The organism is Nocardioides nanhaiensis (genome assembly GCF_039542785.1).
Classification (GTDB): Bacteria; Actinomycetota; Actinomycetes; order Propionibacteriales; family Nocardioidaceae; genus Nocardioides; species Nocardioides nanhaiensis.
Map to the genome: position 1 here is coordinate 898,015 of NZ_BAABIM010000001.1, position 56,109 is coordinate 954,123.

General features: G+C 73.9%; 56 protein-coding genes (2 of these 56 cut by a window edge). 34 read left to right on the forward strand and 22 right to left on the reverse strand.

The features are described 5' to 3' along the window. The 8 genes from ABD948_RS04310 to ABD948_RS04345 form a co-directional block, all read left to right on the forward strand. On the forward strand, positions 1-883 hold the 3' portion of the coding sequence (locus tag ABD948_RS04310; protein WP_345262997.1) for an XdhC family protein. The gene continues 248 nt to the left of window position 1, outside the view; the window shows 883 of its 1,131 coding nt (coding positions 249-1,131); its start codon lies beyond the left edge, outside the window; the stop codon is at positions 881-883. Positions 884-903: 20 nt separating this feature from the next. Then, on the forward strand, positions 904-2,007 hold the full coding sequence (locus ABD948_RS04315; protein ID WP_345262999.1) for an alpha/beta hydrolase family protein: 1,104 nt from the start codon (positions 904-906) through the stop codon (positions 2,005-2,007). Positions 2,008-2,121: 114 nt separating this feature from the next. Then, a complete protein-coding gene (locus tag ABD948_RS04320; RefSeq protein ID WP_345263001.1) occupies positions 2,122-3,351 on the forward strand; it encodes a transcriptional regulator in 1,230 nt (409 codons plus the stop codon). A gap of 81 nt (positions 3,352-3,432) precedes the next feature. Beyond that, on the forward strand, positions 3,433-3,861 hold the full coding sequence (locus ABD948_RS04325; RefSeq protein ID WP_345263003.1) for a hypothetical protein: 429 nt from the start codon (positions 3,433-3,435) through the stop codon (positions 3,859-3,861). A gap of 179 nt (positions 3,862-4,040) precedes the next feature. Continuing rightward, a complete protein-coding gene (locus tag ABD948_RS04330; protein WP_345263004.1) occupies positions 4,041-4,520 on the forward strand; it encodes a (2Fe-2S)-binding protein in 480 nt (159 codons plus the stop codon). A 1-nt stretch (position 4,521) separates the two neighbouring features. After that, positions 4,522-7,005: a xanthine dehydrogenase family protein molybdopterin-binding subunit gene (locus ABD948_RS04335; protein ID WP_345263006.1), complete on the forward strand. Its 2,484-nt coding sequence runs from the start codon at positions 4,522-4,524 to the stop codon at positions 7,003-7,005. Next, positions 7,002-7,856, forward strand: a complete 855-nt coding sequence (locus ABD948_RS04340; RefSeq protein ID WP_345263008.1) for an FAD binding domain-containing protein — start codon at positions 7,002-7,004, stop codon at positions 7,854-7,856. The genes ABD948_RS04335 and ABD948_RS04340 overlap by 4 nt, the downstream gene beginning before the upstream one ends. Beyond that, a complete protein-coding gene (locus ABD948_RS04345) occupies positions 7,849-8,640 on the forward strand; it encodes an SRPBCC family protein (RefSeq protein WP_345263010.1) in 792 nt (263 codons plus the stop codon). Before ABD948_RS04340 ends, ABD948_RS04345 begins: the two co-directional genes overlap by 8 nt. 85 nt (positions 8,641-8,725) lie before the next feature. On the opposite strand, the gene gndA is transcribed toward ABD948_RS04345, so the two are convergent. Next, positions 8,726-10,192 carry an NADP-dependent phosphogluconate dehydrogenase gene (gene gndA, locus ABD948_RS04350; RefSeq protein WP_345263013.1) on the reverse strand — a complete coding sequence of 489 codons (1,467 nt, stop codon included), beginning with the start codon at positions 10,190-10,192 and terminating at the stop codon, positions 8,726-8,728. Between the two features lie 70 nt (positions 10,193-10,262). On the opposite strand from gndA, the gene ABD948_RS04355 reads away from it, so the two are divergent. Next, positions 10,263-10,877, forward strand: coding sequence for an alpha-ketoglutarate-dependent dioxygenase AlkB (locus ABD948_RS04355; RefSeq protein WP_345263015.1), 615 nt, complete (start codon positions 10,263-10,265; stop codon positions 10,875-10,877). Between the two features lie 21 nt (positions 10,878-10,898). Here the strand turns inward: ABD948_RS04355 and ABD948_RS04360 are convergent, their stop codons facing one another. Beyond that, positions 10,899-11,396 (reverse strand): SRPBCC family protein, encoded by a 498-nt coding sequence (locus ABD948_RS04360; RefSeq protein WP_345263017.1) that lies wholly within the window; start codon positions 11,394-11,396, stop codon positions 10,899-10,901. A gap of 60 nt (positions 11,397-11,456) precedes the next feature. On the opposite strand from ABD948_RS04360, the gene ABD948_RS04365 reads away from it, so the two are divergent. Beyond that, entirely contained in the window at positions 11,457-12,170 is a 714-nt protein-coding gene (locus ABD948_RS04365; RefSeq protein ID WP_345263019.1) for a GntR family transcriptional regulator, read from the forward strand. A gap of 21 nt (positions 12,171-12,191) precedes the next feature. Here the strand turns inward: ABD948_RS04365 and ABD948_RS04370 are convergent, their stop codons facing one another. Further along, entirely contained in the window at positions 12,192-12,551 is a 360-nt protein-coding gene (locus tag ABD948_RS04370; protein ID WP_345263021.1) for a hypothetical protein, read from the reverse strand. Positions 12,552-12,622: 71 nt separating this feature from the next. Here ABD948_RS04370 and ABD948_RS04375 point away from each other — a divergent pair, with 71 nt between their 5' ends. Together ABD948_RS04375 and ABD948_RS04380 are read left to right on the forward strand one after the other, a co-directional pair. Then, positions 12,623-13,375 carry a copper homeostasis protein CutC gene (locus ABD948_RS04375; RefSeq protein ID WP_345263023.1) on the forward strand — a complete coding sequence of 251 codons (753 nt, stop codon included), beginning with the start codon at positions 12,623-12,625 and terminating at the stop codon, positions 13,373-13,375. Further along, positions 13,372-13,641 (forward strand): DUF4031 domain-containing protein, encoded by a 270-nt coding sequence (locus tag ABD948_RS04380; protein ID WP_345263025.1) that lies wholly within the window; start codon positions 13,372-13,374, stop codon positions 13,639-13,641. The genes ABD948_RS04375 and ABD948_RS04380 overlap by 4 nt, the downstream gene beginning before the upstream one ends. Here the strand turns inward: ABD948_RS04380 and ABD948_RS04385 are convergent, their stop codons facing one another. The 6 genes from ABD948_RS04385 to ABD948_RS04410 all read right to left on the reverse strand — a co-directional run bounded on the left by ABD948_RS04385 (position 13,642) and on the right by ABD948_RS04410 (position 21,274). After that, on the reverse strand, positions 13,642-14,325 hold the full coding sequence (locus ABD948_RS04385) for an HD domain-containing protein (RefSeq protein WP_345263027.1): 684 nt from the start codon (positions 14,323-14,325) through the stop codon (positions 13,642-13,644). Between the two features lie 8 nt (positions 14,326-14,333). After that, on the reverse strand, positions 14,334-15,212 hold the full coding sequence (locus ABD948_RS04390; RefSeq protein WP_345263029.1) for an oxygenase MpaB family protein: 879 nt from the start codon (positions 15,210-15,212) through the stop codon (positions 14,334-14,336). Between the two features lie 290 nt (positions 15,213-15,502). After that, complete coding sequence (locus ABD948_RS04395) at positions 15,503-16,015, reverse strand: hypothetical protein (protein ID WP_345263031.1); 513 nt, start codon at positions 16,013-16,015, stop codon at positions 15,503-15,505. Positions 16,016-16,044: 29 nt separating this feature from the next. After that, the gene (serA, locus tag ABD948_RS04400) at positions 16,045-17,247 is read right to left on the reverse strand and encodes a phosphoglycerate dehydrogenase (RefSeq protein WP_345263033.1); all 1,203 of its coding nucleotides are present in this window, start codon (positions 17,245-17,247) and stop codon (positions 16,045-16,047) included. Between the two features lie 68 nt (positions 17,248-17,315). Continuing rightward, complete coding sequence (locus ABD948_RS04405; RefSeq protein WP_345263035.1) at positions 17,316-18,965, reverse strand: DNA repair helicase XPB; 1,650 nt, start codon at positions 18,963-18,965, stop codon at positions 17,316-17,318. A 29-nt stretch (positions 18,966-18,994) separates the two neighbouring features. Beyond that, the gene (locus ABD948_RS04410; protein ID WP_345263037.1) at positions 18,995-21,274 is read right to left on the reverse strand and encodes a helicase-associated domain-containing protein; all 2,280 of its coding nucleotides are present in this window, start codon (positions 21,272-21,274) and stop codon (positions 18,995-18,997) included. Positions 21,275-21,325: 51 nt separating this feature from the next. On the opposite strand from ABD948_RS04410, the gene ABD948_RS04415 reads away from it, so the two are divergent. From ABD948_RS04415 to ABD948_RS04425, 3 genes are read left to right on the forward strand one after another with little or no spacing between them, the layout of a single operon-like run. After that, positions 21,326-22,147: a PP2C family protein-serine/threonine phosphatase gene (locus ABD948_RS04415; RefSeq protein WP_345263039.1), complete on the forward strand. Its 822-nt coding sequence runs from the start codon at positions 21,326-21,328 to the stop codon at positions 22,145-22,147. Further along, positions 22,144-23,556, forward strand: a complete 1,413-nt coding sequence (locus ABD948_RS04420) for an FHA domain-containing protein (protein WP_345263041.1) — start codon at positions 22,144-22,146, stop codon at positions 23,554-23,556. Before ABD948_RS04415 ends, ABD948_RS04420 begins: the two co-directional genes overlap by 4 nt. A 16-nt stretch (positions 23,557-23,572) precedes the next feature. Continuing rightward, positions 23,573-24,838, forward strand: coding sequence for an RDD family protein (locus ABD948_RS04425; protein ID WP_345263043.1), 1,266 nt, complete (start codon positions 23,573-23,575; stop codon positions 24,836-24,838). Positions 24,839-25,417: 579 nt separating this feature from the next. Here ABD948_RS04425 and lepB read toward each other — a convergent pair. Together lepB and ABD948_RS04435 are read right to left on the reverse strand one after the other, a co-directional pair. Continuing rightward, complete coding sequence (gene lepB, locus ABD948_RS04430; protein ID WP_345263045.1) at positions 25,418-26,137, reverse strand: signal peptidase I; 720 nt, start codon at positions 26,135-26,137, stop codon at positions 25,418-25,420. A gap of 32 nt (positions 26,138-26,169) precedes the next feature. Next, positions 26,170-26,880 carry an aspartate/glutamate racemase family protein gene (locus ABD948_RS04435; RefSeq protein WP_345263047.1) on the reverse strand — a complete coding sequence of 237 codons (711 nt, stop codon included), beginning with the start codon at positions 26,878-26,880 and terminating at the stop codon, positions 26,170-26,172. 71 nt (positions 26,881-26,951) lie between these two features. Between ABD948_RS04435 and ABD948_RS04440 the strand changes: the two genes are divergently transcribed. Together ABD948_RS04440 and ABD948_RS04445 are read left to right on the forward strand one after the other, a co-directional pair. Next, entirely contained in the window at positions 26,952-27,875 is a 924-nt protein-coding gene (locus tag ABD948_RS04440; RefSeq protein ID WP_345263049.1) for a LysR family transcriptional regulator, read from the forward strand. Between the two features lie 25 nt (positions 27,876-27,900). Further along, positions 27,901-29,544 (forward strand): AMP-binding protein, encoded by a 1,644-nt coding sequence (locus ABD948_RS04445; protein WP_345263051.1) that lies wholly within the window; start codon positions 27,901-27,903, stop codon positions 29,542-29,544. Here the strand turns inward: ABD948_RS04445 and ABD948_RS04450 are convergent. Beyond that, the gene (locus ABD948_RS04450) at positions 29,537-30,118 is read right to left on the reverse strand and encodes a GNAT family N-acetyltransferase (RefSeq protein ID WP_345263052.1); all 582 of its coding nucleotides are present in this window, start codon (positions 30,116-30,118) and stop codon (positions 29,537-29,539) included. The two genes, ABD948_RS04445 and ABD948_RS04450, sit on opposite strands and share 8 nt — an antisense overlap. Continuing rightward, a complete protein-coding gene (locus tag ABD948_RS04455; RefSeq protein ID WP_345263054.1) occupies positions 30,115-32,286 on the reverse strand; it encodes a S8 family serine peptidase in 2,172 nt (723 codons plus the stop codon). Before ABD948_RS04455 ends, ABD948_RS04450 begins: the two co-directional genes overlap by 4 nt. A gap of 180 nt (positions 32,287-32,466) precedes the next feature. On the opposite strand from ABD948_RS04455, the gene ABD948_RS04460 reads away from it, so the two are divergent. Both ABD948_RS04460 and ABD948_RS04465 read left to right on the forward strand, forming a co-directional pair. Next, complete coding sequence (locus ABD948_RS04460; protein WP_345263056.1) at positions 32,467-33,078, forward strand: HAD family hydrolase; 612 nt, start codon at positions 32,467-32,469, stop codon at positions 33,076-33,078. 67 nt (positions 33,079-33,145) lie between these two features. Beyond that, complete coding sequence (locus ABD948_RS04465) at positions 33,146-33,541, forward strand: cold-shock protein (RefSeq protein ID WP_345263058.1); 396 nt, start codon at positions 33,146-33,148, stop codon at positions 33,539-33,541. 103 nt (positions 33,542-33,644) lie between these two features. Here ABD948_RS04465 and ABD948_RS04470 read toward each other — a convergent pair whose 3' ends face one another. Then, positions 33,645-35,099, reverse strand: a complete 1,455-nt coding sequence (locus tag ABD948_RS04470; RefSeq protein WP_345263060.1) for an MFS transporter — start codon at positions 35,097-35,099, stop codon at positions 33,645-33,647. 70 nt (positions 35,100-35,169) lie between these two features. Between ABD948_RS04470 and ABD948_RS04475 the strand changes: the two genes are divergently transcribed. Then, entirely contained in the window at positions 35,170-35,961 is a 792-nt protein-coding gene (locus tag ABD948_RS04475) for a DUF3027 domain-containing protein (protein ID WP_345263062.1), read from the forward strand. On the opposite strand, the gene ABD948_RS04480 is transcribed toward ABD948_RS04475, so the two are convergent. After that, positions 35,958-36,272: a DUF2530 domain-containing protein gene (locus ABD948_RS04480; protein ID WP_345263064.1), complete on the reverse strand. Its 315-nt coding sequence runs from the start codon at positions 36,270-36,272 to the stop codon at positions 35,958-35,960. The two genes, ABD948_RS04475 and ABD948_RS04480, sit on opposite strands and share 4 nt — an antisense overlap. A gap of 44 nt (positions 36,273-36,316) precedes the next feature. On the opposite strand from ABD948_RS04480, the gene ABD948_RS04485 reads away from it, so the two are divergent. From ABD948_RS04485 to ppgK, 11 genes are all read left to right on the forward strand, one after another. Then, positions 36,317-37,780, forward strand: a complete 1,464-nt coding sequence (locus ABD948_RS04485) for an NCS2 family permease (RefSeq protein ID WP_345263066.1) — start codon at positions 36,317-36,319, stop codon at positions 37,778-37,780. A 202-nt stretch (positions 37,781-37,982) separates the two neighbouring features. Then, a complete protein-coding gene (locus ABD948_RS04490; RefSeq protein WP_345263068.1) occupies positions 37,983-38,432 on the forward strand; it encodes a MarR family winged helix-turn-helix transcriptional regulator in 450 nt (149 codons plus the stop codon). Between the two features lie 92 nt (positions 38,433-38,524). Continuing rightward, entirely contained in the window at positions 38,525-39,811 is a 1,287-nt protein-coding gene (locus ABD948_RS04495; protein ID WP_345263070.1) for an MFS transporter, read from the forward strand. Between the two features lie 234 nt (positions 39,812-40,045). Further along, complete coding sequence (rpsL, locus tag ABD948_RS04500; protein ID WP_011757353.1) at positions 40,046-40,420, forward strand: 30S ribosomal protein S12; 375 nt, start codon at positions 40,046-40,048, stop codon at positions 40,418-40,420. Position 40,421: 1 nt separating this feature from the next. Beyond that, positions 40,422-40,892 carry a 30S ribosomal protein S7 gene (gene rpsG / locus ABD948_RS04505; protein ID WP_345263072.1) on the forward strand — a complete coding sequence of 157 codons (471 nt, stop codon included), beginning with the start codon at positions 40,422-40,424 and terminating at the stop codon, positions 40,890-40,892. Positions 40,893-40,969: 77 nt separating this feature from the next. Next, complete coding sequence (gene fusA / locus ABD948_RS04510) at positions 40,970-43,081, forward strand: elongation factor G (protein WP_345263074.1); 2,112 nt, start codon at positions 40,970-40,972, stop codon at positions 43,079-43,081. A 67-nt stretch (positions 43,082-43,148) separates the two neighbouring features. After that, a complete protein-coding gene (gene tuf / locus ABD948_RS04515) occupies positions 43,149-44,342 on the forward strand; it encodes an elongation factor Tu (RefSeq protein ID WP_345263076.1) in 1,194 nt (397 codons plus the stop codon). A 105-nt stretch (positions 44,343-44,447) separates the two neighbouring features. Then, positions 44,448-45,041: a sugar O-acetyltransferase gene (locus ABD948_RS04520; protein WP_345263078.1), complete on the forward strand. Its 594-nt coding sequence runs from the start codon at positions 44,448-44,450 to the stop codon at positions 45,039-45,041. Then, positions 45,038-45,493: a DUF4190 domain-containing protein gene (locus tag ABD948_RS04525; RefSeq protein WP_345263080.1), complete on the forward strand. Its 456-nt coding sequence runs from the start codon at positions 45,038-45,040 to the stop codon at positions 45,491-45,493. Before ABD948_RS04520 ends, ABD948_RS04525 begins: the two co-directional genes overlap by 4 nt. Next, entirely contained in the window at positions 45,490-46,212 is a 723-nt protein-coding gene (trmB, locus tag ABD948_RS04530; RefSeq protein ID WP_345263082.1) for a tRNA (guanosine(46)-N7)-methyltransferase TrmB, read from the forward strand. Before ABD948_RS04525 ends, trmB begins: the two co-directional genes overlap by 4 nt. A gap of 51 nt (positions 46,213-46,263) precedes the next feature. Further along, complete coding sequence (ppgK, locus tag ABD948_RS04535; RefSeq protein WP_345263084.1) at positions 46,264-47,052, forward strand: polyphosphate--glucose phosphotransferase; 789 nt, start codon at positions 46,264-46,266, stop codon at positions 47,050-47,052. Positions 47,053-47,092: 40 nt separating this feature from the next. Here ppgK and ABD948_RS04540 read toward each other — a convergent pair whose 3' ends face one another. Next, on the reverse strand, positions 47,093-47,920 hold the full coding sequence (locus ABD948_RS04540) for an RDD family protein (protein ID WP_345263086.1): 828 nt from the start codon (positions 47,918-47,920) through the stop codon (positions 47,093-47,095). Between the two features lie 35 nt (positions 47,921-47,955). Here ABD948_RS04540 and ABD948_RS04545 point away from each other — a divergent pair, with 35 nt between their 5' ends. Continuing rightward, positions 47,956-48,951 carry a stage II sporulation protein M gene (locus ABD948_RS04545; RefSeq protein ID WP_345263088.1) on the forward strand — a complete coding sequence of 332 codons (996 nt, stop codon included), beginning with the start codon at positions 47,956-47,958 and terminating at the stop codon, positions 48,949-48,951. A 4-nt stretch (positions 48,952-48,955) separates the two neighbouring features. Here the strand turns inward: ABD948_RS04545 and ABD948_RS04550 are convergent, their stop codons facing one another. The 3 genes from ABD948_RS04550 to ABD948_RS04560 are packed head-to-tail and all read right to left on the reverse strand — an operon-like array spanning position 48,956 to position 51,572. After that, positions 48,956-49,378: a hypothetical protein gene (locus ABD948_RS04550; protein ID WP_345263089.1), complete on the reverse strand. Its 423-nt coding sequence runs from the start codon at positions 49,376-49,378 to the stop codon at positions 48,956-48,958. Between the two features lie 2 nt (positions 49,379-49,380). Continuing rightward, entirely contained in the window at positions 49,381-50,700 is a 1,320-nt protein-coding gene (locus ABD948_RS04555; RefSeq protein WP_345263091.1) for an NAD(P)/FAD-dependent oxidoreductase, read from the reverse strand. Then, complete coding sequence (locus ABD948_RS04560; RefSeq protein ID WP_345263093.1) at positions 50,697-51,572, reverse strand: MerR family transcriptional regulator; 876 nt, start codon at positions 51,570-51,572, stop codon at positions 50,697-50,699. Before ABD948_RS04560 ends, ABD948_RS04555 begins: the two co-directional genes overlap by 4 nt. 117 nt (positions 51,573-51,689) lie before the next feature. Between ABD948_RS04560 and ABD948_RS04565 the strand changes: the two genes are divergently transcribed. Together ABD948_RS04565 and ABD948_RS04570 are read left to right on the forward strand one after the other, a co-directional pair. Then, a complete protein-coding gene (locus ABD948_RS04565) occupies positions 51,690-51,962 on the forward strand; it encodes a hypothetical protein (protein WP_345263095.1) in 273 nt (90 codons plus the stop codon). 5 nt (positions 51,963-51,967) lie between these two features. Further along, positions 51,968-52,819, forward strand: a complete 852-nt coding sequence (locus tag ABD948_RS04570; protein WP_345263097.1) for an FHA domain-containing protein — start codon at positions 51,968-51,970, stop codon at positions 52,817-52,819. Between the two features lie 35 nt (positions 52,820-52,854). Here the strand turns inward: ABD948_RS04570 and ABD948_RS04575 are convergent, their stop codons facing one another. The 3 genes from ABD948_RS04575 to ABD948_RS04585 all read right to left on the reverse strand — a co-directional run. Continuing rightward, positions 52,855-54,153 (reverse strand): DUF58 domain-containing protein, encoded by a 1,299-nt coding sequence (locus ABD948_RS04575; RefSeq protein ID WP_345263099.1) that lies wholly within the window; start codon positions 54,151-54,153, stop codon positions 52,855-52,857. A gap of 10 nt (positions 54,154-54,163) precedes the next feature. Continuing rightward, the gene (locus tag ABD948_RS04580) at positions 54,164-55,105 is read right to left on the reverse strand and encodes an AAA family ATPase (protein WP_345263101.1); all 942 of its coding nucleotides are present in this window, start codon (positions 55,103-55,105) and stop codon (positions 54,164-54,166) included. Between the two features lie 86 nt (positions 55,106-55,191). Further along, positions 55,192-56,109 carry the 3' portion of a DUF4350 domain-containing protein gene (locus ABD948_RS04585; protein ID WP_345263103.1) on the reverse strand. 315 nt of this gene lie beyond the right edge of the window, so 918 of the gene's 1,233 nt are visible here — the last part of the coding sequence; the start codon falls outside the window, past its right edge — the gene reads right to left on this strand; it ends in the stop codon at positions 55,192-55,194.

Below are 56,109 nucleotides of genomic sequence, written 5' to 3' on the forward strand. Positions count from 1 at the left end.
CGCGTTCGCCGTCGGGCTCACCTGCGGCGGCATCCTCGACGTCTTCGTCGAGCAGGTGAGCCAGCAGACGTTCCCGCAGCTCGGCGAGCTCGCCGCCGACGTGCGCGCGGGCCGGCCGGTCGCGCTCGCCACCGTGATCGAGCACCCCGACCCGAGTCGCGTCGGGCGCCGGTTGCTGGTGCGTCCCGACGACGCCGACGGCCCCCCGCAGGAGGGCTCGCTGGGCTCGGAGCGCGCCGACGCGGCCGTGCACGACGACGTCCTGGGGCTGCTGGCCTCGGGCACCGACGCCACGCTCACCTACGGCCCCGACGGCGAGCGCCGCGGCGAGGGCATGCGGGTCTTCGTCTGGGCCTTCGCGCCCCAGCCGCGCCTGCTCGTCTTCGGCGCGATCGACTTCGCCGCGGCCGTGGCCAAGGTCGGCGGCTTCCTGGGCTACGACGTGACCGTGTGCGACGCGCGCCCGGTCTTCGCCACCGCCAGCCGCTTCCCGGCGGCCGACCGGGTGGTCGTCGACTGGCCGCACCGCTACCTCGCTGCCGAGCAGGAGGCCGGCCGGATCGACCAGCGCACCGTGATCACCGTGCTCACCCACGACCCCAAGTTCGACGTGCCGCTGCTCGAGGTGGCGCTGCGGCTGCCCGAGGTGGCCTACGTGGGTGCCATGGGCTCGCGTCGCACCCACGAGGACCGGCTGGAGCGGCTGCAGGAGATCGGCCTGACCGCCGAGGAGCTGGGCCGGCTCTCCAGCCCGATCGGGCTCGACCTCGGCGCCCGCACCCCCGAGGAGACCGCCATCAGCATCGCCGCCGAGGTGATCGCCGGTCGCTGGGGCGGGTCGGGCGAGCGGCTGGGCCGGCTCGACGGGCGCATCCACGGCTGAGCGGTCCGTAGGCTCGGGGCATGCGACTGCCACGACGTGTCCACGGCCTCGCAGTCGCAGCGCTGGCCGTGACGCTGGTGCTGGGCGCCTGTTCGGGCAGCGACGACGAGGACTCCTCCCCGGCCGCCGATCCGACGTCGACGCCCACGGCGACCGTGACGCCGGAGCCGAGCGCGGCACCCGACGCCGAGCCGCAGCCCGATGCCGAACCCGACCCGGTCGAGCAGCTGCCACCGGTCCGCGACCGGCTGAGCCTGCCGGCGCTGATGCGCGAGCCGGTGCGCGCCGGGCGCCTGCGCGAGACCGCCGTGGAGCTCTCGAACGAGGCCTACACCCGCAGCCGCGTGGTCTATCGCTCCGGCAGCGGCCCGGACGCCGTGGACGTGAGCGGGGTGCTGCTGCGCCCCCGCGGACGCGGACCGTTCCCCGGCATCGTGCTCAACCACGGCTACATCGAGCCGTCGGTCTACGAGCCCGGGCAGGGTCTGGCGCGCGAGCAGGACTACCTGGCCCGGGCGGGGTTCGCGGTCCTGCACACCGACTACCGGGGCCACGCCTCCTCCGACCCGCCCGTCGGGCCCTTCGACCGCGAGACCCGCCTGGGCTACACCCGCGACGCCGCGGGCGCCGTCCGGGCGCTGGAGCGCGAGCCGTACGTGGACGCCGACCGGATGGCCATGCTGGGGCGCTCGATGGGTGGCGGGGTCACCCTCAACGCGCTGGTGGCGCACCCCGGGCTGGTGGAGGCGGCGGTCGTCTACGCCTCGGTGAGCTCGGACTACCTGGAGAACCTGCGCTGGTTCACCGAGCCCAACCGCCCCGAGGCGTTGACCGGCATCTACGAGCGGCTCGGCACCCCCGAGCGCGACCCGCGTGCCTACCGCGACCTCTCCGCACGCAGCTACTTCGACCGGATCACCGAGCCGGTGCTGCTGCACCACGGCACGGTCGACGAGACCTGCCCGCCACGGTGGGCGCGCGCCACCCAGCGGCTGCTCGACCGGGCCGGTGTGCCGGCCCGCACGCAGTGGTGGGAGGGGGAGGGGCACACCTTCTACGCCGCCTGGGAGCAGTCGATGGAGCAGACGGTGCGGTTCCTGCGCCGCCAGCTGCGCCGTGCCTGACGCCGTCGCGGCCCGGGCCGGGATCCGCCTCGGTCGCTGTGACCGCGGTCACCCACCGGGTGCTAGGTTGGGCGCCATCGAACCAGCGCGGATCGACGCCGACGGGAGCCGGTGATGGGGAACCCCGACCTGCACGAACGCAAGCTCGAGACGCTGCGCGCCTGGAGCGCCTTCGTGGAGCACGGCGACCGGGCCGAGTCGCTGGTGCGGCCCGAGATCATGCGCAGCTGGACGCGCTCGGAGGGCGTCGTCGACACCGGCCTGGAGCAGGCGCCGCTGGTCGACGAGTCCGAGACGCTCGCGATCTGGAAGGACTCCCCGCTGCAGGCCGCCGTCGCGTCCGTGGAGGCCGAGCTGCGGCGCACCGCCGAGGACGGCGACCTCGTGCTGGCCGTCACCGACGCGCAGACACGGGTGCTGTGGACCTACGGAGGTCGGGTGATGCGGCGCAAGGCCGAGTCGGTCAACTTCGTGGCCGGCAGCCGCTGGGACGACGAGTCGGTGGGCACCAACGCCCTCGACCTCGCCAACCGGCTCGCCCAGCCCGCGATGGTCTTCAGCGCCGAGCACTACGCGCCGATCGTGCACAACTGGGTGTGCTGGGCCGCGCCGGTCTTCGACCCCACCAGCGGCGCGCAGCTCGGCGTCATCGACCTCTCCACCACCTGGGACCGCAGCCACCCCATCGGCCTGGCCACGGCACGGGTGATGGCGCGGCTCATCGAGTCCGCGCTGCCGCACTCCACCTACCACCCCTCCGCGCTGGTCGACGACGGCGAGCCCGGGCTGGTCCTGCGGCTGCTCGGCACCGTCGACGTGCGCCTGGACGGCCAGCGGCTGCTGCTCAACCGCCGGCAGACCGAGATCCTGGCGCTCCTGGCGCTGCACCCCGAGGGCCTCTCGCTCGAGCAGCTGCACGCGCTGGTCTACGGCGACCAGGCGGTCACGCTCTCCACGCTCAAGGCCGAGGTCTCCCACCTGCGCTCCGCGCTCGGTGGCCAGCTCTCCTCGCGCCCCTACAAGCTGCTGATGCCCACCGAGACCGACGTCGACGACGTGCTGCGGCTGCTGCGCGCCGGGCAGATCTCGCGCGCCGTCCGCGCCTACGGCGGCGACCTGCTGCCCGGCACCAACTCGCCCGCGCTCGGCGAGCTGGCCGAGTACGTGGCCGTCGCGGTCCGCGAGGCGCTGCTGGCCGACCCCGACCCCGACGCGGTGCTGCACTACGTCGGTCTCGCGCCCTACGACACCGCCGTCATCGAGAAGTGCCTGGCCACGCTCGGCACCCGGCACCACCCCGCCAAGCCGCTGCTGAAGGGCAAGCTGGCCGCCGCGATGCGCTGACACGGTTTGGCTCCGTGCCCCCAGGGGCATACCCGGAGAGTCCGCGACCGTCGCGGACTCCTCGCTCCCGGGAGTCATCCGATGAAGCTCAAGAACGCCCTCGTCGCCCTGTCCGTCGCCGCGGCCACCTCGGCCACCGCCGTCGTCGCCCTGCCCGGCGGGGCGGCCGTTGCCGCCAGCTCCCACCTCAAGGTCTGCGCCAGCGACAACTACACGCCCACCTGCTACACCCGCACGTCCTACGACGGCAACTGGCACAACGACCCGTGCGACCTGAGCTGCGGGGTGTACGACAGCACGTTCGGCGACGACATCTCCAGCTACAAGAACAACTCGCCGTACTGGTGGAAGATGTACCACGACAAGAGCTACAAGGGGTACACGCTCTGCGTGCGTCCGTGGGGCTACGACGCCAACATGGGTGACAGCACCCCGTCGGAGGACGACATCTCCAGCGTCAAGCGCCAGGGCACCAGCCAGCCCACCGGCTGCGACAAGGTCGTCGGCTGAGACGAGCCTTCTCCGCACCCACGCAGCACCCGTCCACCGGCGGGCGACGACTCGGTCCGTCGCCCGCCGGTGGTGCGTCGGGAGCCGGTGGATGGACCCTCCGCGCGACCTACCTAGGTCCAACCGTGGGCGCCTAGCGTGAGGCAGGTCACGCCGCACGCACGCTCAAGGGAGAGTTCATGACGAAGATCAACCTCACCGTCGACGGGTCGAAGGTCTCCGACGACGTCGAGCCGCGGATGCTGCTGGTGCAGTACCTGCGCGAGAAGCTCGGCAAGACCGGGACCGTCGTCGGTTGCGACACCAGCAACTGCGGGGCCTGCACGGTGCACCTCGACGGCACCAGCGTGAAGTCCTGCAACGTCCTGGCCGTCCAGGCCGAGGGCAGCGAGGTGACGACCATCGAGGGCCTGGCCACCAACGGCCAGCTGCACCCCGTGCAGGAGGCGTTCCGCGAGTGCCACGGCCTGCAGTGCGGCTACTGCACCCCCGGGATGATCATGCAGAGCATCGCCCTGCTGGAGGAGAACCCCAGCCCCACCGAGGAGGAGATCCGTCTCGGCCTGGAGGGCAACCTGTGCCGCTGCACCGGCTACCACAACATCGTCAAGGCCGTGCAGCACGCTGCCGGCGCCACCTCGACCACGACGGGAGCCTGAGATGACCGCCGTCCAGGACGCACCCGAGACCACCGGCCCGGCCAAGGAGATCGGCCGCGACCGGCGCCGCAAGGAGGACCAGCGCCTCATCACCGGCCGCACGCGCTGGACCGACAACATCGTGCTGCCCGGCATGCTGCACCTGGCCATGGTGCGCAGCCCCTTCGCCCACGCGAAGATCACCAGCATCGACGTCTCGGCCGCGAAGGAGTCGGCGAACGTCGTCGACGTGCTCACCGGCGCCGACTTCGGCGAGGAGCTGGGTGTCTGCATCAACGCCTGGCCGATCACCCCCGAGCAGGTCACCCCCGTCCACTCGCCGATGCCCAGCGACCGCGTGGCGTTCGCCGGCGAGATCGTCGCCGTCGTCATCGCGCGCAGCCAGGCCGAGGCGCGTGACGCCGCCGAGCTGGTCGACGTCGAGTACGAGGAGCTGCCCGCCGCGCTGGACCTCAAGGCCGCCGCGGCCGACGAGGTGCTCGCCCACCCCGAGCACGGCACCAACAAGTCCGCCCTGTGGGTCTTCGACTCCGCGGAGGCCGGCACCGGCAGCGACGTCGAGGAGGCCATCACCAAGGCCCGTGAGAACGGCGGCGTGGTGGTGGAGCGCGAGTTCCGCCAGCAGCGCCTGATCCCCGCCTTCATGGAGCCGCGCTCGGTCGTCGTCGACCCCACCGGCGAGCAGTACACGATGTGGTCGGCCACCCAGATCCCGCACATCCTGCGCTTCGCGCTCGCCGCCACCACGGGCGTGCCCGAGAGCAAGATCCGCGTCATCGCCCCCGACGTCGGCGGCGGCTTCGGCGGCAAGCTGCAGGCCACCCCGGAGGAGTGGATCGCCTGGGCGGTCGGCATCCGCACGGGCAAGCCCGTGAAGTACACCGAGACCCGCAGCGAGAGCCTCGTCTCGGGCCACCACGGCCGCGACCAGTGGCAGAAGCTGACGCTGGCCGCGGAGGCCGACGGCACCGTGACCGGTCTCAAGGTCGAGCTGCTCGCCGACCTGGGTGCCTACGTGGCGATCGTCGGCGGCGGCGTCCCGGTGCTCGGGGCGTTCATGTTCAACGCCATCTACAAGTTCCCCGCCTACCACTTCGCCTGCCAGACCGTCCTGACCAACAAGACCTGGACCGACGCCTACCGCGGCGCCGGCCGGCCCGAGGCCACCTTCGGCATCGAGCGGATGATGGACGAGCTGGCCGCCGAGCTGGGGGTCGACCCGCTCGAGCTGCGCCGCAAGAACTGGATCACCCACGAGGAGTTCCCGTTCACCACGGTGGCCGGCCTGGAGTACGACTCCGGCAACTACGAGGCCGCCACCGACCGGGCCATGGAGATGCTCGGCTACGACGAGCTGCGCGCGGAGCAGAAGCGCCGCCGCGAGTCCGGTGACCGGGTGCAGCTCGGCATCGGCGTCTCGACCTTCACCGAGATGTGCGGCCTCGCGCCCAGCCGGGTGCTGGGCCAGCTCGACTACGGCGCCGGCGGCTGGGAGCACGCGAGCGTGCGCATGCTGGCCACCGGCAAGGTCGAGATCGTCACCGGAGCCAGCGCCCACGGCCAGGGCCACGAGACGGCGTTCAGCCAGATCGTCGCCGACCAGCTGGGCGTGCCGTTCGAGGACGTCGAGGTGCTGCACGGCGATACCCAGGTGAGCGCCAAGGGCCTGGACACCTACGGCTCGCGCTCGCTCGTCGTCGGCGGCGAGGCGCTGGTCAAGGCCACCGAGAAGGTCATCGAGAAGGCCAAGCCGGTCGCGGCCCACCTGCTCGAGGCCTCGGTGGACGACATCGAGTTCTCCGCCGGTCGCTTCGGCGTCCGCGGCACCGACCAGGGCCTGGCGATCCAGGAGATCGCCGCCGCCGTGTTCGCCGCGCACAACCTGCCCGACGGCATGGAGCCCTCGCTGGACTCCGACGCCACCTACGACCCCATCAACTTCAACTACCCGCACGGCACTCACCTGTGCGCGATGGAGGTCGACACCGAGACCGGCGCCCTGAAGATGCGCAAGTACGCCTGCTGCGACGACATCGGCAACGTGATCAATCCGCTGATCGTCTCGGGCCAGGTGCACGGCGGCCTGGTGCAGGGCATCGCGCAGGCGCTGTGGGAGGAGGCCGTCTACGACGACGCCGGGACGCTCGTCTCGGGCTCGTTCGTCGACTACCTGCTGCCCACCGCGGCCGACACGATCAGCTTCGACGTCGACCACACCACCACGCCCTCGCTCACCAACACGCTGGGCACCAAGGGCGTCGGCGAGGCGGGCACCATCGCCTCGACACCGGCCGTGGTCAACGCGGTGCTCGACGCGGTGCGCCACCTCGGCGTCAAGGACATCACGATGCCCTGCACGCCCGAGAAGGTCTGGAAGGCCATCAACGGCGCCGGCCGCGGCGACGACATGACCACGGGTGCGGCGATGCCGCACTTCGACACCGACCAACCCGGCAAGGACTCCACGGAAGGAGCGGGCGCATGATCCCCGCAGCGTTCGACTACGTCGCCCCCACCTCGGTCGAGGACGCCCTGGCGGCCCTGGCCCAGCACGGCGACGACGCCAAGATCATCGCGGGCGGCCAGAGCCTCCTGCCGGTGCTGCGCATGCGGCTCAACGCGCCGGAGGTGATCGTCGACCTCGGTCGCATCCCCACGCTGCGCGGCGTGCGCGACGACGGTGACGCCATCGTCATCGGCGCCATGACCCCGCACGCGGTGGTGGGCTCGGACCCGCTGGTGGCCGAGCACGCGGCGCTCATCGGCAAGGCCGTCGAGCACCTGGCCGACGCCCAGATCCGGCACCGCGGCACCTTCGGCGGCGCGCTCGCGCACGCCGACCCGGCCGGCGACCTCGGTGCCCCGGCGCTCGCGCTGGGCGCGGAGTTCGTGATCGCCGGCGCTGGCGGCACCCGCACGGTGCCGGCCGCGGAGTTCTTCGTCGACCTCTTCGAGACCGCCCTCGGCGAGGACGAGATCCTCACCGAGGTGAGGGTGCCCAAGCACACCGGCTGGGGCGCGCACTACGAGAAGTTCGTGCGCGTCGCCCACCAGTGGCCGATCGTCGCGGTCGCGGCGGCGGTGCGCGTCGAGGGCGGCACCATCGCCGAGGCGCGCGTGGGCCTGACCAACATGGGCAACACCCCGCTGCGGGCGCACGCCGTCGAGGAGGCGCTCGTGGGCGTCGCCGCCACCGAGGAGGCGGTCGCCGCGGCGGCGGCCAAGGCCACCGAGGGCACCAACCCGCCCTCGGACCTCAACGGCGACGCCGACTACCGGCGCCACCTGGCGCAGGTGCTCACGCGGCGTGCGGTGCTCACGGCGGCGGGTGCCTGACTTGGACCTCACCCACCGGTTCACCGTCCCCACCCCGGTGGAGACCACGTGGGCCCACTTCAACGACATCGCCTCGGTCGCCGAGTGCTTCCCGGGGGCCACGGTCTCCGGGGTCGAGGGCGACACCTTCTCGGGGTCGGTCAAGGTGAAGCTGGGTCCGATCGCGCTGGTCTACAACGGGTCCGGCACCTTCGTGGAGAAGGACGAGTCGGCTCACCGGTTCCTCGTCGACGCCAAGGGCAAGGACAAGCGCGGCAACGGCACGGCGGGTGCCAAGGTCACGCTCACGATGGACAGCACCAGCGACGGCGGCACCGACGTCGAGGTGGTGACCGACCTGGCCATCACCGGCAAGCCGGCGCAGTTCGGTCGCGGTGTCATGCAGGACGTCTCCGACAAGCTGCTGGGCCAGTTCGTGGCGTGCCTCGAGAAGCGGCTGACCGCCGACCCGGAGCCCGTGACCGACCCCGAGGCCGAGGTGGCCGCCGCCGGTCCCGTGCCGGCGGGCGACGAGGAGGACACGCCCATCGCCCGGGCGGCCAGCCAGGCCGCCACGAGCGAGGCGACGACGGGAGGCGAGGAGCCCCCGGTGCCGGCGGCCCCGGCCCCGGCGGCCACACCGATCCGACCGGTGGCTCCCGCGCCCGCCTCCGCCGGCGGCGACGACGCGCTCGACCTGGGCGCGGCCGTCGTCCCGATCCTGCTCAAGACCTACTGGAAGCAGGCGGCCGGAGCCGCCCTGGTGCTGGTGGTCCTGCGCTGGCTCCTCGGACGGCGCGGCTGAGCCCCTGAGCACCGCCTGACGACGGCGACGGCCGGTCACCCCTCGCGGGGTGGCCGGCCGTCGCCGTGTCCGGGTGGGGGACGAATCAGTCCATCTCCTGCTCGGCGAGGTCACCGGCCCAGCTGGTGTGGAAGGTGCCCTCGCGGTCGACACGGCGGTAGGTGTGGGCGCCGAAGTTGTCGCGCAGGCCCTGCACCAGCGCTGCGGGCAGCCGCTCGCGGCGCAGCCCGTCGAAGTAGGAGAGCGAGGAGCCGAACGCCGGCACCGGGACGCCGGCGTGCGCCGCCGTCGCCACGACCTCGCGCCAGGCGTCGACGCCCTCGGCGACCGCCTCGGCGAAGTAGGGCGTGGTGAGCAGCGTCGTCAGGTCGGGCTCGTCGGAGAACGCCTCGCGGATCCGGTCGAGGAACTGGGCGCGGATGATGCAGCCGCCGCGCCAGATGGTCGCGACCTCGCCCAGGTCGGTCTCCCAGCCGTTCTGGTCCGCGCCGGCAGCCAGCTGGTCGAACCCCTGGGCGTAGGCCACGACCTTGGAGGCGTAGAGCGCGGCGCGCACCTGGTCGGTGAAGGCCTCTCGGTCGACCTCGACCCGCTGCTCCTCCGGCGAGGTCGAGAACGTCTTGCGTGCGGCCTTGCGCTGATCGGTGTGGCCCGAGAGCGAGCGCGCGAAGGTCGCCTCGGCGATGCCGGTCACCGGCACGCCGAGGTCGAGCGCCGACTGCACCGTCCAGCGGCCGGTGCCCTTCTGCTCCGCGGCGTCCTCGACGACGTCGACGAAGGGCTTGCCCGTCTCGGCGTCGGTGTGGCGCAGCACGTCGGCGGTCATCTCGATCAGGAAGGACTCGAGGTCGCCGCCGTTCCACTCCTCGAAGACGCCCGCGATGTCGGCGGGCTCGAGGCCGGCGACGCTGCGCAGCAGGTCGTAGCTCTCCGCGATCAGCTGCATGTCGGCGTACTCGATGCCGTTGTGCACCATCTTGACGAAGTGGCCGGCGGCGTCGGTGCCCACGTGCGCGCAGCAGGGAGTGCCGTCGACGACGGCGGCGATCGAGGTGACGACGGGGCGCAGCTGCTCCCAGGCGTGCTCGGAGCCGCCGACCATGATCGAGGGCCCCTCGAGCGCGCCCACCTCGCCGCCGGAGACGCCCATGCCCACGAAGTGCAGGCCGTGCTCGCGCAGCGCCTCCTCGCGGCGGCGGGTGTCGTCGGGGTGCGCGTTGCCGGCGTCGACGACCACGTCGCCCTCCTCCAGCAGCGGTACCAGCTCGTCGATGACGGCGTCGGTGGGCTCGCCGGCCTTGACCATGACCACGATGGCGCGCGGGCGCTCGACGGTGGCGACGAGCTGCTCGAGGCTCTCGGTGCCGATCAGCCGGCCGCCGTCGGCGCCCTCGTCGCCGTGCTCCTCGAGCAGGCTCTCGGTGCGGGCCGTCGTGCGGTTGTGCACGGCGACGGCGTGGCCGTGACGGGCCATGTTGCGGGCCAGGTTGCGGCCCATCGTGGCCAGGCCGGTCAGTCCGATGCGGGCGCTGCCGGGCTCAGGGGTGTCCATGGGGTCCTCCGGTCGTGGGTGTCGGGTGAGTCGTCGAACAGGTGTTCGACGGCTGGGCTAGGCTGGGCGCGTGGACTACCAGAGCACGCTGTTCGAGGCCCCTGTCGCCGACGGCCTGAGCCTGGCCGGGCTGACGCGCCGCGAGCTGGGCCAGGGGGCCTGGGTCGACGTCGCCCGCACCTGGCTGCCGGAGGCCGACGACGTCTTCGCCACGCTGGCGCGCGAGGTGCCCTGGCGGGCCGAGAAGCGCCAGATGTACGACCGTCTGGTCGACGTCCCGCGCCTCGTGCACACCTACATGGTCGACGAGCCGCTGCCGCACCCGGTGCTCGAGCGGGCGCGCGAGGCGCTCTCGGACCACTACCTGCCCGAGCTGCTCGAGCGCTTCCGCACCGCGGGGTGCTGCTACTACCGCGACGGGCGTGACTCGGTCGCCTGGCATGGCGACACGATCGGCCGCGGCTCCACCCACGACACGATGGTCGCCATCGTGTCCGTCGGCGACCCGCGGCGTCTCCAGCTGCGCCCCCGCGGGGGCGGGGAGTCGGTCTCGGTCGAGATGGGCCACGGCGACCTGCTCGTGATGGGTGGCAGCTGCCAGCGCACCTGGGAGCACGCGGTGCCGAAGGTGGCGGCGGCGGGGCCGCGGATCAGCGTGCAGTTCCGCCCCTTCGGGGTGTTCTGAGCCCGCGGTCACCGGCGCCGGTCAGCGGGTGGTCAGTGCGTCGGTGAGCTGCTCGACGGTCTCGTCGGCCAGCTTGTCCAGGCGACCGCGCAGCACCAGGGGTGCCACCAGCGAGAGCAGGCGACCGAACTGGAAGTCGGCGCGGTAGTGGATCCGGGTGCCCGCGCCCTCGGCCTCGAAGGTCATGGTGTCGTAGGTCGTCGCGGAGTCGTTGGTGCCGCGGAAGCGCACCCGCGTCGGCGGCTGGTGCTCCACGGTCTCGTAGGTCAGCTCGACGCGGCGACCCATGAACTCCGAGGTGTTCGCGTAGGTGGTGCCGAGACCGCCGTCCCCGCTGGTGCGGGTCGTGGAGACGGTGCCGGGGTCCCACTCCTGCGTGTGCGTGAAGTCGGCGAGGTAGGCGAAGACCTCGTCGGGGGGTCGGGGGACGGAGAAGCTGCGCTCGACGTGCATGGGGGTCAGGTACCCACCGGGGGAGCCGGCACGGGCCGTGGGGCGTCGTCGTGACGTGGCACTCATGTGACCGGGGGTATCGCCAATATGCGGACGCGGAGGCCCCCCACCCCCTACTCTGGCCCGGTGGACGACTCCCTCCTGACGCACGGCCGTGCCCTCAAGCACGTGCAGGTGCGCGAGTACGTCCGCTCGCTGGTCGCCGGGCAGGCGCCCGGCTCGCCGGCTCCCTCCGAGCGCGAGCTGGTGCACCGCTTCGGTGTGGCACGCATGACCGTGCGCCAGGCGCTCGACACGCTGGTCTCCGAAGGACTCCTCGAGCGCATCCCCGGGCGCGGCACCTTCGTCGCGCGCCCTCCGCGGGTCACCAGCACCATCACGGGCTACAGCGAGGAGATGGCGCGCCGCGGTCTGCTCTCCGAGAGCCAGACGCTGCTGGCGCGCCGTGAGCAGGCCGGCCCCGGTGTCGCCCGCGCGCTCAACCTCACCGAGGGTGACGCGGTCATCCACTGGCGCCGGCTGCGCCGCGGCGACGGGCAACCGATCTGCCTCGAGGACGCCTACCTCAACGAGGTGCTGATCCCGGGCTTCCTGCAGAGCGGCATGCCCACCAGCCTCTACGACGAGCTCGGCGAGCGCGGCCTGCGCCCCACCTGGGCCGAGGACTCCATCACCGCCGACAAGGCCACCCGCGAGGAGGCCGAGCTGCTCGAGCTCGCCCCCGGCGCCGTCGTCATGCGTCACTCGCGCCGCGCCCTGGCCGGCGAGAAGGCGATCGAGGTCTCCCGCAGCGTCTACCGCGCCGACCGGTTCACGATGTGGATCCAGCTCGGCGGCTGAGCACGCCGTCGCCCCGGTCGCTCACCGCTCGCTGAGGAACCCCAGCGCCGCGGCCACGTGACCGGTCTCCTCGCAGATCCACACCGGGTCGGGCCCGCCGAGGTCGGGGGAGATGTAGAGGGAGTGCAGCGGCCCGCTCTCGCAGCTCAGGCACAGCGGCCACCGGTCGGTGCTCTCGAACAGTGCGTCCTGCACGTCCTGGGCCACGAGGCCCGCGACGTAGATGCCGCCCTCGGGCCACTGCTCGGCCCACCACTGCCGCGAGGAGCAGGCCTCCTCGAGGACCGAGACGGCCTGCGCGGTCGCCAGGCGACGGGCCTGCAGGTCGGAGAGCACGGCTGCCCGGGCGGCGAGCACCAGGTTGTCCACGCGTTCATCCACCCGTCCATAGTGGACCCGGGGTCAAGCGCGGCACCACGCCGTCCGGGGTGAGGGCACCTACCCTGGGCACCATGGGGGAGGCCCTGCTCGAGGTCACGGTGCTGCACGCACGCGACGTGCCGGGCTGCCGCGAGGGCGGTGCCGACCGGCTGCTGCACGTGGTGCCCGACGACGAGCAGCCCACCGCCGTGGGACTGCTGGGCACCTCGCCGGAGCCCGCCGCGGTCTCGGCCGTGGTGCGTGCCAGCGACCTGCCGGTGCGGGTGGTGCTGCGCACCGGCAGCGGCCTGGGTGCTACCGGCGGCGAGATGACGCGGCTGGTGGCCCTGGCCGAGGAGTACGTGGCGCTGGGGGCCGAGGGAGTGGCGTTCGGCTTCCTGACCGGTGACCTGGAGGTCGACGTCGAGACCTGCCGGGCGGTGGCCGCAGCGCTGCCCGGGGTGCCCTGGACCTTCCACCGCGCCCTCGACCTCGCGCTCGAGCCCGCCCGCTCGTGGCAGCGGCTGACCGCCCCGCCCGGCCTGCCCGGACTCACCGCCGTCTGCACCGGGGGCTCGCCGCAGGGCCTCGAGCACGGGCTGGACCAGCTGCTCGCGCAGCTGGCGGCCGACCCCGCGGCCGCGCCGCTCGCCATGGCGGGCGGGGGACTGCTGGCCGAGCACGTCCCCTGGCTCGCACGCGCCGGCGTCCGGCAGTTCCAGGTCGACCTGCAGGTGCGACCCGGGGCCACGCTACGCTCCTACGTGGACGCCGACTTCGTGCGCTCGTGGCGCCGGGTGCTCGACACGGCCCCGGGCGTCCACCCGCGAGCGCGCCCGGCATGACGATCATCGTGGACCCGCCCAACGCCGCCGGGCACGGGCGACTGTGGTCGCACCTGGCCAGCGACTCCTCCTTCGAGGAGCTGCACGCGTTCGCCCGCGACCTCGGCATCCCCGAGCGCGGCTTCGACCGCGACCACTACGACGTGCCGTCCGAGTGGTACGACCAGGTGGTCGCCCTGGGCGCCGAGCCGGTCAGCTCGCGCGAGCTGGTGGCGCGGTTGCACGCGGCGGGCCTGCGGCGGCGCAAGAAGCCGCGCGCCCGCTAGCTAGCCCTCCCGGTCCGGCTCGTCCTGCCGCTCCGGCTCCGGGAGCGTCGACAGCTCGGCGCCGGCGTTGGCGCGTGCCGGCTCCTCCCACTGCTCGACGGCGTAGCCGGTGTGGAAGAGCCGCGGCTTGGCGAGCAGGTCGCGCAGCACGGCGGCGCGCCCGTGGGCGAACGTGTCGTCGTCGAGGTGGGCGTACTCGGCGCGCACCTGGCGCACGTACTCGGCGTAGCGCTCCGCGGGAGCCGCGAGGATGCCCAGGTCGGCGTCGGAGAGCGCGCAGCCGTTGGCATCGCCCTCCTCGGGGCGGTGGGTCTCGGTGAGCCGCACCAGCCGGGCGGTCTCCTCGACGACCGTGGGAGCCACGAGCCCGGCGAGTGCGTCCTCGGCCCAGGCCGCCGAGCGCTCCTCGGCGTCGCGCTCGCCGTCGTAGACCGCGTCGTGGAACCAGGCGGCCAGCACCACGGGGACCCGCTCGAAGGCGACGTCGTGGGCGGCCAGCTCGTCGAGGCGACCCAGCACCTCGGTCAGGTGGCGGGTGTCGTGGTAGCCGCGGGCGGGGTCGGCGTAGGCCGCCCAGAGCTCCTCGCCCAGGCCGGTCGCCTCGGGCAGCGGCCACGCCGCCAGGACCGTGCTGCTGGGTGTGCTGGGGCGCTCGGCCACGCCGGGAGACGGAGGTTCGTCCATCGCCTCAGTCAAGCAGACGCCGCGGACGGCTCCGGGGCCGAGGCGCGCGGTGGCGGGGTCATCGCCCAACGGATCGTGCCGACCGCCAGCGAGCCGAGTGCGCGCACGACGGTGCGCTCGGAGACGGGCAGCCAGGGCAGGCGCAGCTGGGGGCGGGTCCAGGCCGGCATCAGCCCGATGCCGGCCGCCATCAGCACCGAGTAGGGGGCGCGGGCGACCAGCGGGAGGGGCGGGTGGATCAGCAGGTACCGCACGGCCTCGCGGGCCTCGGGGGTGCCGCGCAGCTCGGGGCGGTAGGCCGCCAGCTGCTGCTCCAGCTCGGCCTCGGTGAGCGGCGGGTCGACGACGCCGAGCCGCCGTCCGACCTCGGCGATCTGGGCCACGTAGGTGTCGCGCTCGGCCTGGTCGAGCGGCTGGGCGCCGTAGACCTGGTGGGCACGCAGGAAGCTGTGCGCCTCGGCGACGTGCACCCACTTCAGGAGGTGGGGGTCGCTGGCGGCGTAGGGCGTGCCGTCGGGCATGGTGCCGCGCACCCGCTCGTGGACGCTGCGGATCACGGCACAGGCCTGCTCGGCGTCCTCGGCGGCGCCGAACGTGGTGACGGCCAGGAAACGGCTCGTCCGAGCCAGACGGCCCCACATGTCACCGCGGAAGCCCGAGTGCTCCGAGACCGCCATCATCGCGGCCGGGTGCAGGGTCTGCAGCAGCAGGGCGCGGACGCCGCCCACGAACATCGAGGCGTCGCCGTGCACCCGGGTGATGGGGCTGCCGGGCTCGAACCAGCGCGGGCCCTCGGCGCCGTGGATCTGCTCGCGGTGCTGGTCGCCCTCGGGTCCGGCCACGCGCAGGAAGATCGCGTGCCCGAGTCGGTCGCGCAAGGAGGCCATGCCCCCAGCATGCCGGGGCGGTCCAACGCGCGGGTGCGCGTCGGACCGCCCCGGGCGCCCGGGAGAACGCCCGACCCGCACCACGTAGGAGGCCGTGCCCTGGTCGTACGTAGAACTGCGGACACGTTCGTCGCAGCAGGCGCCGACTTCCGCGTGGTGGCGCGGTGTCCGCCGCTCCCGGAGCCAGACGTGTCCGCACTTCTACGAGAGGTCTCGAGCGCAGAGGCGCGTGGCCCGGGGGTCAGGGGTGGTCGGCGTGCTCGCGCTGCTCGCCGTCGAGCGTCACCCGGCTACCCCAGCAGGCCGCCCACGACGGCGAGCACCACGACCAGCACGATGAAGACCATCAGGGCCGCGAAGACCGCGACACCCTTGCGCTTCTGCTTCTCGTAGCCGATCGCGCCGGTGCTGAACTGGTGGAACGGCGGTGCGTAGAACAGCCGCGTGGCCTGGCCCTCGCCCACCTGCACGTCCATCTGGGCCTGCCCGTAGCGGCGCAGCCACTGGCAGTAGACCTCCACCCGCCACGACCCGGGCGGCACCGGGAAGGTGTTCTCCCCGTAGTGGGTCTTCATCTGGTGCCCGTTGAGCAGCACCGTCGGGGTCAGGGCGTTGCTGGTCATCACGTTGCCCTGCACGGTCAGGCTGATGAAGCCCGGCGTCGGCTGGCCGGCGCTCTGCGGGGAGGGGGCCGGCTGGGCCGGTGGTGCGCTCGGCGGGGGGCCCGGCGGCTGGAAGCCCGGCGGCTGGAAGCCCGGGGGCGGCTGCGAGGGCGGGGGGCCGGGGGGCGTCGGGGTGCTCATGGGCACTCCTTACCCCGGGTCGGCGTCGGCTACGCCTGCCAGGTGCGCACCCACAGGCACTGCTCGGAGGCACGCAGCCGCTCGAGCGAGCCCTCGGAGAGCGGTGCGGCGGCGTCGGTGACCACGTAGCCCACCTCACCGGCGGTCGCGAGCAGCTGCCCGGTCACGTTGTCGCCCTGCTCGGCGAGCAGCGCGTTGACGCCGGCCAGGACGCCGGGCACGTTGCGGTGCAGGAAGCCGAGCCGGTAGGTGCCGGGCGTCAGGGCGGGCGCGGCGACGGCGGGGAGGTTGACCGAGAGCGCGGTGCTGCCCTCGAGCGCGTAGTTGCCCAGCTTGCCGGAGACGAACCAGCCGATCTCCTCCTGCGCCTCCTGGGTGGAGCCGCCCACGTGGGGGGTGAGGATCACGTTGGGGATGTCGCGCAGCACCGACTCGAACGCGTCGCCCTGGGCCTTGGGCTCGACCGGGAAGACGTCGAGCGCTGCGCCCGCGAGGTGACCCGACAGCAGGTTGTCGCGCAGGGCCAGGTCGTCGACCACCATGCCGCGCGAGGCGTTGATGAAGAACGAGCGAGGCTTCATGGCCTCGAACTGCGCGGCGCCGAAGAGGCCGGCGTTGCCCGGGCGGCCGTCGATGTGGAGGCTGACGACGTCGCTGGTGGCCAGCAGCTCGTCGAGCGAGCTCATCCGGCGGGCGTTGCCGTGCGCAGGCCGGTCGGCGGTGTCGAAGAAGACGACCCGCATGCCCATCGACTCGGCCAGGTTGGAGAGCTGGGTGCCGATGTTGCCGTAGCCGACGATGCCGAGGGTGCGGCCGCGGACCTCGTGGCTGCCCTTGGCCGACTTGTCCCAGACGCCCTGGTGCATCTTGTCGGACTTCTCGTGCAGCCGGCGGGCCAGCGCGATGATCTCCCCGATCACCAGCTCCACCACGCTGCGGGTGTTGGAGTACGGCGCGTTGAACACGGCGATGCCGCGCTGGGTGGCGGCGGCGAGGTCGACCTGGTTGGTGCCGATGCAGAAGCAGCCGACCGCCAGCAGGTCGGTGGCGGCGTCGAGCACCTTCTCGGTGAGCGTGGTGTTGGAGCGGATGCCGAGCAGGTGGACGCCCGGGAGAGTCGCGAGCAGCTCCTCCTCGGAGAGGGAGCCCGACCGCAGCTCGACCTCGAAGCCACGGGCCTCGAGCTGCTCGACGGCGACGGGGTGGATGTTCTCCAGCAGCAGGACCTTCACCCCGCCAGCCTAGGAGGGGTCGCGGGTGGGCAGCGATTCGGTGGGCTGGCGTGGGACGGCCGCGCGGCTCAGGCGGTCAGCCCCGGCAGGTCCTCGGCGTCGACGATCCGGTAGGCGTACCCCTGCTCGGCGAGGAACCGCTGCCGGTTCTGGGCGAAGTCGGCGTCGACGGTGTCGCGCGAGACCACGGTGTAGAAGTGCGCGCTCTTGCCGCCGCCCTTGGGGCGCAGCAGCCGCCCCAGGCGCTGGGCCTCCTCCTGGCGGGAGCCGAACGAGCCGGAGACCTGGATGGCGACCTCGGCCGAGGGCAGGTCGATGGAGAAGTTGGCGACCTTGCTGACCACAAGCAGCCCCAGCTCGCCGGAGCGGAAGGCGTCGAAGAGGCGCTGGCGCTCCTTGACCGGGGTGTCGCCCTTGATCACCGGCGCGTCCAGGACGGCGGCGAGCTCGTCGAGCTGCTCGAGGTACTGACCGATCACCAGGGTGGGGCGGTCGGGGTGCGCGGCCACCAGGTCGCGGACGACGTCGACCTTCCTGTGGGTGCAGGAGGCCAGCCGGTAGCGCTCCTCGGGCTCGGAGGTGGCGTAGACGAGCCGCTCGTCGGTGGGCAGGGTGACGCGCACCTCCACGCAGTCGGCGGGCGCGATGTAGCCCTGCGACTCGATGTCCTTCCAGGGGGCGTCGTAGCGCTTGGGGCCGATGAGCGAGAACACGTCGCCCTCGCGGCCGTCCTCGCGCACCAGCGTGGCGGTCAGGCCGATGCGGCGCCTGGCCTGCAGGTTCGCCGTCATCCGGAAGATGGGCGCGGGCAGCAGGTGCACCTCGTCGTAGACGATCAGGCCCCAGTCGCGGGCGTCGAGCAGCTCGAGGTGCGGGTAGACGCCCTTCCGCTTGGTGGTGAGCACCTGGTAGGTCGCGATCGTGACCGGCCGCACCTCCTTGACCGCACCCGAGTACTCGCCGATCTCCTCCTCGGTGAGCGAGGTGCGCCGCACCAGCTCGTCCTTCCACTGCCGCGCGCTCACGGTGTTGGTCACCAGGATCAGCGTGGTGGCGCCGGCGTGCGCCATCGCCGCCGCGCCCACGAGCGTCTTGCCTGCGCCGCAGGGCAGGACGACGACGCCCGAACCGCCGTGCCAGAACGACTCGGCGGCGTCGCGCTGGTAGTCGCGCAGCTGCCACTCCTCCTCCATCAGGGAGATGGGGTGCTTCTCGCCGTCGACGTACCCGGCGTAGTCCTCGGCCGGCCAGCCCAGCTTGAGCAGCGCCTGCTTGAGGTTGCCGCGCTCGGAGGCGTGCACCAGCACGGTGTCGTCGTCGACGCGCGCACCCACCATGCCGGCGACCTTCTTGGCCTTGAGCACCTCCTCGAGCACCGGCCGGTCGTTGCTCACCAGCACCAGGCCGTGGCCGGGGTGCTTCTCCAGGCGCAGCCGGCCGTAGCGGGCCATGGTCTCGGCGACGTCGACCAGCAGCGAGTGCGGGACGGCGTAGCGGCTGTAGGTCAGCAGGGTGTCGACGACCTGCTCGGCGTCGTGCCCGGCGGCCCGCGCGTTCCACAGGCCCAGCGGCGTGAGCCGGTAGGTGTGCACGTGCTCGGGACTGCGCTCCAGCTCGGCGAACGGCGCGATCGCGCGGCGGCACTCGGCGGCCTGTTCGTGGTCGATCTCGAGGAGGAGGGTCTTGTCGGACTGGACGATGAGGGGGCCGTCGTGCACCGACCCAGCCTACGGAGAGGCCAAGCCGCTCAGTCGGGCGCCGGGGACTGGCCGTCGGGCAGGTACCGCACCGAGGTGATCCGGTGCACGGGGAAGTCGCGCACGTCCTCGCTGCGGTGGTCGTGCGCGGTCAGCCGGCCACCCTCGACCGCGAGCGGGTCGACGACGCGGTCGGCGGCGGTGCCGTGGTTGTCGAGGAAGCCGATCACCACGGTCGCGCGCGACTCCACGGCGCCGCGCAGCGCCGTCAGCGAGTCCGCGGGCGTGGTGGTGGGGGCGGTGGCCGGGCGGGAGGCAGCCACCCGGTCGCCGGAGCGCACGGCGGTGACGACGGCGCTGACCCGCGCGGTCTCGCGGGCGGCCTCGGCCGCCTCGGGGCGGTGCGTGGGGGTGCGGGCGCGCAGCAGGTCGGGCCGGGTGACGCGCACCGTGCCGTCGGCCGCCTCGACGACGGGGGAGGCACCGAGCTCGCGCAGCCGGGGGAGCAGCACGTCGATCGGGGTGTCGCTGACGACGACCGTGGGCGCGATGCGGCGCAGCCCGAGGGCCTCGGCGCGTGGGTGGTGCACCAGCTCGGTGAGCGCGCCCTCGTCGTCGGATCGCAGGAACGCCGCGGCGTGCCCGACCCGCACGGTGCCGAAGCGGCGCACGACGTCGTCGACGAGGTAGGTGAGCGGCTGGGGGACCGGGGTGCGGGAGACGTCGTCGAGGAAGGCGTGCACCTCGGCGGCGCTCCAGCCGACGTCGAGCGCGCGGCGCACCGAGGCGGGGGTGAAGCGGTAGACGGTGGCGCCGCCGCGCGACTCCACCTCGGCCAGCAGCTGCAGGCGGCGGGCGAGCTCCGACTCCAGCGGCCCGGGCGCGACCGCCGTCAGGTCGGCCTGCACCAGCACGTGGTCGACGGGTGCGGGGAGCAGCTCACCCATTAGCTCGGCGGCCTCCTCGGGCCGGCCCTGGGCCAGCGCCCGCCCGAAGGCGGTCATGCCCTCCAGCCCGAGGACGCCGAGAGCGGTGCCCTCGGTGACCGCCCACGCCAGGTGGTCGTCACGGCGCGCGGAGCGCCGCGGGCGCAGCCAGCGGGCGCGCTCCACCAGCGAGGGCACGCCGGTGCCGGCGGCGAGCACGTGACCCGGTGGGACCTCGGCCAGCTCGGCGAGCGCCAGGTGCCGCGCCTCGACGACGCCGCGCGGCCGCACCGCGAGGTCGGGGTTCAGGGCGTTCCACGGCTTGCCACCGGGATCACGGGTGCCGACCAGCGCCGGGACGCGGGGGGAGGCGAGCCACGCGCGGGCCAGCACCAGCCACCGCTCGGCCACCGGCCGACCGCTCCAGGCGTCGAAGGCGTCGGTGGGCACCCAGACCATGGCCCCGGCGGTGTCGGCGCGGCTGTTCAGCAGCCCGGCCTCCGCGGCGGTCTCGATCAGCAGCGCTGCCGTCGGCTCGTCCACGTCGAGCGCGGCGGCGGCCGCGCGCAGGTCGCGCACGCCCAGCCCTCCGCTGCGCAGCACCGTGGGCGGGGCGGCACCCCACTGGTCGAGGAGCAGCTCGACGCGGCGCACGGCCTCGAACGCCGTGCCGGCGCCCGAGCGGTCCACGAGAGCGGCCGGGCGCTCGGCCAGCGCCAGGGCCGGTACGACGTCGAGGCGCTCGCGGGTGGTGTGGCCGCCGCGCAGCACCAGACCGACCTCGCCGGGCAGGACGGCGAGACCGTCGCCGCGCGGCACCAGCAGCCGTCGCGAGAGCAGCTCCTCGGCCGGCGTCGCGGCGTCTCTGGGCAGCACCGTCGTGCGCGCCGAGCCCGGGGCCGCCTCGCCGCCGGCCTCGTCGACGTGGTCGAGCAGCGCTCGCGCGGCCGGGGAGAGCTCGTCGAGCAGCTGCGCCACCCGGGCGGGCTCCAGCGGCTCGGCGCTGCGGGGACGCAGGCCCGACCGCTCGCGCCCCAGCGCCTCGGCGACCCCGCTGAGCGGGCGCAGGCCGGCCGGCGACTCCCACGCGAGTGCCAGGTCGAGGATCCGGTCGAGCGCGGCCCGCGTGCGGTCGGCGTCGGCGTGCACGATCTGCACGAGTTCGGACGAGGTGGTTTGGCCCGACACGACGAGGGCATCTAGGACGAACAGCTCGAGACGCGTCATGATGTCGAGCGCGCGCACCACGGAGGTGCGCAGCGAGGCACGCGATGCCAATTGTCCGAAGTCGTGAGGGGCGGGAGTGGCCAGATCGAGGCGTTCGCGGAGGAGTCGCGCCAGCTGCTCGTCGGACCAGCCGCGCAGCTGGTCGGCGAGCGACCGGTTGCCCCTGGCCTTCGTCATCCCACCCACGGTAGCCAGCCCGTCCCCGGCGGCGCGCACGGCGGGGCGCGCATGACAGGCGTCGAGCTGCACCACGGGTCCGCCACCGACGTCGGGCGCGTGCGCGAGGTCAACGAGGACGCCTTCCTGGCCGAGCCGCCGGTGTTCGTCGTCGCCGACGGGATGGGCGGCCACGACCGCGGCGACGTGGCCAGCCGCATCGTCGTCGAGCAGTTCTCCGAGTTGGCCCACCGCGGCTACGACCCCTCGCGGGGAGCGGCCGTCGTCGCGGAGGCCCTCGACGCCTGCCAGCAGCGCATCGCCGCCTACGACTCCGAGCAGCGCGCCAACGGGGCCGAGGACTTCGCCGCCGGCACCACGGCCGTCGTCGCCCTCCTCGTGGAGCAGCACGGCCAGCCCAAGTGGCTGCTGGCCAACCTGGGCGACTCGCGCGTGTACAAGTACAACGCCGGGCGGCTCGAGCAGGTCAGCGTCGACCACAGCGTGGTGCAGGAGCTGGTCGAGGCCGGCGTGATCACCCGCGACGACGCCGCCGTGCACCCCGAGCGCCACATCATCACCCGGGCACTGGGCGGCGGGGGCAGCACGCAGGCCGATTACTTCGTCCTGCCGCTGTCGGCCGCCGAGCGCCTGGTGCTCTGCTCCGACGGCGTCAGCGGCATGATCGACGACGAGCGCATCGAGGCGATCGTGGCCGGCACCGAGGACCCCCGTGACGCCGCCGACCAGCTGGTGGCGGCCGCCGTCGCCGCCGGCGGGCAGGACAACGCCACCGCCGTCGTGGTCGATGTGGTGGGATTGGCGCACGAGACGCCCTTCGACTCCGAGAAGCAGCGCGCGAGTCTCGAGGAGAAGCTGGGAGCCTTGCCATGAGCGACGCCGTGAACGACCTGCCCACCGCCCCGACCTGGTCCTACCAGCCGGGCGACTGGTTCGCCGTGGTCGGTCCGCGCACCACGCTGCTGCTGCCCGCCTCCGAGAAGGCGCGCGTGGTCGCGCTGTGGCAGCTCGTCGACGACGGCGCCCCGTTCGGAGCCGTGCTCGACGGTCTGGTGGCCCAGGGCCTCAGCACGCTCGCGGGCTTCGCGCTCGTGGGCTCCGACGATGTCTCCACCACCGTGCTGCTGCGCGGCACCGGGGTGCGCGCCCGTCTCGAGGCCGCCGCCGGCACCGTGGAGGTCGACGGCGCCGAGGCCGCGACCTGGGCCGAGCGCCGTGTCGAGGGCGTCACCGCGCTCACCGTGACCACCGACTCCGCACCCGCCGGCACCCGGCACTTCGCCATCGACGCCGGGCTGGTGCGCGTGGCGCGCATCGACCGCCCCGAGGCCGGCGAGGAGGCCGGCGCAGCCTCCGCGCAGGCGCCGTCGGTGGCCGCGGCCCTCGACGCGCCGCTGGAGTCCTCCCCGCTCGACGAGCACGAGCCCGACACCTCGGCCCAGCCCTCGCCCTACGCCGACCTGGCCGCGCCGCCCCCGCCGCCGAGCTCGCCGCCCACCCTGCCCCCGACCGCGCCGCCACCCCCGCCTCCCACGCTGCCGCCACCGCCCTCGGGGCCGCCCAGCACGCCGCCGCCGGTGGGTCCGCCCAGCGGGATCGTGCCGGGCTTCGGGCCCGAGGAGCCGAGCGACGAGGAGATCGACGACCGGGCCGACCAGTCCCACCAGCCCGACCTCGCGCCGGACGAGCCGGCGGACGACGTCGCGGTGGTCGCCGACGCGCCCGAGTCCGCGGAGGCACTGACCGAGGCGATGCCCGCGGTGCCCGACGACGCCGAGCAGACTCCGGCCCCACCCAGCGAGCCCGACCCGGCCGATCCGCTGTTCGGCGCCGACCACGACGGCAACACCCAGGTCGGCGTCGACCCGGGGGAGTTCGCCCGCCAGAAGCCGGGCATCCCGGGCCAGCCGCAGGCCCCGAGCGTCACCCGTCCGGTGGCCCGGCTGCTGGTCTCCAGCGGCGAGACGATCGACGTCGACCGCGTGGTGCTGGTCGGCCGCGCCCCGGAGGCGCGGCGCTTCACCGCCACCGAGACGCCGCTGCTGGTCACCGTGCCCAGCCCCCTGCAGGAGATCTCCTCCACCCACCTGGAGGTGCGTCCCGGCTCGGGCGCCGACCACGGCAGCGCAGTGGTCACCGACCTGGGCTCCACCAACGGCACCCAGCTGGTGCAGCCCGGCCTGGACCCCGAGGACCTCACGCCGGGCATCGCCGTCCAGCTGATCCCGGGCGCCATCATCAACCTCGGCGACGGTGTCACGATCCACGTGACGCGCCCCTGACCGCCCTGACGCACCGATGAGCACCCTCACCGCGGCGGCGACGCCCGAGCAGATCACCTACCCGGCCGCGGGCCTGGACCGGCGGTTCTACGCCTTCGCGCTCGACCGGCTGCTGGTCTGGGGGCTGTACGCCGCCACCGTCTACCTGGCCTACCGGCAGTTCCTCAGCGAGGACTCCGTCGGTGCCGGCGTGGGGCTGATCGCCGGGGTCGTGCTCGGGCTCGGCCTCGTGCACGCGGTGCTGCTCGGCGTCGCCGGTCTCTCGCTCGGCAAGCTGGTGGCCGGTCTGCGCGTGGTGGGCGCCGAGACCGGGGCGCCGATCGGTGTCGGGCCCGCACTGCTGCGCACGCTCGTGCTGGGGGTCGCCGGCCTGCCCACCTTCACCTTCGGCGTCGCCTCGCTGGCCTGGACCGCCGTGATGGACCCGAGCGGTCGCCGGCGCGGCTGGCACGACCGGGTAGCGGGATCGGTCGTCGTCGACGTGCGACCGGTGCCCGAGGAGGACGTCGAGGAGCCGGACCGTCCGCGCCAGATCGTGAACCTGACGGCGATGCGGCTGATGCCCGTGCCGCCTCCCGACCCGACCCCGGCACCGCCGCCCCGCGCCCCGCGCCCGGTGACGCCGCCGCGGGACGCCCCGAGGCGGCCCGCCCCGCCGGCACCCGCCTCGCCACCGGCACCCGCCCAGCCTTCGGCGCCGCCGTCGCCGGCGCCGGCCAGCAGCTTCGCGCCCACCGTGCCGCCGCCCACGCCGCGCAGCGCCCCGCCGGCACCTCGGCCCACGGGCCCGCCGGCGCACCGCGGGGGCACCACCCAGCCGCCCTCGACGCCGCCGCCGGCGCGCCCGCGCCGCACCCCGGCCCCGTCCGCTCCCGCCGCTCCGTCCGCTCCCGCCGCGCCGGCGACCGGTGGCGCCCACGCCGCGCCGGTGGGCCGCGCCGCCCCCGCCGCGCGCTGGCGGGTCACCTTCGACACCGGTGAGACCTTCGAGATGGCCGGGCTGGCTCTGGTCGGACGTCGACCGGAGGCGCGGGGCGGCGAGCAGGTGGCCCACCTGGTGCCGCTGCGGTCCTCGGACATGTCGCTCTCCAAGACCCACGCCCAGTTCCAGGTCGTGCCCGACGGCGCCCTGGTGGTCATGGACCGCGGCTCCACCAACGGCTCGGTGCTGCTGCGCAAGGGGGTGGCCAAGCCGCTCACGGCCGGTCGCCCCGCCACCCTCGTCGACGGCGACACCGTGCGCTTCGGCGACCGCGAGATGCGGGTCGAGAGGCTCGGCTGAGCCGGTTGTTGTTGGCGGGTTGGTGTCCCGTGGTGGGTGTCGGCCCGCGCCGGTAGCACGGCCGGTCTCACCGTCAAGGACCTCACTTCGCTCCGCCCCTGCGGGGTCGGCTCCGCCGATCCGTTGACGGCGAGCCTCGTCGGCCGTGCTGATGGCCGGCACTGGGGCGGCGGCAAGCCGCCGCCCTCCAGGCGCGGGCCCTCCAGGCCCGCCTCTGTCCCGCGTGGTGAGACCCGGGCCGGACTTGTCGGCCGAAACCCTCACTTGTCGGCCAACGCGTTGGCCGACAAGTTCCACAACGGGCCGACAAGTCCCCGGCTGGTCCCGCATCCCGAGACAGATCGCCCGATCAGGGCTTGGTGCGGGCCCGGAGGGCCCGCGCCTTGCGGGGCGGCGGCGGAGCCGCTGCCCCTGAGTGCCGCCCCGAGCCGTCCGGCCGAGGCTCGCGGTCAAGGATCGGCGGAGCCGACCGCGTAGCGGGCGGAGCGCAGCGGAGCTCCTTGACGGCGAGAGTCGGACGGCTACGCGGCGCGGGCACACCCACCACAGGCATGGACCCGCTGACAACCACGACGCACCTCAGCCGGCGTCGGGCACGTCCTCGAAGACGTCGGGCCGGCTCAGCCAGTCCAGGTGGCGCAGCGGCCAGATGACGGAGAAGACGCGGCCGACCACGAGGTCCTCGGGCACGTAGGCGTCGGTGGCGTCGCAGGGGGTGTCCTCGTCGGTGCAGCGCAGGCGCTGGGAGGAGTCGGCCGAGGCGGCGCGGTTGTCGCCCATCACGAACAGCTCGCCCTCGGGCACGGGGCCCACCGTCCAGGTGCCCTGGCAGCGGTCGACCATCGGGCCGTCGCACTCGCGGTTGCGCGCGAGGAAGGCGTCCTCGTCGAGGGGCTCGCCGTTGACGATCAGGCGGCCCTCCTCGTCGCAGCACTCGATGACGTCGCCCGGCACGCCGATGACCCGCTTCACCAGGTGCCCGCCGCTGGGGTAGAGGCCGATCGCGGACATGCCGCGGGTGAGCGTGTTGGTGGGGCCGGCGGGGGTGCCCTGCAGCCAGTCGCCGGGGTCCTCGAAGACCACCACGTCGCCGCGCTGCGGCTCGCCGCCGAACCAGTACGACATCTTCTGCACCAGGATCCGGTCGTCGACGACGAGGCCGGGGCGCATCGAGGAGGAGGGGATGTAGAAGGCCTGCACGAACAGGGTCTTGATCAGCAGCGCGAGCACCACGGCGATCACCAAGAGCAGGATCGTCTCGAGCCAGAGGGGCGTCTTGCGCCGGGCGGTGTCGGCCACGCGGCGACCCTACGCCAGCGGTCGCAGCGGCCTCACCAGGCGTGCGCGGGCGTGCCGTGCAGTGCGATGGCGGCGGCCGCCTCGGCGTGCGCGCGCATCGAGTCCAGCAGCGGGACGGCGGGGGAGGTGCCGCGCATGAGCAGCTCGATCTCGGTGCAGCCGAGCACCACCGCCTGGGCGCCCCGGTCTGCCAGGTCGGCCACGACAGCTCCGTAGGCCTCGCGCGACGACGCCTCCACCCGACCCTGCGTCAGCTCCTCGAAGACCACCCGGTCCACCGTCGTGCGCGCCTCGGCGTCCGGCACGGCGACCTCGAGGCCACGGGCGGCGAGCCGCCCCACGTAGAAGTCCTCCTCCATCACCCAGCGCGCACCGAGCACGCCGAGGCGTTCCCAGCCCTCGGCGCGGGCGCGGTCGGCGACGGCGTCGGTGATGCGCAGCAGCGGCACCCCGAGCGCGGCCTCGACGTCGTCGGCCACCCGGTGCATCAGGTTGGAGCAGATCAGCACCACCTCGGCGCCGGCCGCCTCGCAGCGGCGTCCGGCCTCGGCCAGCACGCGCCCGGCGCCCGCCCAGTCGCCGGACTCCTGCTGGGCACGCACCTGGGCGAAGTCGAGCGACTGCAGGGCGATGGACGCCGAGGCGTGGCCGCCGCGCTCCGCCTGCACGCGCTCGTTGATCACGCGGTAGTACTCCGCGGTCGAGTACCAGCTGAGGCCGCCGATGAGGCCGATCGTCGTCATGCGGCCAGCCTGCCTGTCCCGGGAGCTCCAAGGTAGACCCGAGTTGGTTGCGGATGTCCTAACCTGCGCTTATGGCCTCGCTCGATGTCCGCCGGTTGCTGATCTTCCGCGAGGTCGCTCGCGCCGGCTCGATCAGTGCGGCGGCCCGCAACCTGGGCTGGACCCAGCCCGCCGTCAGCCAGCACCTGCGGGCGCTGGAGCGGCAGACCGGCGTCGCCCTGCTCCTGCGCGGTGCCGGGGGGGTCGAGCTCACGGAGCCGGGCCGGGTGCTGCTCGAGCGCGCCGAGGCCGTCGCCGGGCAGCTGCACATGGCCGAGGAGGAGCTGGCCCACCTCACCGACCTGCGGCGCGGCCGGGTGCGCCTGGCCGCCTACCCCTCGGGCGCCGCGACGCTGGTGCCGCCCGCGCTCGCGGCGCTGCGCGAGCAGCACCCCGAGGTCGACGTCTCGCTCGCGGAGGCCGAGCCCCCGGAGGCGGTCGCCCTGCTGCGCGCCGGTGAGGTCGACGTCGCCCTGGTGTTCGGCTACGACGACGACGCCACGAGCCAGGGGGCGCCCGGCCCCGGCCTGGTGTGGCGGCGGCTGGGTCGTGAGCCGGTCGACCTGGTGCTGCCCGCCGAGCACCCGCTGAGCCGACGCCGGTCGGTGCCGGTGGCCGCGCTGGCCCCGGAGCCGTGGGTGGTGGGGTGCGAGCGCTGCCGCGCGCACGCGCTGGCGGTCTGCGAGGCCGCGGGCTTCGAGCCGGAGGTGCGGCACGTGACCGACGACTACGTGGTGGTGCAGAACCTGGTGGCCGTGGGGCTCGGCGTCGCGCTGCTGCCGCGCTCGGCCCTCACCGCCTTCCGCCACCCGGCGGTGCAGGTCCGGCCGGGTCGCGGCTACGGCGCTCGCGTGCTGGGGCTGCTGCACCGCGAGGGGGCCGAGCGGGTGCCCGCGACGTCGGCCCTGGTGGCCGGGTTGATCGTCCAGGGCCGCGGCGCCGGCCCTTCCGCGTGACTGGCGTCACTCCTAGGCTCGGGGCATGAGTGCAGCCTCGGACGACGCCCGCCCCCTCTCGACCGCCGTCGGCGAGACCGAGCCCCCGCTGCTGGAGGAGACGATCGGCGCCAACTTCGAGCGCACCGTCGCGGCGCACTCCGAGCGCGAGGCGCTGGTGGAGGTGGCCAGCGGCCGGCGCTGGACCTGGGCCGAGCTCGACCGCGACGTCGACGCGCTCGCGCGCGGCCTGCTGGCCGCCGGGCTCGAGCAGGGCGACCGGGTGGGCATCTGGGCGCCCAACTGCGCCGAGTGGACGATCACGCAGTACGCCACCGCCAAGATCGGGGTGGTGCTGGTGAACATCAACCCGGCGTACCGCACCCACGAGCTGGCCTACGCCGTCAACCAGTCGGGGCTGCGGATGGTGCTGGCGGCGTCGTCGTTCAAGACCAGCGACTACGCGGCGATGCTCGCCGAGGTCGCGGGCGACTGCCCGGCGCTGGAGCGCACCGTCTTCGTCGACACCGACGACTGGGCGGCGCTGGTGGCGGCGGGGGAGCGGCTGCCCAGCGACGCCGTCGCCCACCGGATGGCGCTGCTGCAGCCCGGGGACCCCATCAACATCCAATACACCTCGGGCACCACCGGCTACCCCAAGGGCGCCACCCTCAGCCACCGCAACATCCTCAACAACGGCTACCTGACCACCGAGCTCATCGGCTTCACCGAGCACGACCGGCTGTGCATCCCGGTGCCCTTCTACCACTGCTTCGGGATGGTGATGGCCAACCTCGGGTGCACCACCCACGGCGCCACGATGGTGATCCCCGGCCCCGGCTTCGACCCCGCCACGACGCTGCGCGCCGTCGCCGAGGAGCGGTGCACCGCTCTCTACGGCGTGCCCACCATGTTCATCGCCATGCAGCACCACCCCGAGTTCGGCCAGCACGACCTCTCGACGCTGCGCACCGGCATCATGGCCGGCTCCATCTGCCCCGTGGAGGTGATGAAGCGCTGCGTCGAGGAGATGGGCATGAGCGAGGTCTCGATCGCCTACGGCATGACCGAGACCAGCCCGGTCTCGTGCCAGACCCGCGCCGACGACGACCTCGAGCGCCGCACCGCCACCATCGGGCGCGTGCACCCGCACGTGGAGATCAAGGTGGTCGACCCCGTCACCGGCGCCACGCTGCCGCGCGGCGAGACCGGCGAGTTCTGCACCCGCGGCTACTCGGTGATGCTCGGCTACTGGGACGACGAGGCCAAGACCGCCGAGGCCGTCGACGCCGAGGGCTGGATGCACACCGGCGACCTCGCCGTGATGCGCGAGGACGGCTACTGCAACATCGTCGGCCGCATCAAGGACATGGTCATCCGCGGGGGCGAGAACATCTACCCGCGCGAGATCGAGGAGTTCCTCTACACCCACCCCGACGTCGAGGACGTGCAGGTGATCGGCGTCCCCGACGAGAAGTACGGCGAGGAGCTCTGCGCGTGGGTGAAGATGCGCGACGGCGCCGAGCCGCTGGACGCCGCCGGGGTCCGTGCATTCGCCGAGGGCCGGCTGGCGCACTACAAGATCCCGCGGTACGTGCTGGTGGTCGAGGAGTTCCCGATGACGGTGACCGGCAAGATCCGTAAGGTGCAGATGCGCGAGGAGACCGCGGAGAAGCTGGGGCTCAGCTGAGGTCTGCCCACTCCTCGCGCAGCAGCCCGTAGACGGCCGTGTCGGACCACTCGCCGCGGGCCCAGTGGTCGCGGCGCGTGACGCCCTCCAGGCGCATGCCGAGCCGCTCGCACAGCCGCGCGGAGGCGGTGTTGCGCGGGTCCAGCACCGCGGTCACCCGGTGGCAGCGGTAGTGCCCGAAGGCCAGGTCGACGACGGCGCCGGCGCCCTCGGCGGCCAGGCCGATCCCGCGGACCTCGGGGTGGGTCACCCAGCCGACCTCGGCGACCGACGGCGGCCCGTCGTCGGGTCCGCGGCCCAGGCGCAGCATCAGGTCCCCCTCGACGCGGCCGGCGTGCACCATCGCGAGGCTGAGCACCTCGTCGGTCCGCTGCGGGTCGGTGTTGGCGGCGAGCCGCTCGACCTTGGCGCGGGTGGCCTCGGCGTCCAGCGGCCCGAAGGGCAGGTAGCGCGCCACCTCGGGGTCGCCCCAGTAGCGCTGCACGTCGTCGGCGTCCGCGGGCGTCAGCGGCCGCAGCATCAGGCGCTCGGTGGTCAGCGGCAGCGGCGGGGGCGGGAGGTGACGCGCGGTCACCGGCCGACCAGCACCGGCACCCGGGTGACCGACCCGCGAGCGCCGCGCCAGACCACCCAGCCGTCGTCCGGGCGGCGCGGGGCCGGGCCCACGCGCTCCACGCGGTAGGTGGCGCTCTCGCCGGGGGCGAGGGCGAGCGCGGCCGGGGTGACCCGCACGCTCCCGCGCAGACCCTCCACGCGCGAGGAGTAGTAGAAGGTGCGGCGGCCCAGGTTGGTGACCGTGCGCTCCTGCGCGCGACCGCCGCGCGTGCCCGCGAGTCGCACCGAGGGGGAGTTGAGGTCGGTGCCGGCGCGGTCGCGGGGCTGCTCCTCGAGCCAGGCGCGGTAGTCGCCCGGGTCGACGTCGTGCACCAGGCCCGGGGCGAGCGCCTGGTCGGGGCGCAGCACGCCGCTGCCGGCGTCCAGGACGCCGGCGCCGGGCATCGGCGCTGCGGTGGTGGCCAGCGCCGAGCGCACCTGCGCCGCGCTCAGCTCGGGGCGTGCGGAGCGCACCACGGCGGCGGCTCCGGCGGTGCGGGCCGCCGCGGCCGAGGTGCCGGAGACGAACCCCCACGCGGCGCCGTCGTCGTCGGGTGGGAGGGCGGCCAGGATGCCGGTGCCGGCGGCCACCAGGTCGGGCTTGACGGCGGTGCCGTCGGCCGAGCCGCGCGCCGACCAGCGGGTCACGCCGCGCCGCGCCTCCACGGCACCCGCCCGCGGCAGCAGCCGCAGGCGCGCCTCGGCGGGGGAGGTGCGCCGCAGCCACGCGAGCAGCCGCTCGCCGTCCGCGCGGTCGAGGTGCACCGTGGGCACCGCGTGCAGGTCCTCGGCGACGCTGCCGGGGCGCTCGTTGACCAGGACCATGCCGACGCCGTCGGCCAGTCGCACGGTGCGGGACTTCTCCACACGACCCACGCCGCCGCCCCGCTCGCACACCACGACCCGGCCGCTGGTGCGCGCGGCGTCGAGGCTGCCGGGGGCGCAGGTGCGCGCCTGGCGCGGCGTGGCGCCGGGGGTCCGCACCGCGGCGGCCAGCACCGCGGGCGCGGGGCCGACGGCGCGGGTGGAGACCATCGCGCCGGTCAGCCGGGGGCCACCGGCGGTCGCGACGACGTCGCCACGACGGGCGGGGGAGGAGGCGGCGCCCACGGTGGTGACCCAGGGGCCGACGTGACCCACGGTGGCGCGGGCGCCGTCGTTGCCGGCGGCCGCCACCACGACGACGTCAGCCTCGGCGGCACCCAGCAGGGCCCGCTCGAGGGTGTCGAGGCGACCCGACCCGCCGACGGAGAGGTTGAGCACGTCGACGCCGTCGCGGGTCGCGCGGTCGACGGCGGAGACCAGGTCGGCGCTCGAGCAGCCGTCGTCGACCGGGTCGGGGGCGCTCCAGCAGGCCTTGTAGACCGCCAGCCGGGCGCGGGGCGCCTGGCCGGAGAACGTGCCGAGCTCCTGCTGGCCGTCGCGCACCGCGACGTCGGCGTTGCCCGCGGCGATGGAGGCCGCCTGGGTGCCGTGGCCGTCGGTGTCGCGGGCCGAGAGCACGGCCGCGGAGCGCAGGTTCTCCTCGCCGAAGCCCGCGACGAACCACTGCGCCGCGACCACCTTGGATGTGCACGCCACCGCACCGGCCCCCTGCTCCTCGGCGCACGAGCCGCGGAAGCCCGCGGGCATCCTGCCCAGGCCCGGGGCGGCCGCGAAGGCGCGGCTCTCGGGCGCCAGACCGGTGTCGACGACGCCGATGACGGTGCCCGCACCGCCGCGGGAGGACGCCGCGGCGCCGGCGGCCGGGGCTGCGGCACCCGCGGGGGTCCGGGTCGGGGCGGCGGCCAGCGGCCGCAGGGCGTCGCGCTCGACGAGGGCCACCCCGGGCTGCTCGGCGAGGGCCTCGGCCTGCTCGGCGTCCAGCTCGACGGCGACGCCGTGCAGCGCCGTGGTCCAGGTGTAGAGCGGCGCCGGCGCCTCCACGGCGTCGAGCGCCCGCTCGCGCGCGACGCGCATCTCCACCTCGCGCCACCAGCCGGGCAGGTCGTCGCCCGCCGCGTCCCGGCCCGCCGTGCCCGGCCCCTCGAGGGTGACCAGGTAGAGGTCGGTCTCGGCGTCGTCGGCCGCGGGGAATGCGGCGGCGGAGGCCGGGGTACCCGGCACCACGGCACCCAGCGTCGTCAGCGCCAGCACCGCAGCGGTCACCCCCGCGAGGGCAGCCGGGACCGTGCGGCGTCGTCGCCACCTCCACTGCCTCGTGCGGTGCATGCTCGGTCCGTTCGTGCCTGGTCGACGGGAGTCCCTGGAGCGGACCTCCCATTGTGACGCACGGCTCCTCACGGCGTGCAGGATCCCCCACACCCGGCGTCGGCGTAGGTTGGCCGCGTGGCAGCGGACCTGGTGGTCGGGTTCGACCTCGACATGACGCTCATCGACACCGTGCCGGGCTTCACCCGGGTGCTGGAGGTGCTCGGCGAGGAGCTCGGCGTCGATTTCCCCGTGGCGCAGATGACCGCCGCGCTCGGCCCGCCGCTGGACCACCTGCTGGCCGGCCACCTGTCGCCGGAGCGGATCGGGGCGGCGGGCGACCGGTTCCGTGCGCTCTACCCCGAGCACGCCGTGACGCCGGTCCCGGCGCTGCCCGGTGCCCACGAGGCGTTCGCCGCCGTGCGTGAGCGGGGTGGGCGGGTGCTGGTGGTCACCGGGAAGTACCCCGCCAACGCCCAGCTGCACCTGGACCACCTCGGCCTCGAGGCCGACCTGCTGGAGGGCTGGGTGTGGGGCGTCGGCAAGGCCGAGGTGCTGCGCCGCGAGGGAGCGCTGGCCTACGTGGGCGACCACGTGCACGACGTCGAGGGGGCGCACGCGGCCGGCGTCACCAGCGTCTCGGTGCTCACCGGCGGCTGCAGCCGCGAGGAGCTCGAGCGCGCCGGCACCGACGTCGTCCTCACGGGGCTGGAGCAATTCCCGTCGTGGTTGGACGGCGTGGTGGCCTAGTGTTGGTGCGCCGGCCGACCGCCGGCCTCCCACCGACGACGCACAAGAGAACAGAGGGGTCCCGACCGTGCCCAGTGGCAAGGTGAAGTGGTTCAGCGCCGAGAAGGGCTTCGGCTTCCTCTCCCACGACGGGGGCGAGGACGTCTACGTGCACGCCGACGCCCTGCCCGAGGGGACCACCTCGCTCAAGGCCGGCACCCGGGTGGAGTTCGGCATCGCCCAGGGTCGCCGCGGCGACCAGGCGCTGCAGGTGCGCGTGCTCGAGAAGCCCGCCTCGGTCTCCCGCAACCAGCAGGCTGCGAAGCGCCGCAAGCCCGACGAGATGGCCCCCATCGTGGAGGACCTCATCGGACTGCTCGACGGCGTCGGTGAGGCCTACCGCCACGGCCGTCACCCCGACGCCCGCACCGCCGCCCCCGTCGCCAAGCTGCTGCGCGCGCTGGCCGACGAGCTCGAGCAGTAGGGCCGACCGCCCCACCGACCCGGCGCGAGTGCGGACGGGTGGGACGCCGACCTGTCGTGAGTGCGCACGGGTGGGACGCCGACCCGTCCCGAGTCGCGCCGGGTCAGGCGGGGAAGGGGGCGCCGGCCGACGGCGCCGGGCTGCCCCGCCGCACCCCGAGCACGAACACGGCCCACGCCGCCAGCACCGCGCACGCGACGCCGAGCCCCAGCTGCGGGTTGAGGGGCAGGGCGATGCCCACGAAGCCACCCACCACCCAGCTCAGCTGCAGGGTGGTGTCGCTGCGGGCGAAGGCGCTGGCCTGCACATGCGTGGGCACGTCGGACTGGATGGTGGAGTCGAGCGAGACCTTGGCCAGCGACTGGGCGAGCCCCGCCGTCAGGCCGAGCAGCACCAGCGCCAGCACGCCGTAGAAGAGCGCGCCCACCAGGACCACGGCGGCGTCCACCAGGAGCGCGAGCACCACGGTGACCGACGGGTTGATCTTCTTCAGCAGCGAGGCGAACAGGATGCCCAGGGTGTTGCCGGCGCCCGCACCGCCGATGACCAGGGCGATCAGGACCGTGGGGGACCACCCCGCGATCGGGTTCTCGCGCAGCAGGAACGCCATGAACATGGTCAGGAAGCCCGAGAGCCAGCGCGGCCCGCAGTTGGCGCGCAGCGCGAAGGCGACCGACCGGGGGACCTGGGTGCCGCGGCGGGCGCCGCCGGGGCGCGCCTCGCGCAGGCTCATCGACTGCTCGCCCGCGGCCGAGTCGACCTTGGCTGGCAGGCGGATGGCGAGGATCGTGCCCACCACGAACACCAGGAAGGCGTAGCGCAGGCACCACTCCGAGCCCGCGTACGCCGCGAGCCCCGCGATCGGCGCGAACGCGGCGGCGCCGACTACCCCCGCGAGGCTGACCCGCCCGTTGGCCTTGACCAGCGTCAGGTCGTCGGGCTTGAGCCGCGGCACGGCGGCCGCGCGGGTGACGCCGTAGGCCTTGGAGGAGACCAGGACGCCGAGCGCGGCCGGGTAGAGCAGGTTGGACTCCGAGGCCACGGCGTCGGCCAGCACCCAGCACAGGAAGCCGCGCATCGCGAAGGTCGCGCCGATCGCCCAGCGACGGCCGTGGCTGAACCTGTCCAGGAACGGGCCGATCAGTGGCGCCACGATGGCGAACGGCAGCATCGTCAGGCCGAGGAACAGGGCCACCTGGCCGCGGGCCTCGCTGGTGGCGCCGGCGAAGAAGATGGTGGTGGCCAGGGAGATCGCGACGGCGGCGTCGCCCGCGGCGTTGGCGGCGTGCAGCTCGATGAGCCGCGAGAGCCCGGACTGCTCCGCGCCCTGGGCGCGCGAGGCGCGCTTGGCCTGGGAGAGCGTGTAGGAGCCCGCCCGGCCGACCCCGCGGCCGACGCCGCGCAGCCCGCGGCCGGTCACGCGGGCCCCGGTGCCCAGGCCTCGGCCGACCGCGCGGGAGCGCGGGTGGCCTGGCGCGTCCGGAGGAGGAGTCGAGCCCGCACCGGGAGCCGGGTCACCGCCCGCGGGCGGTGAGGGCGCGGGGTGCTCCGAGGTCATGGCGACCATCCTGCCTGCTCCGGCCAGCCCGACCTGACAGCGACAGGGCCGATGAGTCATGCTGTCGGCCGTGAGCACCCTGGTCCGACGCCGCTCCTCGCTGCCCGAGCTCGACTCCGTCGCCGCGCGCGCCGTCGAGGTGGCGCGCTCGGCGCTGCTCGAGGACGTGCCGGCCGGCGACGTCGGCGAGCACCTGGGAGCCGAGGCCGAGGGCGAGCGCGTCGTCACGCACTACTTCGGCTGCACGCGCAAGGGCTACACCGGCTGGCGCTGGGCCGTCACCGTGGCCCGCGCCTACCGGCTGCGCCAGGTGACCGTCGGCGAGATCACCCTGCTGCCCGGCGAGGAGGCCATCGTGGCCCCGGCCTGGGTGCCCTACCGCGAGCGCCTGCAGCCCGGCGACCTCTCGCCCGGCGACCTGCTCCCGGTCGAGGACGACGACCCGCGCCTGGTGCCGACCTTCTCCTTCGGCGACGACCCGCTCGACGCCGACGAGAAGGCCCAGATCCGCCAGGTGGCCAAGGACCTCGGCCTGGGGCGGGTGCGCACGCTCTCGCCCGAGGGGCGCGACCTGGCCGCCCAGCGCTGGTTCGACGGCGACGGCGGCCCCGAGTCACCGCTGGCCCAGCAGGCCCCCGAGTCCTGCCACAGCTGTGGGTTCCTGGTGCGACTGGCGGGTCCGCTCGCCGAGACCTTCGGTGTCTGCGCCAACGGCGACGCCAATGACGACGGTCGCGTGGTGGCCTTCGGCCACGGCTGCGGGGCGCACTCGGAGGTCCGGCTCTCGCGCAAGCAGTCGGTCCAGCCGCTGCCCGAGCACGTCTTCGACACGGTCTCGCTCGACGAGGTCGAGCTGCTCTAGGGCCGCTGCCCCGGGTCCTGCTGCTCGGGCGCGGCCTCCAGCTCGTGGCGCAGCGCGCGGCGGCGCCGGCAGTACTCGAGCCCGAACAGACCCAGGCCGAGCCCGGCCAGGCAGGTCCACAGCCACCACAGGCGGCCGTCGGCCTCCAGGGAGCCGTAGAAGGGCAGCAGCGCCACGAAGGCGACGGCGAAGACGGCGGTGCCGACGGCGACCGTGCGCACGCCGTCGACGTCGAGCGGCTCGACGTCGGCCACGATGTAGGTCCGGTTGCCGATCTCGTGCTGCCTCGGCTGCTCGTCGCGCAGCTCCATGGCGACACCGTAGCCGACGACGACGCGCCGGCCGCCGGTCTGACATGCTGCGCGGCGTGACGACGACGGGGACCTCGACCGGTGGCGGCCTCGACCGCTTCTTCGCCATCAGCCAGCGCGGCTCCTCCGTGGGGCGCGAGGTGCGTGGCGGCGTCGTCACGTTCCTGACGATGGCCTACATCATCGTGCTCAACCCGATCATCCTGCTCGGCGGCCAGGACGTCGACGGGGAGCTGCTCGCGGGCGGCGACTTCGCCGCGATCGCGGCGGCGACCGCGCTGGTGGCCGGGGTGCTGACGATCCTGATGGGCGTGGTGGCCAACTACCCGCTGGCGCTGGCCACGGGCCTGGGCCTCAACGCGTTCGTGACCTTCTCGGTGGCCAGCCAGATGACGTGGGCCGACGCGATGGGCCTGGTGGTGATCGAGGGCCTGGTGATCCTGGTGCTCGTGCTGACCGGCTTCCGCGAGGCGGTATTCCGGGCCGTGCCGGCGCCGCTGAAGGTCGCGATCTCGGTCGGCATCGGCCTGTTCCTCACCCTCATCGCGCTCGTCGACGCCGGCTTCGTGCGCCGCACCGGCGCCGGCACGGTGCCGGTGGAGCTCGGCATCGGCGGTCAGCTGCAGGGGTGGCCGGTCGCGGTGTTCTGCCTCGGCCTGGTGCTCGTGCTCGCGCTGCACGCCCGCGGGGTGCGCGGCGGCATCCTGATCAGCATCGCGGTCACCACCGTGGTGGCGATCGTCGTCGAGCGGCTGGCCGAGGTGGGGCCGGCGGTCTCCGACGACGGGGTGAACCCGACGGGCTGGAACCTCAACGTGCCCGCCCTGCCCACCGACGTCGTCGGGCTGCCCGACCTGCAGCTGATCGGCGAGTTCAACCTGCTCGGCTCCTGGCAGAACGCCGGCGTCGTCACGGCCGCGCTGCTGGTCTTCACCCTGCTGCTGGCGGACTTCTTCGACACCATGGGCACCATGACGGCGATCGGCGCCGAGGCCGGCCTGCTCGACGAGGAGGGCGCGCCGCCGCGCACCAAGCAGATCCTGATCGTCGACTCGCTGGCCGCTGCCGCGGGTGGCGCCGCGTCGGTCTCGAGCAACACCTCCTACATCGAGTCCGCCTCCGGCGTCGCCGACGGTGCGCGCACCGGGCTGGCCTCGGTGGTGACCGGCGTGCTGTTCCTGCTGGCGATGTTCTTCGCGCCGCTGGTGGGGGTGATCCCCAACGAGGCGGCGGTGCCGGCCCTCGTGCTGGTGGGCTTCCTGATGATGCAGCAGGTCACCGGCATCGACTGGGACGACGTCGAGATCGCGCTGCCGGCGTTCCTCACCATCGTGCTGATGCCGTTCACCTACTCGATCACCGCCGGCATCGGCGCGGGCTTCCTGGCCTTCGTGCTGCTCAAGGTGGTGCGCGGCAAGGTCGGCGTCATCCACCCGCTGATGTGGGTCATCTCGGCGATGTTCGTGGCCTACTTCGCGATCAACCCGCTCACCGCGCTGCTCACCTGAGGTCGGCGTCCCGCCGACGGGGAGTGGGCGGAGGAGCAGGTGTTGCTGGCGTGGCTGGTGTGCCTCGGACTGCGCACGACTGCCGAACTTCTCGTGCGAGGTATCGATCGGGAAGTTCGGAGTTCCCACGTATTCGTGGGAACGCCCCGGCCGGCTCACGGTCGCGGAATAGTTAGCACAGGTAATGAGTTATGCTCACGACATGCCGACCGTCCAGCACGCCGTGCGCTCCGACACCGGGCTCGCCTCCGAGCTCCGGCTCGCCGTCATGCGGCTGCGACGCCGGCTGGCCAGCGAGCGCGACCCCGACAACGAGCTGAGCATGGGGGCGATGGCGGTCCTCGGCGCGCTGTACCGCAGCGGGGAGCAGACGCCGGGGGAGCTGGCCGCCCACGAGCGCGTGCAGCCGCCCAGCATGACCCGGCTGCTCAAGTGCCTCGAGGAGGAGGGCTACGTGGCCCGCCGCCCGCACGAGAGCGACGGGCGCGTGGTGCTGGTCGACCTCACCGAGCTGGGGCGCACCACCGTGCTGGCCGACCGGCGTCGCCGCGACGCCTGGCTGGCCACCGCCCTGCGCGACCTGAGCCCCGAGGAGCGCCGGGTGCTGCGCAGCGCCGCGCCGATCCTCGAGCGCCTCGCGCGCCACGACTGATCACCCGGACCAGGCGTCCGACCCCACCCCACGACGACGACACGACCCGCCGCCCGCGAGCGGCCCGGACCCAGGAGACCTGACCCGCCGACTTGAGCCCCACGTTCCGATCCCTCCACAACGCCAACTACCGCCGCTACGCCGCCGGAGCCGCGGTGTCGAACACCGGCACCTGGATGCAGCGCGTCGCCCAGGACTGGCTGGTGCTCCAGCTGGCCGCGGGCAGCGCCATCGGCGCCGGCACCGCCGTCGGCATCACCACCGGCCTGCAGTTCCTGCCGGCCCTGCTGCTCTCGCCGCTGGCCGGCGTCGTGGCCGACCGCTTCCCCAAGCGCCGGCTGCTGCAGCTGACGCAGGTGCTGATGGCCGTGCCCGCGCTCCTGCTCGGCCTGCTCGCCGTCACCGGGGTCGCCGAGGTGTGGCACGTGTTCGTGCTGGCGCTGCTCTTCGGTGTCGGCACCGCGCTCGACGCGCCGGTCCGGCAGTCCTTCGTCAGCGAGATCGTGGATCCCGACGACCTCGGCAACGCGGTGGGCCTCAACTCCGCCTCCTTCAACGCCGCGCGGATCGTGGGTCCGGCGCTGGCCGGCGTCCTGATCGCCGCGCTCGGTGGCGGCGCACAGGCCACCGGCTGGGTGATCCTGCTGAACGCGGTCAGCTACGCGGGCCCCTACCTGGCGCTGCGGTCGATGAACCCCGCGCTGCTCACCGCCGCACCGGTGTCGGCCTCGGGCAAGGGCATGGTGCGCGAGGGGCTGCGCTACGTCCGGGGTCGTCCGGACCTGATGCTGGTGCTGGCGATCGTCTTCATCGTCGGCACGTTCGGCCTCAACTTCCAGATGACCTCGGCGCTGATGGCCACCGAGGTCTTCGACAAGGGCGCCACCGAGTACGGGCTGCTCGGCACCTTCATGGCCGTCGGGTCGCTGACCGGCGCCCTGCTGGCCGCCCGCCGCCCCCAGGTGCGCCTGCGGCTGGTGGTGGTGGCCGCGGTGGTGTTCGGCGCCGTCGAGGTGGTGGCCGGCCTGCTGCCCACCTACACGACCTTCGCGATCTGGATGCCGCTGCTCGGGCTCTCCGCGCTGACGATGATCACCGCCGCCAACACCCTCATGCAGATGTCGACGGCGCCCGCGCTGCGCGGCCGCGTGATGGCGCTCTACCTGATGATCTTCATGGGCGGCACCCCGCTCGGCGCGCCCGCCATCGGCTGGGTGGGGGAGACCTTCGGTGCTCGCTGGACCCTGGTCGGCGGCGGCGCGATCACGCTGGTCGGGGTGCTGGGCGTGGTCGGCTGGTACCTCGTGGCGCGCCCCGCCGTCGTCCCTCCCGAGCACGCCCCGGCCCGGCGTCCGGCCGTCGTCGCCGCGAGTCGCTGAGCCCGGACCAGGGTGCCGCTCGCCGGGTTTTGACCCTGTCGGGGCCCGCCGGTAGCCTCGGTTCTCGTGTCTGGGTCCACCAGACCGTCTCGCGTGCCCGGAGCACGGCGGCCAGTTCCTCGGCCGCCGCCCGACGCGGGCCGCGCAGACACGTGGCACACCGCAGGACAGGCAACACCGTCGTGCCCGGCAGATCGCCGGTCACTGAGAGAGACCCAGGAAGGGAACCACCAGGTGCCCACCATTCAGCAGTTGGTCCGCAAGGGCCGGCAGGACAAGGTGTCGAAGAACAAGACGCCGGCCCTCAAGGGCTCGCCGCAGCGCCGCGGCGTCTGCACCCGCGTCTACACCACCACCCCGAAGAAGCCGAACTCCGCCCTGCGCAAGGTCGCCCGCGTGCGACTCTCCAGCGGCGTCGAGGTCACCGCCTACATCCCGGGCGTGGGTCACAACCTCCAGGAGCACTCCATCGTGCTCGTCCGCGGCGGCCGGGTGAAGGACCTCCCCGGCGTCCGGTACAAGATCATCCGCGGCACGCTCGACACCCAGGGCGTGAAGAACCGCAAGCAGGCTCGCAGCCGTTACGGCGCGAAGAAGGAGAAGAGCTGACATGCCGCGCAAGGGTCCGGCCCCGAAGCGGCCGATCGACATCGACCCCGTCTACGGGTCGCAGCTGGTCTCCCAGCTCGTCAGCAAGGTGCTGCAGGACGGCAAGAAGCAGGTCGCCCAGCGCATCGTCTACACCGCCCTCGAGGGATGCCGCGAGAAGAACGGCAACGACCCCGTCGTGACGCTCAAGCGGGCGCTCGACAACGTCAAGCCCGACATCGAGGTCAAGTCCCGCCGCGTCGGTGGCGCCACCTACCAGGTGCCGATCGAGGTCAAGGGCACGCGCGGCACCACGCTCGCGCTGCGCTGGCTCGTGGGCTACGCCGCGGACCGCCGTGAGAAGACCATGCACGAGCGGCTCATGAACGAGATCCTCGACGCGTCCAACGGCCTGGGTGCCGCGGTGAAGAAGCGCGAGGACACGCACAAGATGGCCGAGTCCAACAAGGCCTTCGCCCACTACCGCTGGTGAGCCCGGCTGCCGGAGGCGCGCGACCCGCGCCCCGGCGGCCGCACCGGACCACACCGACCTAAGGAACGCAGACTCAAGTGGCTGTCGACATCACCACGGACCTCAACGTCGTCCGCAACATCGGCATCATGGCGCACATCGACGCCGGCAAGACCACCACCACCGAGCGCATCCTCTTCTACACCGGCATCACCTACAAGATCGGTGAGGTCCACGAGGGCGCGGCCACCATGGACTGGATGGAGCAGGAGCAGGAGCGGGGCATCACGATCACCTCCGCGGCCACCACCTGCTGGTGGAAGAAGCACCAGATCAACATCATCGACACCCCCGGCCACGTGGACTTCACGGCCGAGGTGGAGCGTTCGCTCCGCGTGCTCGACGGTGCGGTCGCGGTCTTCGACGGTGTCGCGGGCGTCGAGCCCCAGACCATGACGGTCTGGCGCCAGGCGAACAAGTACTCCGTGCCCCGCATGTGCTTCGTCAACAAGCTCGACCGCACCGGCGCGGACTTCTTCCGCTGCGTCGACATGATGGTCGAGCGCCTCAACTCCACCCCGCTGGTGCTGCAGCTGCCCATCGGCGCGGAGTCGGACTTCCTCGGCGTCGTCGACCTGGTCGGCATGCGTGCGCTCACCTGGCGCGGCGAGACCACGATGGGTGAGGACTACACCGTCGAGGAGATCCCGGCCGAGCTGGCCGAGCAGGCCGCGGAGTACCGCGAGAAGCTGCTCGAGACGCTCTCCGAGGCCGACGACGACGTCATGGAGAAGTACCTCGAGGGCGAGGACTTCACCGTCGAGGAGCTCGAGGGTGCGATCCGTCGCGCGACCCTGGCCGACAAGGTCAACCCGGTGCTGTGCGGCACCGCGTTCAAGAACAAGGGCGTCCAGCCCCTGCTCGACGCGGTCATCAAGTACCTGCCGAGCCCGCTCGACATCGACGCGATCATCGGCCACAAGCCGAACGACGAGGAGACCGAGATCTCCCGCCGTCCCTCCGACGACGAGCCGTTCTCCGGCCTCGCCTACAAGATCGCCTCCGACCCGCACCTGGGCAAGCTGATCTACGTGCGCGTCTACTCCGGCAAGCTGGAGGCCGGCTCGACCGTGGTCAACTCGGTCAACGGCAAGAAGGAGCGGATCGGCAAGGTCTACCAGATGCACGCCAACAAGCGTGAGGAGATCGCGTCGGTCGGTGCCGGCCAGATCGTTGCCGTGATGGGTCTGAAGGACACCAAGACCGGTCACACGCTCAGCGACCCGCAGAACCAGGTCGTCCTGGAGTCGATGACGTTCCCGGCCCCGGTGATCGAGGTCGCCATCGAGCCGAAGACCAAGTCCGACCAGGAGAAGCTGGGTCTGGCGATCCAGCGCCTCTCCGACGAGGACCCGACCTTCACGGTCAAGACCGACGAGGAGACCGGCCAGACGATCATCGCCGGCATGGGCGAGCTCCACCTGGAGATCCTCGTGGACCGGATGAAGCGCGAGTTCCGCGTCGAGGCGACCGTCGGCAAGCCGCAGGTGGCCTACCGCGAGACCCTCCGCAAGGAGGTCAAGAGCCACTCCTACACCCACAAGAAGCAGACCGGTGGGTCGGGTCAGTTCGCGAAGGTCGTCATCTCGCTCGGCCCCAACATCGACCCCGAGACCGGGCTCGGTGCGGGCTACGAGTTCGCCAACAACGTCTCCGGTGGCCGCGTGCCCAAGGAGTACATCCCCTCGGTCGACCAGGGCGGTCAGGAGGCGCTGGAGTTCGGCGTGCTCGCGGGCTACCCGATGGTCGACGTGAAGTTCACGCTCGAGGACGGCGCCTACCACGACGTCGACTCCTCCGAGCTGGCCTTCAAGATCGCGGGCAACCAGGCGTTCAAGGAGGCGGCGCGGATGGCCAAGCCCGTGCTCCTCGAGCCGATGTTCGCCGTCGAGGTCACCACCCCCGAGGGCTTCCTCGGCACGGTGATCGGCGACATCAACAGCCGTCGCGGTCAGATCCGAGCGCAGGAGGAGCGTCACGGCGACATCGTCGTCGACGCCCTCGTGCCGCTGTCCGAGATGTTCGGGTACGTTGGCGACCTGAGGTCCAAGACCTCCGGCCAGGCGTCGTACTCGATGGAGTTCGACTCGTACGCCGAGGTTCCCTCGAACATCGCCGACGAGATCATCAAGAAGGTGCGCGGCGAGTAACGCCAGGCACCTCGGCACCACCCATCCCGTACGAGTCAAGTAACAACACCACCAGGAGGAGCCCACCGTGGCTAAGGCGAAGTTCGAGCGGACCAAGCCGCACGTCAACATCGGCACGATCGGTCACATCGACCACGGCAAGACGACGCTGACCGCAGCGATCTCGAAGGTGCTGCACGACAAGCACCCGGACCTCAACGAGGCGTCGCCGTTCGACTCGATCGACAAGGCTCCCGAGGAGCGCCAGCGCGGCATCACGATCTCGATCGCGCACATCGAGTACCAGACCGAGGCGCGCCACTACGCGCACGTCGACTGCCCCGGTCACGCCGACTACATCAAGAACATGATCACCGGTGCGGCGCAGATGGACGGCGCCATCCTGGTGGTCGCCGCCACCGACGGCCCCATGCCCCAGACGCGTGAGCACGTGCTGCTCGCCCGCCAGGTCGGCGTGCCCGCGCTGGTCGTCGCGCTCAACAAGTGCGACATGGTCGACGACGAGGAGCTCATCGAGCTCGTCGAGATGGAGGTGCGCGAGCTCCTCTCCGAGTACGAGTTCCCGGGCGACGACGTCCCCGTGGTGCGCGTGGCGGCCTTCCCGGCGCTCAACGGCGACCAGAAGTGGGCCGACTCGATCGGCGAGCTCATGGAGGCCGTGGACACCTACATCCCGCAGCCCGAGCGCGAGACCGACAAGCCCTTCCTGATGCCCGTCGAGGACGTCTTCACGATCACCGGTCGTGGCACCGTCATCACCGGTCGCATCGAGCGCGGCGTGGTCAAGGTGAACGAGGAGGTCGAGATCATCGGCATCCGCGACACCGCCCAGAAGTCGACCGTCACCGGCGTCGAGATGTTCCGCAAGCTGCTCGACGAGGGCCAGGCCGGCGAGAACGTGGGCCTGCTGCTGCGCGGCACCAAGCGCGAGGACATCGAGCGCGGCATGGTCGTCATCAAGCCGGGCACCACCACCCCGCACACCAACTTCGACGCCAGCGTCTACATCCTGTCGAAGGAGGAGGGTGGCCGTCACACGCCGTTCTTCAACAACTACCGTCCGCAGTTCTACTTCCGGACCACGGACGTGACCGGCGTCGTCACCCTGCCCGAGGGCACCGAGATGGTCATGCCGGGCGACAACACCGAGATGTCGGTCGAGCTGATCCAGCCGATCGCCATGGAGGACGGCCTGCGCTTCGCCATCCGCGAGGGCGGCCGCACCGTCGGCGCCGGCCGGGTCACCAAGATCACCAAGTGATCGACTGACCCGCCTGCACCACCTGTTCCGACCGACACCCCCCGAGCCCCAGGGCTCGGGGGGTGTCGTCGTCCCCGGCCCCGGACCGGTGAGAGGATCGGGCGCGTGAGTACCCCGACCCCCGACGACGGCCGCAGCATGCTCGAGCGCATGCGGGCCGGCGAGCTGTACCAGGCCGACGACCCCGCGATCACCGCTCTCGCCACCACCGCCCAGGAGCAGATGGTGGCCTACAACGCCTCGTCGCCCGTCGACCCGGCCGGGCGCCGGACGCTGCTGGAGCGGTTGCTGGGCGCCGTCGGCGAGGGGACCGAGGTCCGCCCCCCGCTGCACGTGGACTACGGCACGAACATCCGCATGGGGTCCGGTTGCTTCGCAAACTACGGCCTGGTGGCGCTCGACGTCGCCTCGATCACCATCGGCGACGACGTGCAGATCGGCCCGAACGTGCAGCTGCTGACCCCCACCCACCCGGTGGAGCCCGGTCCGCGTCGGGAGAAGTGGGAGGCGGCCAAGCCCATCGTCATCGGCGACAACGTCTGGCTCGGCGGCGGCGTGATCGTGCTGCCCGGCGTCACCATCGGTGCCGACACGGTGGTGGGGGCCGGTGCCGTCGTCACGCGCGACCTGCCGCCCGGCGTGCTCGCGGTGGGCAACCCGGCCAAGGTCATCGGCACGATCGGTGAGGGCGGCGCGTGAGCCAGCCCGAGGATCCCGGCTACCGGCCCTACGAGCCGCCGGCTGGCGGAGGGTCTCCCGAGCCCACCTGGCCGCCCCAGCCCGCGCCCGGCCAGCCGTACGGCCAGTACGGCCAGCAGTACGGCCAGTACGGCCAGTACGGCCAGAGTCCCTCCGGGTACCCGATGTCCGCCGCCTCCCCCTACGGACCGGTGACGCCGCCCGACCACGCGCAGGCCACCACGGTGCTCATCCTGGGGATCCTGGGCCTGGTCACCTGCCAGCTCATCTCGCCGTTCGCCTGGGCCATGGGTCAGCGCGTGGTGCGCGAGATCGACCGCAGCGGTGGTCGGATCGGCGGGCGCAGCGCGGCGAACGCCGGGCGGGTGTGCGGGATCGTGGGCAGCGTGCTCCTGCTGCTCGCCGCGCTCGGCACCCTCGCGGTCCTCCTGCTGGCCGTGGCCTCGGCATGAGCGGCGCCGTCCCCGCCCGCCCGCACCACCGCCTGACCCCCGAGGGTCGGCGGATGCGCGAGGTGCTCAGCTACTCCCGTCGCGGCAGCCGGTTCACGCCGCGACAGGCGGCGGCCTGGGAGGCGCACCACGAGCGCTGGGTGGTGCCCGAGCGCGCCGTCGACGAGCCGGGCTTCACCTGGGCGCGGCACTTCGGCCGTGAGGCCCCGCTGGTGGTGGAGATCGGGTCCGGGGTCGGCGAGGCGACGGCGGTGCTGGCGGCGGCCCGCCCCGAGCACGACGTGCTGGCGCTGGAGGTGTGGCGCCCGGGGATCGCCGACACCCTGTGGCGCCTGGCCGATGCCGGCGCGGAGAACGTGCGCCTGTGCTCGGTGGACGCCGTGTGGTCCTTGGAGCACACGGTGGCGCCCGGGAGCCTCGCCGGGCTGTGGACCTTCTTCCCGGACCCGTGGCCCAAGCAGAAGCACCACAAGCGACGGCTCGTGACACCGGCGTTCGCGCGGCTGGCGGCCTCGCGTCTGGCGCCCGGTGCCGCGTGGCGCCTGGCCACCGACTGGCCGGACTACGCCGAGCAGATGCGCGCGGTGCTCGACGCCGAGCCGGGGCTCGTCGGCGCCGAGGTCGAGCGCTGGTCCGAGCGGCCGGTGACCCGCTTCGAGCGCAAGGGCCGCGAAGCCGGGCGCCCGATCGTGGACCTGCGCTACGTGCGCGCCGACTGACGCTGCGGCCTGAGGGGCCGGCACGGTCGGTCCTGTGGTGGAATCGCCCGCATGAGTCACGAGGGGAGCGCGCGCGGCGTCGGGTTCGGCGTCGACGTGGGGGGCAGCGGGATCAAGGGCGCTGCCGTGGACCTCGCGACAGGGGAGTTCGCCGGCGAGCGGACCCGGCTGCCCACGCCCTCGCCGGCCACCCCGGAGGCCGTCGCGGAGCTGGTCGCGCAGCTGGTGGGCGACGCGGAGGCCACCGACACCGCGGGGGAGCCCGGCTCGCCGGTCGGCGTCACCGTGCCCGGGATCGTGGACGACGGCGTGGTCCGCTCGGCTGCCAACATCGACGCCGCCTGGATCGGCACCGACGCCGACGCGCTGTTCAGCGCGCGCCTGGGGCGGCCGGTGCACGTGGTCAACGACGCCGACGCCGCCGGGCTGGCCGAGGTGCGGTGGGGTGCCGCCCGCGACCGTCGGGGCCTGGTGCTGGTGACGACGCTCGGCACCGGCATCGGCACCGCCCTGGTGCACGACGGCGTGCTCGTCCCCAACGCCGAGCTCGGTCACCTGGAGGTGGGCGGCCGCAACGCCGAGCAGTGGACCGCCAACTCCGCGCGCGAGCGCGAGGAGCTCTCCTGGGAGGAGTGGGCCGAGCGGCTCCAGGTGTACTACCGCCACCTCGAGCGTCTCTTCACGCCCACCCTGTTCGTGGTCGGCGGCGGCGTCAGCAAGCACGCCGACCGCTTCCTGCCGCTGCTCGACCTGAGCACCCCGATCGTGCCCGCGAGCCTGCGCAACCGCGCCGGCATCGTCGGCGCCGCCCACCAGGCCGCGGCGCACGCAGCCGGCTGACTCCGGGTCGGGCCGGGCGGGCCGGGTACGCCGCGTCGGGTCAGGACCGACCAGCGAGCCGGTCGCGCAGCTGCTCCTCGCGGCGCAGCCGGGTCAGGTCGCGCTCGCGTCGGGCAGCGACGACGGCGGCCAGGAAGTCCTCGGGGGCGGTGCCCGGAGGCGGACCGGGGGCCACGTGCGGGCTCACCTGCTCGGCCAGCGCTGCGCCGATCCGGGCGCGCGAGGCGGGGTCCAGGGTGGGCAGGCGACCCAGGAACTGGCGCACCGCCAGCGCCAGTCCGGTCGGTAGCGCCGTGATGTCGGCGCCGGCCGCCCAGGCGCCCAGGTGCGGCGGCATCGGGGCGGGCATGCTCAGCCGCAGTGCCACGCGCTCGCGGACCACGTAGGTGCCGGCGGCGTAGTCACCCAGGCGCTTGCCGCGGCTGCTGAGCAGCGCGGAGAAGAACGCGGGCACGCCCTGGAAGACGTAGAGCTCCACGAAGCCCACCATCGAGCGCACCAGCGCGTGCTGGAAGGAGATCGGCCCCGCGTCGTCGCGCACCGTGCGCAGTCCCAGGGCGAGCTTGCCCAGGGAGCGTCCACGGGTGAGCGTCTCGAGCGTGGTGGGCAGGGCGATGAAGACGATGATCATCGAGCCGATCAGCGCGGCCTGGGCGAGCGCGGCGTCGGTGCGCGCCACGGAGAGCAGCATGACGAACAGGACGACGAAGAGCAGCACCCACGTGGCGATGACGTCGATGAGGCCCGAGGCCAGCCGGACCCCGATGCCCGCGGGGGGCAGGTCCAGCGCCACGGCCTCACCGGTCACGAGGTCGTCGTCGGTGAGCGTGGCCGTCTCGGGTCGCCCGTACCCGCCGGTGCTCGTCACCGCTCCACTCTAGGTGGCCCCCTAGGGTGGTGGGCGTGGACCTCGACGCCTACGTGCTGGCGCACTCGCACCAGTGGCAGCGCCTCGACGAGCTGACCCGGCGCCCCCGGCTCACCGGGGCCGAGGCCGACGAGCTGGTGGAGCGCTACCAGCAGGTGGCCACGCACCTGAGCGTGGTCCGCACCTCGGCGCCCGACCCCACGCTCGTGGCCCACCTCTCCTCGCTGCTGGCCCGCGCCCGCAACCGCGCGGTCGGCACCCGCACCAGCACGTGGGCCGGTGTGCGGTCCTTCCTGCTCGACCGCTTCCCGGCGGCGCTCTACACCATGCGGTGGTGGTGGCTGGGGTGCGTGGCCGGCAGTGTGCTGGTGACAGCGGTGATGACCTGGTGGCTGCTCGGCAACCCCGCGGTCGAGCAGGCGATGCTCTCGCCCGCCGAGGTCGACCAGCTGGTCAACAACGACTTCGAGGGCTACTACAGCGAGTACGCCGCCTCGCACTTCGCCGCCCAGGTGTGGATCAACAACGCGTGGGTGGCCGGCTTGTGCATCGCGCTGGGGGTGCTCGGCGCGCCGGTGGTGCTGCTGTTGTTCTACAACCTCGCCAACCTGGCGGTCATCGGCTCGATCATGATCCGCAACGACCGTGGCGACCTGTTCTTCGGGCTGATCCTGCCCCACGGGCTGCTGGAGCTGACGGCGGTCTTCGTGGCGGGCGGGGTGGGCCTGCGGCTGTTCTGGTCCTGGGTCGAGCCGGGCGACCGCACGCGCGCCGACGCCCTGGCGCAGGCCGGTAGGTCGGCCGCCACGGTGGCGCTGGGGCTGGTCCTGGTGCTGCTCGTGAGTGGCGTCATCGAGGCGTTCGTGACCCCCTCGGGGCTGCCCACCTGGGCGCGCGTCGGGATCGGGGTGTTGGCCGAGCTGTGCTTCTTCGCCTACGTGTTCGTGCTGGGGCGCAACGCGGTGCTGCGCGGGCACACCGGTGACGTCGACCGCGCGCTGCTCGAGGACACCGTCGTCAGCCGCGCCTGATCGCTCAGCCGAGCCCGGTGACGGCCACCAGGGCCGCCGCGGCGGCACCCACGGCGAAGGCCGCGCGCACCCTGTCGGCCAGCAGCAGCCGTCGCAGGAGCGCGGGGGTGGGCCCCGACCTGCCGAGGCGCCCGTGGGTGGGGGCGGCGCCGGTGGCGGTGGCGAGGACGCTGCCGAGCACGCACGCGAGGGTCACGACGAGCGCGGGGGAGCGGGGCGCCGCGAGCAGCGCCCAGATCGCGGTGCCGGCGAGCGCGCCGTAGCAGAGCGCCACCAGCGGGGTGATGGCGCGGCTGTGACGGGCGTGGGCGGGCGCCCAGTCGGCGGCCGGAACGCGGGCTAGCGCCGGGTAGACCAGCACCGTCACCGTCAGCTGGAACCCCGCGTGCAGCATGACCGCGAGGGCCAGGGCCCAGGTGGCGTCCACGGTCAGGAGGCGGCGAGGGCCGGGTGCTCGAGCACGCGGCGCGCGGCTCGCGCTCCGCTCACCAGTGCGCCCTGGATCGAGGCGGTCTCGCGGTGGTCGCCCGCCACGACGACGCCGTCGCGCTCGACCACGCGCGGGCGCGCCGCGAAGGGCGGCGCCAGCGCCGGCAGCGCGAGCGGGACCTCGTGCCGCACGAGCAGCTGCCAGCCCGCCGCGCCGTCGGGGCCGCCGGGAGCGCCGAGCAGCTCTGCGGCGTGCCGGGCCATCGCCTGCTCCTGGGGCGCCGGCGCTCCTGCGGCCCACACGGCGGAGGCCTGCACCAGGTGGCGACCGGCTGGGGCGTAGGTGGGTGCGGCGGCGGAGATGACGGCGCAGTTGACGACGGGGCCGCGCGGCCGCGCGAATCCGTCGAGGTGCAGCAGCCCGGTGTGCTCGGGCGGATCGGGCACCGCCCACCACTGCGTGACGACGCCGCGCGGTGCGGGCGCGGCCAGCCCGGTCAGCGGCTCCGCGGCCCAGCCGTCGGTGGCCACCACCACGTGGCGGGCGCCGGTGCTGCCGCCGCCGTGGTGCACGCGGGCGCCGTCGGCCGTGCGCTCGATGCGCTCGACCCGGTGCTCGAGGTGGACGGCGCCGGCCAGCGGTGCGGCGAGCTGGTGGGGGAGCGCCCCCATGCCGGCGCTGGGCAGGCCGGGGGTGCCGAGCGCGAAGCTGCGCAGCAGCAGCCGGACGAAGGCGGCGGAGGTCGCGCCCTCCTCGTCGAGCACCACGCCGGCCAGGAAGCGGTCCATCAGCCTGCGCAGGTCGCCGTGCAGCCCCGCGCGGTCCAGGGCGGCGCGCAGGGTGGTGTCCTGCCCGCGGGAGAGCAGGGCGGCGGCGGGGCGCCGCGTGGCCGCGGCTCGCACCAGCGGCGCGACGAAACGGGCGGCGGCGAGGGTCTGGCGGGGGCGCACGAGGGCCAGGCGGGCGTCGTCGGGCAGCAGGCGGGGTGCCGCGAGCGGGTGGCCGGCGCGCAGCAGGCCGCGCTCGGTGCGCAGCGCCGCACCCGCGGGGAGGGACTGCAGCCCCAGTGCCGGGACGTCGACGTGGTGGCGCAGCGCCGGATAGCTGGGGTTCAGCAGCTGGAAGCCGCGATCGGTGAGGAAGCCGTCGACCTGGTCGGTGCGCACCCGGCCACCCACCTGGTCGCCGGCCTCGAGCACCACCACCTCGCGGCCCGCGTCGCGCAGTGTGCGGGCGCACTCCAGCCCGGCGAGGCCGGCGCCGACGACGACGACCTCGGCGTGCGCGGGGGCGCCGGGGCCCGGCGGGGTGCTGCTCACGCGGCACCGTAGCGGTCGACGTAGGCCACGACGCGGTTGAACATCGCGGTCACCGACGCCAGGTCGGCGACCCCCTCGGGCACCGGCTCGGCCAGCTCGTAGAGCACCGGAGCGGCGGCGGCCGGCGTGCAGGCGGCCGCCACCCGGGCGCAGGCGCGGGCGGCGTCGCGCACGGCCACCGGCTCCACGGTCCAGACCGCCTCGAAGAGGCGCTTCTTCTCCGGGACATCGGCCTGGCCGGGCAGCTCGAAGGCGGTGAGGGCGGCGGGCAGGTCGCGGCTCTCGCAGACCACGGCCCACTCGCGGCGCATCGGGGCGTCGTCGGGCAGGCCCACCTTGACGGGGCGCGAGTCGGGGTCGGAGGCCGCGAAGTCGGCGAGGGCGAAGCTGCTGCGGGCCACCCGGCCGAGCTCGGCCCAGCGCTCGGCGGCGGGGTTGAAGTAGGTCTCGCGCTGGAAGGAGCCGAAGAGGTGGGCACGCTCCGCCTTGGCGCAGAACTCGTCCTCGATCGCCCAGCTCAGCGCCAGCAGCGTGCCCTTGCGCAGCCGGTTGGTCTGCAGCCGGGGGTGACCACGGCGCAGGTCGGCGTAGACCGACCGGGTGGCGTCGTCGGCGTGGTGGCCACCGCCGGCGGCGACAGTCTGGACCGCCACCTCCAGGCGGGTGCCGGCGTCGCGGCTGCGCAGGACGGCGAGCACGCGCTCGACGTCGCGCTCGGCGTAGCGCCGGTGGCCGCTCGGCAGCCGCTGGGGCAGCGGGAACCCGTGCCGCTGCTCCCACGCCCGCAGGGTGGCGGTCGTGACGCCCGTGCGCTCGGAGAGGTCACCGATGGTGAGGGTCGCGACCTCGCCAGACTTGAACGCTGTGCTCATGATGGCACTGTAATACCTCGACACAATGTTGAGGTTCGGGTACTGATGTCGGTGGAGGCACCAGGCCCCCGCACCAGCCATTCACCCCATTCACCCCGAGCAACCCTGGAGACCACGATGAGCCAGAGCCTTCCCGGACCCAACCCCGGCGGCGTCAGCAGCCAGCCCCTCGACAGCACCAGCGACGAGGTCGTCGACTGGGGCGACCTGGGCCAGCGGATGTGGAGCTTCCTGACCGGCCGCGAGGCCGCCATCCACTACCGCTTCGAGGACATGTCGGTCGAGGTGCCCCGCGACACCGGCTCCAACGCCCCGCGGGCCACCTGGAAGATCGACGGCACCCTCACCATCACCACCAGCGAGCGCACCGACGCCGCCGGGCGGGGCTGAGCAACGTGACCCTCGCGGTGGCGGCCGACCTGCGCTTCGAGCTGCAGCGCCCCGGCCAGAGCCCGGTCAGCGGCTCGGTCCGCGGCTCGGCGAACCGCCTGGAGCTGGAGGTCGACGACCCGGGCGCCCTGGCCGGCGCCGGCGACGCCGCGACGCTGCGGGTGCTCGCCGAGGGCCTCGCCCAGCAGGGCGTCGTCCTGCGCGTCGTCCACCAGGGCGAGCACCTGGTCTCGCTGGGCGCCGTCAACGCCCCCTGGTGGCAGCGCCGCTTCACCGGCAGCCGCCGGGTGCGGGCCGGCAGCCTGCGGGGCGCGATCACCTCGGCGCGGGCGCGTGCCCGCGGCACCGAGTCGGTGCTGCCCGACCTCAGCCTGGCACCGCCCCCGACCCTGTGGCCGCTGGTGCCGACGCTGCGTCGTCGCCCCCGGCCGCGCACCACCACCACCCACGACCCCGCCCGCGGCGGGCTCCCGCGCCTGGTGCTGGTCCGCGAGGCCGTGGGTCCCGGCGAGCGACAGCCGATCTACTGGCTCACCGACGGCTTCACCATCGGCTCCGACGCCGGCTGCGACCTGGTGCTGACCGGTCTCGAGCCGGTGCACGCACGCCTGGTGCACGACGAGGCCGACGAGTGGATCGTCGTGCCGGTCTCGGGCGTCACCCGGGTGCACGGCGCGCCGGTGGTGCGTCAGATCCTGCGCACCGGCTCGCGCCTCGAGGTCGGCGGCCACGTGCTGGCCTTCCACCGCGAGGAGTACGCCGACCACGGGCGCCCCTACGGCGGACGGATCGGCGGGGAGCTGGGGCGCCAGCGTCCGCAGCCCCCGCGCGACGCCGTCCCACCCTCGTCGGGCTGACAGCGGGCTGACGGCGGCCCGAGGCGCCGGTCGGCTCAGAGCCGACCAGCCGCCTTGAGCTGGAGGTAGTGGTCGGCCAGTCGGGGCGGCAGCGCGTCGGCGTCGGCGTCGACCACCTCGACGCCGAGTGCTCCCAGCACCCGGGCCGTGCGCTCGCGCCGGGCCAGCGTCTGCTCGGCGGCCGCGGCGCCGTAGGTCTCGCCGAGGCCGGAACGGTCGGCCGCCAACCGGGCCAGCGCGGGGTCCTGCACCGAGGCCAGCACCACGTGGTGGTGGGCCACCAGCGAGGGCAGCACCGGCAGCAATCCCTCCTCCACGGCCGAGGGCTCCAGCGGGGTCAGCAGCACGACCAGGGCACGCTGACGGCCGAGTGACTGCACGGCTGCGGCGAGCACACCCCAGTCGGCCTCGACGAAGGTGGGCTCCAGGTCGGCCATCGTCTCCTGCAGGCGCCCGGCGACGTCGTGGGCGCTGCCCAGCCGCGCCCGCGCGCGCACCCGGCGGTCGCCGGCCACCAGGTCGACGCGGTCGCCGGCCCGGGCCGCCAGCGCCGCGAGCAGCAGCGCGGCGTCCATGGCCGAGTCCAGGCGCGGGACGTCCTCGACGCGTCCCGCGGAGGTGCGCGAGGTGTCGAGCACCAGCACCACGCGCCGGTCGCGCTCGGGCTGCCAGGTGCGCACCACGGTCGTGCGGGTGCGCGCCGAGGCGCGCCAGTCGATGGAGCGCACGTCGTCGCCGCGCACGTACTCGCGCAGCGAGTCGAACTCCGTGCCGGGCCCGCGCAGCCGCACCGCGGAGCGACCGTCGAGCTCGCGCAGCCGGGCCAGGCGTGAGGGCAGGTGGCGCCGGGAGGCGAACGGCGGCAGCGAGCGCACCGTGCCCGGCACCGGCGTCGTGGCCTGGCGCGACCACAGCCGCAGCGGTCCGTGGCTGCGCACCGTGACGCCGAGGGCGCGCAGGTCACCGCGCCGCGTGGGTCGCAGGGGGGTGCGCAGCACCGTGCGCTCGCCGGCCGCCAGCCGGACGCGGTGCCGGTCGGTCCCCGGCGCGGCCCCGGCGCTGGGCTGCCAGGAGTCGCGCACCCCGGCGTGCACGCGGCGTGCCCCGTCGTTGGTGACCACCAGGGCCGCCTCGGCGTGGTCGCCCAGGCGCACCGTGCCGGCGGGGCGCCGCTCCACCCGCAGCGAGCCGGGCGCCGGCGCCAGCAGCCGGTCGACGACGCACAGCGCCGCGACCACCAGCAGCCACAGCCAGACCGTGCCCTGCTGGGGGCGCAGCACCACCGGCACCAGGCCCAGCAGCACCAGGAGCGGCACCCGGCCCGAGATCACCACGGCTGCCCGATCACCGCGGCACCGGCACCGAGCCCAGCGCGGCGGAGAGCACCTGCGCCACCTCGACCCCCTCGAGCTCGGCCTCGGGCCGCAGCCCCAGCCGGTGCACCAGGGTGGCGTGCGCCAGCGCCTTGACGTCGTCGGGGGTGGTGAAGTCCCGGCCGTTGAGCCAGGCCCAGGCCCGTGCGGCGCGCATCAGCGCCGTCGCGCCGCGAGGGCTGACGCCCAGCGAGAGCGAGGGTGACTCGCGGGTGGCACGCGCGATGTCGACGATGTAGCCGGCGACCTCGGGCGCCACCTGCACCGCACGGACCGCCCGCCGACCCGCCTCGATGTCGGCGGCCCCCGCCACGGCGCGCACACCCGCCCCGGCGACGTCGCGGGGATCGAAGCCCTCGGCGTGCCGGCGCAGGATCTCCAGCTCGGCGGGCCGGTCCGGCACCGGCAGGACGACCTTGAGCAGGAAGCGGTCCAGCTGCGCCTCCGGCAGGGGGTAGGTGCCCTCGTACTCGACCGGGTTCTGGGTCGCCGCCACGAGGAAGGGCGTGGGCAGCGCCCGGGAGACGCCGTCGACCGAGACCTGGCCCTCCTCCATGGCCTCGAGCAGGGCCGACTGCGTCTTGGGCGGCGTGCGGTTGATCTCGTCGGCCAGCAGCAGGTTGGTGAAGACCGGTCCCTCGCGGAAGGCGAGCGCACCCTGGTTGCCCTCGATGACCATCGAGCCGGTGATGTCACCCGGCATCAGGTCGGGCGTGAACTGCACCCGTGCCGTGTCGACCTCCAGCGAGGCGGCCAGGGTGCGCACCAGCAGCGTCTTGGCGGTGCCGGGCACCCCCTCCATGAGCACGTGCCCGCCGCACAGCAGCGCCACGAGCAGTCCCGAGACGGCGGCGTCCTGGCCGACGACGGCCTTGGCCACCTCGGTGCGCACGGCGGTGAGGCGCTCGCGCACGGGATCCTCGGCGGGGTGGCGGGCCGGTGGGGTGGCCGGTGGGGTGGCCGGTGGGGTGGCCGGTGGACCTGTCTGCGGGTCGTGGGTCATGGGTGGCGGACCTCTTCCTCGAGCGTGTGCAGGTCGGTGGCCAGCTGCACCAGCTGGCGGTCGGTGGTGGGTGGGGCGGCGCCGGCGCCGAGCAGCGCGGCGACGGCGTCGGACTCGCGGCCGGTGTGCTCGGCGATCCGCCGCACCAGGGCGTCGGGGTCGGTGCCGGTGACGGTGGCCTCGCGACGGTCCAGGCCGAGCCGGGCGGTCAGCCGACGGCGCGTGGCGGTGCGCAGGGCGGTGGCGGCGTGGGCGCGGTCGCCGGCGCGTCGGTAGAGACGACCGCGGCTGAGCGTGGTCTCGACGGCCTTGACCACCACCGGCAGCGGCTCGGTGGCGAGCGGGCCCAGGCGCCGTGCGCGCCACAGCAGCAACGCCAGGGCGGCGAGGGCGAGCACCCACAGGCCGGGGCGGATCCAGGGCGGCAGCAGCTCGCCGACGCCGACCGCCTCCTGCGTCCCGAGGTCGTCGAGCCGGGGCACGAACCAGACCAGGCGCGGGCCGCCGCCGAGCAGGCGCAGTGCCACGGCGGCGTTGTCGGCGCGCAGTACCTGGTCGTTGGTCAGGGCCTGGCCGGCGCCGAGCAGCACCACGCCGTCGCGCTCCACCAGCAGCGCCCCCGGGCCACCGGCGCCGTCGGCGGGGAAGCAGGCCCCGCGGGGCGGCGAGGTGGCTCCGGGGTCGAGGTAGGTGGTCGCGGCGTCGACGTCGAGGCGCAGGCCGTCGAGGTCCGCGAGGTCGCACCCGGCCTCCCAGCCCTCGGTCTCCCCGTCCGGCAGCGCACTCTCGCCCTGGAGGCGGACGCCGAACAGCGAGGCGGCGAGTGCGGTCGGCTCCACGAGCACCACGCGCGCCGGGCCGGCCTGCTCACGCAGCCGCGCGACGACGCCCTCGCCGAGCAGGTCGGTGGAGCT

Bases quoted from the DNA above. Each gene is read 5' to 3' on its own strand.
- ABD948_RS04335 (WP_345263006.1), top strand. From the start codon at position 4,522: ATGACCGCCGTCCAGGACGCACCCGAGACCACCGGCCCGGCCAAGGAG.
- ABD948_RS04425 (WP_345263043.1), top strand. From the start codon at position 23,573: ATGAGCACCCTCACCGCGGCGGCGACGCCCGAGCAGATCACCTACCCG.
- ABD948_RS04380 (WP_345263025.1), top strand. From the start codon at position 13,372: ATGACGATCATCGTGGACCCGCCCAACGCCGCCGGGCACGGGCGACTG.
- ABD948_RS04480 (WP_345263064.1), bottom strand. From the start codon at position 36,272: ATGGAGCTGCGCGACGAGCAGCCGAGGCAGCACGAGATCGGCAACCGG.
- gndA (WP_345263013.1), bottom strand. From the start codon at position 10,192: ATGGACACCCCTGAGCCCGGCAGCGCCCGCATCGGACTGACCGGCCTG.
- ABD948_RS04385 (WP_345263027.1), bottom strand. From the start codon at position 14,325: ATGGACGAACCTCCGTCTCCCGGCGTGGCCGAGCGCCCCAGCACACCC.
- ABD948_RS04445 (WP_345263051.1), top strand. From the start codon at position 27,901: ATGAGTGCAGCCTCGGACGACGCCCGCCCCCTCTCGACCGCCGTCGGC.
- ABD948_RS04330 (WP_345263004.1), top strand. From the start codon at position 4,041: ATGACGAAGATCAACCTCACCGTCGACGGGTCGAAGGTCTCCGACGAC.
- ABD948_RS04415 (WP_345263039.1), top strand. From the start codon at position 21,326: ATGACAGGCGTCGAGCTGCACCACGGGTCCGCCACCGACGTCGGGCGC.
- ABD948_RS04435 (WP_345263047.1), bottom strand. From the start codon at position 26,880: ATGACGACGATCGGCCTCATCGGCGGCCTCAGCTGGTACTCGACCGCG.
- ABD948_RS04325 (WP_345263003.1), top strand. From the start codon at position 3,433: ATGAAGCTCAAGAACGCCCTCGTCGCCCTGTCCGTCGCCGCGGCCACC.
- ABD948_RS04410 (WP_345263037.1), bottom strand. From the start codon at position 21,274: ATGACGAAGGCCAGGGGCAACCGGTCGCTCGCCGACCAGCTGCGCGGC.
- ABD948_RS04490 (WP_345263068.1), top strand. From the start codon at position 37,983: ATGCCGACCGTCCAGCACGCCGTGCGCTCCGACACCGGGCTCGCCTCC.
- ABD948_RS04315 (WP_345262999.1), top strand. From the start codon at position 904: ATGCGACTGCCACGACGTGTCCACGGCCTCGCAGTCGCAGCGCTGGCC.
- ABD948_RS04470 (WP_345263060.1), bottom strand. From the start codon at position 35,099: ATGACCTCGGAGCACCCCGCGCCCTCACCGCCCGCGGGCGGTGACCCG.
- ABD948_RS04565 (WP_345263095.1), top strand. From the start codon at position 51,690: ATGAGCCAGAGCCTTCCCGGACCCAACCCCGGCGGCGTCAGCAGCCAG.
- ABD948_RS04485 (WP_345263066.1), top strand. From the start codon at position 36,317: ATGCTGCGCGGCGTGACGACGACGGGGACCTCGACCGGTGGCGGCCTC.
- trmB (WP_345263082.1), top strand. From the start codon at position 45,490: ATGAGCGGCGCCGTCCCCGCCCGCCCGCACCACCGCCTGACCCCCGAG.
- ABD948_RS04320 (WP_345263001.1), top strand. From the start codon at position 2,122: ATGGGGAACCCCGACCTGCACGAACGCAAGCTCGAGACGCTGCGCGCC.
- ABD948_RS04360 (WP_345263017.1), bottom strand. From the start codon at position 11,396: ATGAGTGCCACGTCACGACGACGCCCCACGGCCCGTGCCGGCTCCCCC.
- ABD948_RS04395 (WP_345263031.1), bottom strand. From the start codon at position 16,015: ATGAGCACCCCGACGCCCCCCGGCCCCCCGCCCTCGCAGCCGCCCCCG.
- ABD948_RS04440 (WP_345263049.1), top strand. From the start codon at position 26,952: ATGGCCTCGCTCGATGTCCGCCGGTTGCTGATCTTCCGCGAGGTCGCT.
- rpsG (WP_345263072.1), top strand. From the start codon at position 40,422: ATGCCGCGCAAGGGTCCGGCCCCGAAGCGGCCGATCGACATCGACCCC.
- ABD948_RS04340 (WP_345263008.1), top strand. From the start codon at position 7,002: ATGATCCCCGCAGCGTTCGACTACGTCGCCCCCACCTCGGTCGAGGAC.
- ABD948_RS04375 (WP_345263023.1), top strand. From the start codon at position 12,623: ATGGGGGAGGCCCTGCTCGAGGTCACGGTGCTGCACGCACGCGACGTG.
- ABD948_RS04560 (WP_345263093.1), bottom strand. From the start codon at position 51,572: ATGAGCACAGCGTTCAAGTCTGGCGAGGTCGCGACCCTCACCATCGGT.
- ppgK (WP_345263084.1), top strand. From the start codon at position 46,264: ATGAGTCACGAGGGGAGCGCGCGCGGCGTCGGGTTCGGCGTCGACGTG.
- ABD948_RS04420 (WP_345263041.1), top strand. From the start codon at position 22,144: ATGAGCGACGCCGTGAACGACCTGCCCACCGCCCCGACCTGGTCCTAC.
- ABD948_RS04390 (WP_345263029.1), bottom strand. From the start codon at position 15,212: ATGGCCTCCTTGCGCGACCGACTCGGGCACGCGATCTTCCTGCGCGTG.